Below are 57,671 nucleotides of genomic sequence, written 5' to 3'. Positions count from 1 at the left end.
TGCACTGAAAGAGGCTGGAATTCGGATTCCTGAAGACATGGCAATTATTGGCTGGGATAATCTGGAAATATCCGAAAATATTTTTCCAAGTTTAACGACAGTTCACCAAGATCAGGCGGAACTTGGTGAAAAATCCTGGCAATTAATTTTTGGATTATTAAATAAGAAAAATCCAGAGAATATTATTTTGAATCAGAAAATCATATTCCGTCAGTCTTGTCCTATCTGAATTTCCAAGAATAACAGGGAGGGCAGAAGAAATTTATCATATCAGCATGATCGTCAAAATACGACATTGCCTGGAAACGGATTTCTCAGTATAATAAAAGGTAATTATATTAATCTGAAGGAAAAGTGAAGTTTATGCTGAATATCAGGAAATGGTTTTATAAATTATGAGAACAAAAATATCTTTAGCAACATCCTGATGGAAATTTACAGATACCACAGGGAATCTCTCTTTTGTGACATTGCCGCACACCTGGAATGCCAAGGACGGTCAGAATGGCGGGAATAATTACAGGCGTGGAACCTGTACCTACGCCACTACATTTACAGTTCCGGAATTTGATGCAGCCACCCAGCAGGTGTGGCTGCAATTTGATGGTGTCAATTCCAGCGCAGACGTCTGGCTGAATGGTCAGTCCATCTGTACCCATGATGGTGGATATTCCACATTCCGGATTCAAATTACTGATTTTCTTGAAACTGATAATCAGCTTATTGTTAAAGTAGACAACAGTACCAATGATCATGTTTACCCACAGAAAGCAGATTTCACCTTCTACGGTGGAATTTACCGGGATGTCACTCTTTTGATCGTCAGCAGGAATCACATTGCTCTTGGACATTTTGGCGATACTGGGGTAAAAATCAGTCCTTGCGTCAAAAATGGAACAGCAGAAGTGTCTGTTTCCACAACAATTGAAGGCGAAGGAACCGTTGAAGTGGAATTGCTGGATGTCAGCGGGGAGCAGGTTGGAAAGAAAGTGGGAGAGAATGTCACATTACGTCTCGAAAATCCGCATCTTTGGAATGGCGTCAAGGATCCATATCTTTATACCTGTGTTGTCCGTTTACTAAATAAGGGGAAAATTGAAGATGAAGTGCAGACGAAGGTTGGTATTCGCACTTTTTCGGTAGACTCTAAGAAGGGATTCTTTTTGAATGGGAAGTCCTATCCACTTCATGGAGTTTCCCGTCACCAGGACCGTAAGGGGCTGGGAAATGCGATTACCCATGAAATGCATGACGAAGATATGGCACTTATTCGGGAGATGGGGGCAAATACGATCCGGCTTTCCCATTATCAGCATGATCAGTACTTCTATGATCTTTGCGACAAATATGGTATGGTTGTCTGGGCTGAAATCCCTTATATTTCTGAACATCTGCCCAATGGTTGCGAAAATACCATCATTCAGATGAAAGAACTTCTTTATCAGAATTACAATCATCCCAGTATTATCTGCTGGGGAATCTCTAACGAAATTACGATTTCAACAAAAGATAAGGCAGGCATGTTGGCAAACCATCATGAGCTAAACGATCTGTGTCATAAAATAGACCCAACGCGTCTCACTACGCTGGCCTGTTATGCCATGTGCAGTCCATTTAATCCTGTGGCGCACATCACGGATATTGTCAGTTGGAACCTTTATCTTGGCTGGTATGTTCCCGGGCTGTTCCTGAATGACTTATGGCTGAATCTTTTTCATTGGATTTATCCGGAACGGGTATTGGGGTTCTCTGAATACGGCGCTGAAGGAATGCCGAATCTTCACAGTACACACCCTCATCGCGGTGACCAGACAGAAGAGTATCAGGTAAAGTATCACGAGTATATGCTGCGCTGCTTCGAACGTCATAAATGGCTTTGGGCGACCCATGTCTGGACGATGTATGATTTCGCATCCGATGCACGTGATCAGGGCGGCGAACCGGGAATGAATCATAAGGGTCTGGTTACCTTTGACAGAAAGACGCGAAAGGATAGCTTCTATCTTTATAAGGCGTGGTGGAGTGATGAAAAATTTGTTCACATCTGTTCTAAGCGTTTTATTGACCGGATAGAGAAGAAAATTAAAATAAAAATCTACTCCAATCAGAAGAAAGTCACTTTGTATGTTAATGGAAAAAAGTTTTCAGAACAAACAGGAGAACATATTTTCCAATTCTGTGTGCCGTTGAAAGGCAAAATTGAGGTTAAAGCTATCGCTGGAGAATGTATGGATACAGCAGGATTCCGTAAAGTTGATAGATTCAATTCTAGTTACCGGCTGGATAAAAATAATTCAAGCAGTACGAACTGGGTATAAGACGGGGGAAATTCTGTAGGCTGGCTTTTAAGTTATGCTGGATACATATCATTATACAAACAAATGTTCGAAAAAAGACTTGTAAAACAGAACACTTGTTTGTATAATGAAAATATGAACAGAGATATTATAGACAACAGATATACCACACAGGAGAAACTACAGATTCTGGCAGATGCGGCGAAATATGATGTTGCATGTACCTCAAGCGGATCAAGCCGCCGGGGAAAGAAAGGAGAACTGGGCAATGCAGAGGCATGTGGCATTTGTCACAGTTTTGCAGCAGATGGCAGATGTATTTCTTTGTTAAAAATATTGATGACGAATCATTGCGCTTACGATTGTAAATACTGCATCAATCGTGCCAGTAATGATGTGAAGCGTGCTACGTTTACACCAGAAGAAATCTGCGAACTGACGGTGGAATTTTATAAGCGGAACTATATAGAAGGTCTTTTCTTGAGTTCCGGAGTTTTGAAAAACCCCACTTATACTATGGAGAAGATGTGTGAAACATTGCTTCTTTTGCGTACCAGATATCATTTTAATGGATATATTCATGTGAAGACCATTCCTGGAGCTTCAGATGAGCTGCTTGCTGCAGCTGGTTACCTTGCAGACCGAATCAGTATTAATCTGGAGCTTCCTACAGAGGCCGGGCTTAAGACACTTGCACCGAATAAGACAATGGGTACCATCCTGAATCCAATGGGGAAAGTCCAGAATACCATTGCAGCACATCGCATGGCAATTGGTAAATCAGCATATATGGAAAGAAGCCGTGGAAATCAATATCTGAATAACGGTATTTTTTCAGAAGAATCAAAGCGATTATTTTCCAGAAAGCTGGATAATGCGAAGGCTGTAATGCAAACAGAAGATAAGAAAAGCCAGGATTTGTATTTTAATAAAAAGAATGAAAACCTGGATGGTCTGCTGACTTGGAATAATGCCTGTCAGCTGGCTCCACATGATATGTCCAGATTGAAGCGCAGTTTTGCGCCTGCAGGACAGAGTACCCAGATGATCATTGGCGCTACAGGCGAAAGTGATTATACCTTATTGAATACGACGCAGCAACTATATCAGGGCTTTGATCTGAAAAGGGTTTTTTATTCAGCATATATTCCTTTGAATGAAGATACAGCTTTGCCGAAGCCTGGAACACCAGCACCTCTTTTGCGGGAGCACAGGCTGTATCAGGCAGACTGGCTGCTTCGTTTTTATGGATTTCAGGTGGGGGAACTATTATCAGAAGACAGACCTAATTTCAATGAGCTGGTAGATCCCAAATGTGACTGGGCACTGAGACATCTGGAGCAGTTTCCGGTAGAAGTAGAGAAGGCAAGCTACGCTATGTTGCTGAGAGTGCCTGGAATCGGACCGAAATCCGCTGATCGCATCACTTATGCCAGACGTCATGGCAAGCTGGATTTTATCAGTCTGAAGAAAATGGGCGTTGTGTTAAAAAGAGCGCATTATTTTATCACCTGTGGAGGGAAGCAGATGTATCATACACCCATTGAAGAAGCTTATATTGTACGTCAGCTGACCAGTGCTGATCATGTGGAGATATGGAATGCCAGGCATGTTAATGAGACATTTACGCAGATGTCACTGGCTGATTTTGGAATTGGATGAAGCGGATACGTCACACTGACGAAATGGGTCGCATTATGGAGGCTGGCCATGAACCGTTACTGTTTTATATGGGAACAAGAATAGTCGGAGAGAAAAGCAATGAAGATATTTACTTGCCAGGACAGGCTTGAGGATATTATGACCTGTATTTATGATGCATGGGCGGAAGCTTTACGGATAGGACACGATCAGGTACAATTAAGAAAAGAACCTGTATTTCAGCAGACGATGTTTGATGAATATATTCATGTGGATAGAGACTGCGGGAAGGCTGAGAAGGTGATCCGTTCTATCCGCAGAGATATTTCAGAGGAAGCATATCTGGATGTATACTATGCCACGTTGGCTGTCCAGGAGGATGCATTGCAGATTATTTATAATTTTCTGCGGGTTGGCTTCGCGGTAGGAAAGACGGTGTTGGAACAATATTCCAATCCACATGTAATGCGGATGTTAGAGCTTCGTCGCAGGGTCAGCAATGAGAGTCATCATTTTCGGGAATTTGCCAGGTTTCAGTCAATGGATAATCAGGTTTATGTCAGTCACCTGGAACCCAAAAACGATGTGATCATGCTGGTGGGGAGACACTTTGCAGACCGCATGCCATCAGAATACTGGATGATCATTGACGATAACCGTAAGACTGCCTGTGTACACCCGAAAGATGGAAGCAATTATTTACGATATCTGACTGACAGCGAGTTTGAAACACTTAGGAAAACAGAAGACTATGAAGATTCGTACACTAAGATGTGGAGAACATTCTTTCAGGCGATTGCGATTAAAGAACGGGAGAATTACGTGTGCCAACGTAATTTATTTCCAATCTGGAAGCGGAAGCATGCAGTGGAATTTACGATTGGTAAATAGGCTCTGACAAATTTGAAAAGTAAGGAACATAAATTATGGAAAAAAATACATTCTACACAGACATTCCCTATGTAAACAAGAAAGTATCAAGAATTTTTGCAGGTACTGCATTTCCACTCATCCAGAATGGTAAGGATGGAACTGAAGTTTTTGAAGCAGCACTTGCCAATGGAATCAATGCGTTTGATACGGCCAGGAATTATATGCATGCGGAGCGCTCTCTTGGAAACTGGCTGGAAAAAAGCGGAAAAAGAGATGAAGTGGTAATCTTAAGCAAGTGCGCACATCCAGATATATTCGGCCGCAAGAGAGTAAATGAAAAAGCCATGCGAAAAGACCTGGAGAAGTCATTAAAAGAATTAAAGACAGATTATATTGATATCTATCTGCTTCACAGAGATGATCCGGAGACGGATGTGGCAGTACCAGTAGAGGTGTTTAATGCCATGCATTCTGAGGGCAAAATTGGCGCTTTCGGAGGTTCCAACTGGACGCATACCCGGATTGAGGAAGCCAATGAATATGCATACAAGCATAATCTGATTTCTTTTTCCGTATCCAGCCCTAACTTTGGCCTTGCACGACAGGCTCAGGATCCCTGGGGAGGCGGCTGTGTAACCATATCCGGTCCGGAGAATGAAGAAGCAAGAGCCTGGTATGAGAAGAACCAGATGCCTGTGATCGCGTATTCTTCTCTGGGAAGAGGACTTTTTTCCGGTAAAATGAAAAGTACAGATAAAGATCGTGTGCAGGATTTCCTGGATTCCCCTGCGGTAAAAGGATATGCATGCGAGGATAATTTTGAGCGGTTAAAAAGATGTGAGCTGTTGGCGGAAAAATATAATGTGACAGTGCCACAGATCGCAATGAGCTGGATTTTTGCCCAACCGATTAATACTTTTGCAGCTGCAAGTATGTCCAGAAATGAGAGAATGATAAAAAATGTGGAGGCATTTAATCTGGAAATTTCAACAGAAGAGGTTGCATATCTTGATTTAAGGTGCTAGAGTATTTAAAAAGAAATACAAAATCTAGACGATAAAGAGTATTGAGGGGCTTTTATATGAACATCGAAGAGGCAGTTTCTATTTTTAAAAATATCAGTGAGCGTTCAAAGAAGTATGAAGAAATGGGGAAGGCACTTCACAGTGCACTCTCCCCGGAAGAACGCCTGCAGCGTTTTCAGGAGCGCTCTGTAGTGACACTGGAATTCTACCAGAAAAACCAGCTTGAGCAAAAGCAGCTTTTGAGCTGGATGAAAGGGGAACTGGATACAAGCCCTTCAGATGAGGATTATGATGTTTTGCTTGAGTATACAAGAGCTTTGTATGTAAGCGCTTACGGCGATATGTTCCTGCTTCAGGAGCTGGTTCGTCTGCTTCTTCCACATTATGAAGAAAAGAAAGATTATGTACATCTGATCTTTTTATATTTATGTCTGGCATTTGTGAATCTTGAAGTTTCAAGGATTATTCACCAGGGCTATGGAGATGCTTCCATGGATTGTTATCGCAAACTGTTTGAACTGGCGAAACTGGTTGATCCCAAAGAGCGCCATCTGATCTATCGTGATCTGGCAGTTGCATATGCAAACGTTCTGATGGTTGAAAACTGTCTGCTTACCATTACCATGGACGAAGCCTATAGCTATTGGTTAGATGCAAAGGAACTTCGTAACAGTCCGGATTTTCTTGCTTATATGAAGCTGCCGGAGTCGGAGAGAAGCGTGGCTATTCTGGATCGTTTTATCGCACGGTTTGAAACAGAATCTTACAATATCTATCGAAATAACCATGTCAGTGCCACGCCACAAATGGTAGAATGGATGGAAGTGCGAAGCGAAGCGGAATTTAAGCGGGAAGCTGCGAAAGATAAGGAACTGCTTGAATGCTCCTCGGATCTTTTGATTACCCATATAGAATACCTGCTGGATCATAACAAGATTGCTCCAAGGGAGGCTCTTTCCACTTTGGATTCCTATGTGGATAAGCGTGCCCCGCTTTTGAAAACAAGAGAAGACGATATTATTTCCTTTTATACAACCTATACGGAAGAGATTCTTGTTCTTCTGCCGAAGGCAGGGCTTTCCGCACAAGAGCAGAAGCAGATTTTGCTGAAATATACAGATATTATCGAGTCTTTTATCCGCAAGTATACCCATGACAGGAATTTTGCATATTCGTTAAATAACGGACTCTGGGTGCTTGGATTCGAGCCGGAATTTTACCGTTATATTCCCTCTCCGGAAGAAAAAATTGAACGCCTGTACCGGTTTGTCGTTACCCGTCATCTGACTACTTATCTGCATTCCCAGATGGTAGCCTATTTTGCAGAAACGGTTCTTGACAGAGTACTTGATAGAAGACCGGAGCTTTTTGTAGGTTTTCATGGTCTTCGAAATGCAGAAGAGGTATTAAAGCAGAAGGATAAGCGAGTGTTATTGTAAAATATCAGATAAAATCTGCAGCAGTAGGAGTTAGTGTTGAGGGAAAATGTACTGCTGGACAGCAATTCGGAACATTTCAGGGAAGCGACACATGCAATGCAGCCAGAGATGATGCATTTACTGTAATGTATACAATACAGAAACTTGGCGACGTATATTCATCGCAGCCATCTTTGGAATTAAGTGAGGAACTTCCAAGCGGAACAACGATCATTATGCAGACAAATGGTGCGTATTGGTACAATAATCATCCGTCAGGAACAACAATCCAGTTATCTGATTTCAATAAAATGGGAGTTGCTGGAAGCTTTTCTTATAATTATGGGAAAAATCAAGAGTATCGCTTTGTTTTTGATTTTTCAAAAGCAGCAAGTGGAATATCTTCTGATTCTTTAAACGTAACCTTGGCGTATATGCATAAGGACACAGAATCAACCGATTCAGTCAAGGCTTCTGTGGCGATAAAGATGGAGGCGAAAGGAATATTTGGACTGAGGGGAACAGCAGAAAATCTCCAGATAACTGCACCGAACAATAATGGGGGCTGCAGATGGAATCGTAAAAATCTGATATTAAAAGTAAGTGCTGCAAGTGATACACAATTTCCGGCAGATGCAAAATTGATTATTAAAGAGAGCGATAAGACCTATACATACAGGAAAAATAATAACGATATATTTGTAGTCCCGCTTGGATGGGAACAGAGTGATATAGTGAGTCTGTCACTGGAGTCTGAACTGGCATCACAAAGAGGAAAAACGTATCCTGTAGAGGTAAAACTCTGCGTAGGGGATGCAGTTGAAACGGTTTCGGATCTGCCACAGGCAGCAGAATACGAAACAGAAGCGGTGATAAATGATCTTTCATTGAAAATTGCCGATACGCCAACTCCTTCGTTGAAAATCGCAGGAACACAGAAAATCCTGAAAATAACAGATAAACTAAAGCTAACCATAACAATGAAGGATATTCCTTCAGATAGTACTGTTCATGCAACGATTCAGCAGAAAGGAGTAAATGGCTATAGTGGTAACTTCCTGGATGCAAGCGTGATGCAGGGAGATAATGAATTTAGCCTTGGAGGAATCACTGCGGCTGGTAGTTATCAATTGCTTATAACCGTTACAAAGAATAATCAGAAATTGTTAACGGTACCATATTATTTCATCGTACAGGACAAATAACAGTTTCAGGAATGTGATAATTATAAGCCTTAAACGGTTATTAACGGTCCGAAAAAGAGAATCTCTGATGCACATTCATGTGTTAGAGATTCTCTTTTTACTCATCTGGGGTCTTGTGATATGTGATTCCAGAAATAATTAAATTTTTGTAAAACTTATTAAATAATATTTATTCTTTTAGAAAATCTTTTCCTTTAAAAAGACGGTGAGATATGTTATCTTATAGATATCATAAGAGTAACAGATATACATAAGCTCTTCTGAAAAAACAAAACATAGAAGGTGGTGAAATCCATGGGAAGAAAGGATATCATCACAAAAGAGTACATGGAGGACACAGAGGTATTTGCAGATGTGTTCAACCATATGATTTACCAGGGAGAAAAGGTTATTGAGCCTAAGAAACTGAAAGAACTGGATACAGCGAACGTGATTATACCCTATGGAGCAGATGGAACAGCGGTACCTTATCAAAAGTACCGGGATGTATTTAAGATTCTTAGTGCTATGGAAGATGAAAATGCAGTGTATCTGCTGTTGGGAGTGGAGAATCAGTCCAGAGTTCATTATGCAATGCCTGTGAAAAACATGGTATATGATTCCTTGGAATATGCTGCACAGGTACAGAAAGCAGAGTCTTCACATAGGAGAGCATTGAGGAAAAAGAATTCTGACGAGAAGAAGCCGGATTCTTCAGAATTTCTTTCTGGGTTTTACAGAGAGGACAGGTTGCTGCCAGTTATAACTGTGGTTGTGTATTTCGGAGCAGACGACTGGGTTGCTCCCAGATCATTGCATGAGATGTTAGTTGTTCAGGACGAAAAGATATTATCTTTGGTTCCAGACTATAGAATTAATCTGATTGCGCCAGGTGAAATGAGTGAAGAGGAGATAGAACATTTTACTTCTAGTTTTCGAGAAGTAATGCAGTTTATCAAATACTCGAAAGATACAAAGAAACTGAAAGAACTTGTGGAAACTAACGTAGCATTTAAAAGTATGGACATAAAAGCAACCAGAGTAATGGAGGAGATGACAGGAATGAGAATCGAACGGGAAGATGAGGAAGAAAAAGTGGATGTTTGTGCAGGAATTCTAGGGCTACAAGAAGAGGCAAGAACAGAGGGAATTACAAAAGGAATCCGGATTGGTGCAGAACGAGAACAAAGACTTACGAAATTTTTACTGAGAGATAATCGCATTGAGGATTTGAAACGGTCATTTGATGACGAAGCGTTTCGTAATAAGTTACTTAAAGAGTATGGAATAGATTAATGATGGGAGCGGTTGGGTGACGTTAATTTATAAATAATTTAGCACCCACTTAATCTTAATTTAACATTCCACATACCAGAAATTTAACAAAAACTATTATAATCCCCTTTCAGAAAGCGAAAGGGGATTTTTCTATGTCTGAAAAGGTTACAAGTGTGAGGAAAAGAATTTTTCTGTCTAACACAGTGATGGTACTGACAACACTGGTTCTTTTTTTGGCAATAAATCTTGTGATTGTAAAAATGTATGCGGAATCGGTGGAGGAAGAACTGTTCCTCTCTGTGCAGAATACGGAAAACATAGAGCAGGAGGGCGGCCTGGATGAAATTCTGGAAGGCTGGACCATTCACAGGGAGCAGTTCTTTCTTTATTTCGGATTAGATGGCCTTCTGTGTATCGGAGTGCTGCTTCTGGTCAGTCAGATTTTTACTGGGAGACTGACGGCACACATTATGGAGCCGTTAGATGCCCTGGGAGAAGGGGCTGGACGAATCCAGGAAAACGACCTGACTACACCGGTCGTTTGCAAAGGAGACCTGGAGTTTCAGAATGTATGCGCTTCCTTTAATGATATGCAGATTCATCTTCTGGAAGAGCGGGAGAAGAACCGGAAGTATGAGAAGGCGCGGACAGACATGATCGCTGGAATTTCCCATGATCTGCGCACACCCCTTACGGCGATTCGCGGTTCTGTGAAGGGAGTGCTGGATGGAGTAGCGGCCACACCACAGCTGCAGGAAAAATTTCTCCAGGCAGCGTACAAAAGGACAGAAGATATGGACGGACTTTTAAATCAGCTGTTTTATCTTTCCAGAATGGAAAGCGGCAATGTGCCTCTGGAATTAAAGAAAACAGAGCTGAATTCCTGGCTGGAAAATTATGTGGAAGAAAAGAGGACTGTTTTACAACCGGAAGCGGCAGTGCTGGAGACAAGACTTCTGGAGAAGGAAATCTGGGTGTATATTGATCAGGTGCAATTTACCCGTGTGATTGACAATCTGATCGGAAACAGCCTGAAATATGCGGAGGTCAGCCCTGTGCGAATCGAAATAGCCGTGACAAGGACAAAAGGTGGAATCTGTCTTTGCGTCAGGGATAATGGAGTGGGAATTGAAAAAGAGAAGCTTCCGAATGTGTTTGAGGAGTTCTACCGTGGAGATGAATCCAGAAATAAGAAAGAAGGAAACGGGCTTGGCCTTTATATTGTGAAATATCTGGTTCAGGCCATGGGTGGTAATGTGCGGGCCGAAAGTGATGAAGGCTTCCAGGTCTTGATCGACCTTCCATTATCCAAGGCATGATTTTTATAATAATCAGGAATGTTGAATTATGGTTTCGAACAGCTTTGATTATTTTGGAGGCTATAATGGCAGTGTTATGAAATAATAATATGTAAAATGTTGAAAAAAGTGGATATAAGAAGAGATTAAGGAAAAAGAAAATGAATCAGAAAATAGAAAATAAAACAGAAAGTAAAATAAAGTCCCAGGCCAGAATCCTCATCGTGGAGGATGACGAAGACATCAGCATGATCGAAGATGCGTATCTGCAGCTTGCTGGCTTTGATACAACGATCATTGCAGATGGCAATCAGGTAGCCGGTGAATTAGAGAAAAGGGATTATGACCTGGTCCTTCTGGATCTGATGCTCCCAGGGAAAAGTGGCTATGAGATCTGTAAGGAAATCCGGGAAAAGCTGGATATTCCGGTACTTATGGTCACTGCCCGTACAGAATCTGTGGATAAGATCCGGGGGCTGGGCCTGGGTGCAGATGACTACATTGCCAAACCCTTCGATCCGGCAGAGCTGGTCGCAAGGGTGAATGCAAATCTGCGGCAATATGAGAGACTAAAAGAGAAATTTTCCACAGAAGCTGCTTCTGGGGAAAAAGAAAGTGCAGATACAGGGGAAATCCGGATTCATGGGCTGCGCATCCTGACAAACAGCTGGAAAGTGTACAAAGGGGATAAAGAAATCCGTTTTCCCAACCGGGAATTCGAACTGCTGAAATTTTTTGCCCAGAACCCGAATATTGTGTTTTCCAAGGAGCAGCTGTTTGAGAAAATCTGGGGCTATGATTATATGGGAGACAGTGCCACTGTAATGGTACATATTAACCGAATCCGGGAAAAAATCGAAGATGATTATAAGAACCCGAAAATCCTGGAGACTGTGTGGGGCGCAGGGTATCGTATGAATAAAGAGTAATGAAAAATAACAAAAATAACATTTTTATAAAAGAGAGAGTCCAATTAATACATTGTTTATATTTCGTTTAGAAAGAACCCTCCTGTTTATTTAACTGTGATTGGTATGATTACTACAGTTAAATGAACAGGAGGTTTTTTTGATGTTAAAAGATGGTATTAATGGATTTTGTATGGCGCTGGCAGACAGTGTGCCAGGGGTATCAGGAGGAACAGTAGCGTTCATTATGGGATTTTATGATAATTTCATTGGCTCTATTGACGCTCTTGTATATGGAAAAATGGAGGAGAAGAAAGGGGCTCTTCGCTATCTGCTCCGCCTGGGACTGGGCTGGATCATTGGCATGGGGATGGCTGTGGTACTTTTGTCCTCTTTGTTTGAAAGTCATATTTACATGGTAAGTTCTCTGTTCCTTGGCTTTATAGCAGGAGCTATTCCGCTGATCATAATGGAAGAAAAAGAAAGCTTCCGGGAATTGGGAAAGGGAATTCTCTTTTGTATAGCAGGAATTGCTCTGGTTGCAGGAATTACCTTTGCAAATGGTAAGCTTGGAACATCCTCTATGGATCTTGGAGGCTTTTCCCTGGGACTTGGAATCCGGTTGTTTTTCATTGGAATGGCTGCAATTTCCGCCATGTTTCTTCCTGGAATTTCCGGATCTACATTGCTTCTGATCTTTGGAGCATACATTCCGGTGATCACAGCAATAAAAGGTGTCTTATCCCTGCAGCTTTCTTATATCCCGGCGCTGGCGTTCTTTGGCTGTGGTGTGGTGGCTGGAGCGGTAACAGTAGTAAAGCTGATCCGCATCTGCCTGGAAAAATTCCGCACACAGACGGTATATGCCATTCTTGGAATGATGATCGGTTCCTTTTATGCCATTGTAATGGGACCGACCACTTTAAAAACACCGCAGGCGGCAATGAATGTGAATAGTTTTCAGATCCTGGCTGCTATTGTGGGGGTACTTCTGGTTCTGGGAATGCAGATCATAAGGGATAAAAGAGTGGAAGGTAATGAAGCTTTTGTGAAAAAGAGTAAATGCTAATGAAAATGTGCAGGAAAAAATAACTGATAATAGAGAGTTGTAAAGACAAGGGGATGAAAATATGAACGCTGTAATTTTACCGGCATATAAGCCGGATGAAACCATTGTACAGATTGCAGATGATTTATGGAATTCCGGGTGCAGGATCGTTGTAGTAGATGATGGAAGTGGAACGGAATATGCACCTTTGTTTGAACAGGTCGGAGACATTTGTACTGTATTACATCACGAGGAAAACCGGGGAAAGGGAGCTGCCATAAAAACAGCACTTTCCTATATCCAAAAGGAAATGCGGGATGTGGATGTAATCGGAGTAATGGATTGTGATGGACAGCATTTGCCGGAAGATATGAGAAAGCTTCTGGTATGTGCACGGGAAAATCCTAAGACACTGGTGCTTGGATGCAGAAATGTGGGAAAAGAAATGCCGCTGAAATCCAGAATGGGAAATAAGATCACAAGAGATATTTTTTATCTGGCAAGCGGTGTGCATGTGTCCGATACCCAGACAGGGCTGCGGGCATTTACGGCAAACATTATCAACAGCCTGCTCAGTATTAAAGGGGAACGCTATGAATATGAGACAAATGTCCTTCTGGTGCTGGCAAGAATCGGTGTACCATTTGAGGAAATTCCAATTCATACCATTTACAGAGACAGGGAAAATTCCACTTCCCATTTCAGGGCGGTGCGGGATTCGGTAAGGATTTATAAGGATATTCTGAAATTCACGATGTCCTCTTTTTCCAGCTTCCTTCTGGATTATCTGTTGTTTTCCCTTTTGATGGTACTTTTCCCGCATACGGCGCCATGGGTACTTGGGGCAAATGTTCTCGCCAGGATGGTAAGCGCATTTTACAATTACAGTATGAATTGTATTTTTGTTTTTCACACAGAACATCATGTGAAAAGCGCATTTCAGTATTTTGCCCTGGCAGTTTTTATCCTGTGTGTGAATAATGTGATCCTTACAGGATTTGTGCAGGTGGCGGGCTTTTCCGTATATCCTGCAAAGCTGTGTACAGAGTGCCTGCTGTTTTGCATCAGCTGGCTGGTACAGAATTTTATTATTTTCCGAAAGGAAAAAGGCGATGGCCTTGAGAATAAAGAACTTGTGAATGGACAGATGAAAGCATGAAAAAAAGAATTTTATGTCTGATGGGGGATGTAGCAGCGGCAGCGGTGATTCTTCTGGTGGTGTGGATCGTGTATTACAAAGTTCCGCAGAAGAGGATAAAGGCGGTATCTGTAAACCAGAGCAGCCAGACTGTTCAGAATTCAGGGGTGGAAACAGGAGACAGTTCTTCTTTGCTTGTAGAAGCAAATGGAGGTGCCGGAAGTGTGGAAAGTCAGCTGCAACAGGGAGAGACGGGGAATCCGGATCATCTTCAGGTGACAGACCAGGTATATAGTACAGAGGACTGGCACCAGAAATTTGCAGATAAATTTACGGATCAGGTTGTGGCAACAGATACTTCTTATACAAGTCCGGATCTGTCTATCCAGTTGTCCTATTACAATTATGATACAGGGAAAAAGGACTACTCCAATTACGGAAAGCACTTGAAATATGGTACGGAAACATCTTATGTACTGGCAGATATTTATGTAGGAGACATTCATCAGCTTCAGACTGCTTTTGCCCAGGATACTTATGGGGTAGGATATACAGAGAAGCTTTCGGATATGTCAGACCGGATGAAATCGGTACTGGCTGTAAATGGAGATTCTTACAGCAATGACAGGCACAAGGACAATGGAACCATTATCCGGAATGGCGTGATCTACAGAAATAAACAGGCAACTGCAGAAACCTGTGTGCTGAATTGGGATGGAACAGTGGATATTTACCCGCCGGGACAGGTGGATACCCAGCAGCTGATCCAGAGGGGCGCTTATCAGAGCTGGATCTTTGGGCCCAGTCTTCTGGATGATAATGGAAAAGCAAAGAGCAGCTTCATTACCTGGGATTATATCCGCCAGTCCCATCCAAGAACGGCACTGGGGTATTACGAACCTGGACATTACTGCCTGCTTCTGGTAGATGGAAGACAGAGCACTACAAGAGGAATGTTTCTGGATGAGATGGCAAAGGTATTTGAAGATCTTGGCTGTAAAAAAGCATATAATCTGGATGGAGGGCACTGTTCATTTATGACATTTAATGGGACTACGGCCAATCATCCGTATAAGCCGGAGCATGAGATCGCAGATGGGATTTTTATCCTGGACAAGACTATGTTGTAAACAAATTTTAGAAAACAAATCCATTTGGCAGATCAGCCACAGCGACGAAATGCGAAGGGGGGAGGCTGGCTCTGAAGCATTACAAATTTTTGCGGGAATAAATGGAAAGCATTGGATATTAGAAATAAATGGTAGGAATAACGAACAGGAGGAATTATCATGAGCGGAATAAGAGGAATATTACTTCATATCTGTGTAGTTTGCAGTCTGGTGTGCATGGTAACGAAGATATTAGATTATTACAATCCTTATATGGATTTTTCGGGCCATGTAGTTGGATTCCAGTTTCTTTTATATGGAGTGGTAATCGTACTGGAACTGACCCGTCGGTATAACAACAGAACCGGTCAGAAATCGGCCAAAAGTAAAAAAACACATTACACAATGTTAAATAATTTTAAATATGTTTAACATTAGCAATACCTGAAATTTAACATAGGAGACTATAATGTCTTTCAGAAAAGAAAAAAGTAAGAGAAATGATACAGGCAGAAAAAGCAAGGAGGCTTTTTTATGAGAAAGACATTACAGAAAATAGAAGTCAACAGTTTTATAGATGAATTTGTAAAGGCAAGACAGAAATATTTCACAAAAGGACAGGAATGGCTGGAGGCTGACCTGGCAGAAGAAAAAATATATGTGTATGCAGACAAGAATCAGCTGGCAGTGGAACTGGATGAGCTTGTGAAAAACAGCCTGATGCATAGCGCGGTAGTTCCTATGGAAATGCGGATCCAGGTAGAGAGAGCATCTGATGGTGCGAAAATCAATTATATGGATAATGGAGCAGGAACCTGGAGAAACAGAAGCTTTTTCGTAGCTGGAAATGCAGATGCGAGAGCTGCTGGCGAAAAACGCTGGGGAGTGCAGATGGCGTAATAAAATTTAGAGAGTAAAATGCATTGTATTTACGACACGTAAAGTATCTTTGGAACTGGTTTGACTGGCGGCGAAGAAGATGCGATGAGTTATAATAGAATGATAAAAGGAAAGGCTACGGTTAATTGCTGGATTGTAATTGACGGTAGCTTTTTTTTGTGTGGCTTCGAATGCGTGAGGAAATTTGAAATCACAAGTATGTAGAATATTTTGAGAATATAAAAACGGCAATTACAGAATTTTCCGCAATTGCCGTTTGGCTCGCTGTGTGTATGAATTCCATAAATGAAAATGTAAAAATTTTCATTTATGGTGATGTCTGCGTAAGCAAACATGTTTGTTTAGATATTCAGAAGATCACTGAATACTTTAAGAGCACCATCTGTATTGTGTGCAAGCACACGTTTCGCAAGAACTTTACCAAGCTGTACACCTTCCTGATCGAAGCTGTTCAGGTTCCATACGAAGCCCTGGAACATGATCTTGTTCTCAAAGTGAGCAAGTAATGCGCCAAGGGAAGCTGGTGTGAGCTCTTCGCCGATGATAATGCTGGATGGACGTCCACCCTTGAAGTTCTTATTCAGGTTCTCATCCTCTTTACCGCAGGCGAATGCAACAATCTGTGCTGCAACGTTCGCGCAAAGCTTCTGCTGGCTGGTGCTGTTCTCAATGTCAACATCTACGCCGAGCTGGCTCTTCTTAAAGCCGATAAACTGAAGCGGGATGATGTCAGAACCCTGATGTAATAACTGGTAGAAGGAATGCTGTCCGTTGGTTCCTGGCTCACCGAAGATAACCGGACCGGTCACATAGTTTACAGGCTCACCGAAACGGTTGACAGTTTTACCATTGGACTCCATATCACACTGCTGAAGGTGTGCAGGGAAACGGCTTAATGCCTGTGAGTATGGAAGAACAGCGGTGGAAGGATAGCCCTGTACATTTCGCTCATAGATACCGATAAGGGCATCCAGCATATCCGGGTTCTCCATAAGGTTACGGTTGGTAGCAAGCTGATCCTCAGCTGCTGCGCCATCAAGCAGCTGTGCAAATACTTCCGGGCCGAATGCAAGGGAAAGGATCGCTCCGCCTACACCGGAAACAGAAGAGTAGCGGCCGCCGATATAATCGTCCATGAAGATTGCAGTCAGGTAATCCTCGCTCTTTGCAAGAGGTGAGGTCTCACTTGTAACTGCAAGCATATGCTTGGACGGATTTAATCCTGCCTTAGTCAGGGCGTCTTTTACAAATGCTTCGTTGGTCAGTGTCTCAAGGGTAGTACCGGACTTGGATACAACGATGAATAAGGAGTGTGCAAGATCTACAGAAGCAAGGACTGCAGCTGCATCATCCGGGTCAACGTTGCTGATGAATTTCGCTTCCATCTTAAAGGTGTTATTTGCCTTCGCCCAGTTCTCAAGTGCGATGTAAAGGGCACGTGGACCAAGGTCACTTCCGCCGATACCGATCTGGACAACAGTGGTAAATTTCTCGCCAGCTTCATTGGTGATCTCACCTGCATGAACCTTATTAGCGAAATCAGCTGCCTTCTTCTGCTGGGCAACATAGAACTCACGCTTGTCTACACCGTCTACAACAACAGGATCGCCAAGCTGTCTGCGTGCCAGATGATGAAGAACCATACGGTTCTCTCCTGTATTGATCACAGCACCATTGTATAATTCCTGGAACTTGTCGATCAGCTGCGCCTCGTCAGCCAGCTGTGCAAGTGCATTTAAAACAGTTTCGTCAACCTGTTTGGCTGCATAGTTGTAAGTCAGACCTGCTGCCATCTTTGTACTATAATCAGCTACACGCTTGCCACCTTCTTCCCCTGACAGAGCTGCTGCAATGTCTACGTGGTTCTTAAGACTGTTCAGTCTGGCAAAAGAATCAAGTGTGTCAAGATTTTTCCATGTTGCCATAATATAATTCCTCCTTATAAATGGTTGAGACCAGAGTGGATTTAAAATGTTTTATTAAAAGGCTCCGGGATCTCGTAAAGGCTTCCTATTGGGAAGTCCACATTACTGTCATTATACTGAAAAAAAATGGGAATTTCAATGCAAGGATGAAGATTCGTGAAAAATCAACATTTCTGTGGAAAATTTAGGCGTAAATATGAAAAAAAGAACATATGAAAAGCCGGGCGGTCTCTTGTGATCTATTAATAAAAAGGGCATTCGGTGAAAATAGTTTCCCGAATGCCCTTACGTGTGCGCTTTTTTATTCCTGTGTGATGCCGGTTACTTCATATCCGGCGTCTTTGATAACCTGGCGGATTTTCTCTTCGTCTACTTTTTCCGGTGCGGTGAAAATAGTGGTTCCGGCATCGTGGGAGGAAACAACATCCTGTACCCCGAATGCTTCCTGAACTGCTTTGTTTACGTGTGCTTCACAATGACCACACATCATTCCTGTTACATTGACTGTTACTTTAACCATGGTATCATTCTCCTTTTTGTTAATATTGTTATTAATATCGTTGCTGCGGGAAACCGGGCAACTGTTATTAATCGTTGAAGCTGTTTCTTTATTATTTACATCTTTATTTACACTTTTGCCAGAAACGGTCTCTTTTACTGGTTCAAATGAGACTTGTTTTTTTAGCTTTTTATCTTTGGTGGCGTCATGAATCTTAAACAGATTCAGTCTCAGTGCATTGGTAACCACGCAGAAGCTGGAAAGACTCATAGCTGCGGCACCAAACATCGGGTTTAAAGTCCAGCCGAAAATCGGAATCCATACACCGGCTGCCAGTGGAATACCGATCACATTGTAGAAGAATGCCCAGAAAAGATTCTCATGGATGTTACGGAGAGTAGCGCGGCTAAGGCGGATGGCAGCAGGCACATCAGAAAGCTGGCTTTTCATAAGAACCACATCTGCCGCGTCAATGGCTACATCTGTTCCGGCACCGATGGCAATGCCGATGTCAGCTCTGGTAAGTGCAGGTGCATCATTGATACCGTCACCTACCATGGCAACCTTGCCTTTTTCTTTCAGGGATCGGATGACGCTTTCTTTTCCGTCTGGGAGGACACCTGCGATAACCTGGTCTACACCAGCCTGTGCACCGATTGCCCTGGCTGTGCGCTCGTTATCACCGGTAAGCATAACTACGTGGATTCCCATATTCTGCAGCTCTTTTACAGCCTGTGCACTGTCTGGTTTGATCACATCAGCGACTGCGATGATTCCAAGAAGCTTGCCATCCTTTGCAAAAAGGAGAGGCGTTTTTCCTGCTTCTGCCAGTTTTTCGGCCTGGGAGAGAAGGGCAGGGGAAACAGATACCAGTGTGCTGATGTATTTCATGCTTCCTCCGATCAGAGTGGAAGTACCAAGCTGTGCAGAAAGTCCATTTCCGGGAAGGGCCTGGAAGCTGGTAACATCAGGGGACAAAAGTCCAAGGTCAGAAGCTTTTTCCAGAACTGCTTTTGCAAGCGGATGCTCGCTTTTTTTCTCAAGGGCATAGGCGAAGGTGAGAAGATCATTTTCAGATACGCCGTCAGCGGGAAGGATATCGGTCACCTGGGGCTGACCACTGGTGATGGTGCCGGTTTTGTCAAGGGCAACGATCTGGATCTTGCCAGCCTCCTCAAGGGAAACTGCGGTTTTAAAAAGAATACCGTTTTTGGCGCCCATTCCATTTCCAACCATAATGGCTACCGGGGTAGCAAGGCCAAGGGCACAGGGGCAGCTGATCACAAGTACGGAAATTCCTCTTGCAAGGGCATATCCAAATTCATGGCCGGTGAGCAGCCAGATAATGGTGGTAACAATGGCAATGGTGATAACAGCTGGTACGAAAACTCCGGAAACGCGGTCTGCGATTTTGGCAATGGGAGCTTTGGTGGCAGCGGCATCACTGACCATTTTGATGATCTGGGAGAGGGTAGTGTCCTCACCAACACGGGTGGCTTCGCATTTAATGAAACCGGACTGGTTTACGGTGGCTGCAGAGACAAGATCTCCGGCTGCTTTGTCTACGGGGATACTTTCTCCGGTGAGAGCGGATTCATTAACGGCACTGGAACCTTCTATGATCACGCCGTCAACCGGAATGTTTTCCCCAGGGCGTACCACGAAGACATCACCTTTTACCACCTGGTCGATGGGAACGGTAGTTTCCTGTCCATTCCGGATGACAACAGCTGTCTTTGGGGCAAGCTTCATAAGACCCTTCAGGGCATCGGTGGTTTTTCCTTTGGAGCGGGCTTCCAGCATTTTTCCAACGGTGATCAGAGTCAGGATCATAGCTGCGGACTCAAAGTAAAATTCCATCATGTAGTGCATGACAAGCTCTGAATTGCCGTCTACCTGGGCTCTTGTCATGGCAAATAATGCGTAAACACTCCATACAAAGGATGCCATGGAGCCAAGGGCTACCAGGGTGTCCATGTTGGGAGAGCGGTGCCACAGGCTTTTGAAACCGCTGATGAAAAATTTCTGGTTGATGACCATGACGATTCCGGCGAGAAGCAGCTGGACCAGTCCCATGGCGATGTGGTTGTCATTAAACCAGGCGGGAAGAGGCCAGCCCCACATCATGTGCCCCATGGAGAAGTACATAAGTACCAGGAGAAAGCCTACGGATGCGATGAGACGCTTCTTAAGAATGGGGGTCTCATGATCCTCCAGGGCCTTCTCTGCATCGGAAACGGATTCCTTCTGGCCGGCGGCTCCTTTAAGGCTGCAGCCGTATCCGGCTTCTTCTACGGCAGAGATAATGGCAGAAGCTGTGGCAGTTCCTTCTACGCCCATGGAATTGGTAAGCAGGCTGACCGAGCAGGATGTAACGCCGGGAACCTTGTTTACGGCTTTTTCTACACGGGCGCTGCAGGCTGCACAGCTCATGCCGGTGACGTTGTATTGTTCCATAATAAATTCCTCCTTCTATAAGCTACTCCGATACCTACGGACTGCTTCGCACATACGTGTTCCCGCAGTCCTGCACACATGAGGAATCCGCTGATTTACTTCGTAAATCGCTACTTCCTCATGTGTGGCGGATGGCAAGGTGAAATGTCTTTTCGTGCAAGCACGAATAACATTTCCCTTTGCCATCCTGGTATCTCATTTCATTAATTTCTGCAATGTTGCAACCAGCTCATCGATGGTCTCGTCCTTTCCCTCCCGGATGTCCCTGGCAACGCAGGTGCGGATATGGTTGGCAAGAAGTTCTTTATTAAAGGCATTCACAGCAGCATTGACTGCGGCAGACTGGATCAGGATGTCGTTACAGTAAGCATCATTCTCCAGCATTCCTATAATGCCCCTTATCTGGCCTTCAATACGCTTCAGGCGGTTGACAAGCTTCTTGCGTTCGGCTTCAGTGCGGTCGGTGTGCTTGGTGCAGCAGCAGGAACAGACCTGCTGGGAGGAAGCTTGGGAGGGGTTGGCTTCCTCGACTTGGGAGGAAACTGTATGATTGGCTGGCATAGGCAGACTCCTTTCTAATGGTAGATATTATAGTAAATGAACCTGACGGGAAGCGTAGTCTGACATATATGAGAGATACATTTCTCGGCGGTTGTTAGTAGGTAAAAGTATTAAATACCCCTGTGGGGTATCTGAAATACAAGAATAATATATACCCCTAAGGGGTATTTGTCAATAGTGATTTAGGAGATTCTTTGAAAAGAATTGATTCTTCTGGAAATTTATAGTATGATAATAAAGACAAAAAAAGCGCGTTTAAATGGAATGCGGTTTATTTCCGCAGCGGCGTCCTTGCCACCGTAAAGTCGGGTCTTTTTAAAGGTGTCTTATAATGTAGGCGGTATCTCAGGGGCGTTATGGCTTACATTAAATTGTTAATGCACGAATCATAAGTTTGTTTGAAAGACTTTATGGAATGCATTATCTTTTAACGTACCCTCTTATAATAAGAGGGCTTTTTTTATGAAGGAGGAGAAAAATGAAGCAAAGAAGAACAAAGATTTTAGCACTGCTTCTTGCTGCTACCATGACAGTAGGTTCCCCGGCTGCTGCACTTACGGTTAGCGCAGAAGCAGAAGAAAATGGATTCTCAGATGTTTGGGAAACTGCAGATTCGCAGGAGGGCGAGCAGTTTATTACAGATGAAACACCAGCAGAGATTGGTGACGTGTACACAGGTGAAGTAGAAGGCACTGTGGACAATGAAGAGACCGGAATGGATGAGATTGCTGGTTTTTCTGACGGAGAAGAAGCTGGTTTTTTATCTGGTCTGGAGGAAAGTGCAACAGATGAACTTAAGAATGCAGAGGATACTATAGTAGGAAAAGCTTATTCGGCTACAGTACAAGTCCTTAATTCAGATGGCAATGTAGGTGGAATGTATGCAATGGACAGTGTGATTGTTACGTTGCAAAGTGATGGAACTTATCTTGTAAGAATGCATCAGACAAGTCATAATAGAGAGATTCTTGCACTTACAGATGATCCAAATGTTGCAAATTCGCATGCTGTGCCATGGTATAAAGGAAATGGAGAAGATGATCATTGGTTTACAATTCCGTTGACGTCATTGAATGATACATTACATTTTTGCATGATTAAAGGAGATTATGTACAGGATGGGAATGTTATTTCAGGTAAGACATTTAGCAAAATTCAGACTTTGACATTTGATATCTCCTCATTAAAGGAATCAACTGAAAGTCCGGCGGTATCTTCCGACATTAATATTTTACCGGCTACGGTTACAGAAAAAGCAGACTATACTGCAGTAGATGCAGCCATTGCAGCAATTCCAGCTGACCTGTCTGTTTATACAGACGAATCCGTAGCAGCTGTAACAGCAGCGAAGGATGCCATTGTACGAGATTTGGCCAAGGATAAACAGGCTGAAGTAGATAAAATGGCAGAGAATCTGAATGCAGCAGTGAAAGCGCTGGTACTGAAAGTAGTTCCAGTAGAAACTACTGAACTCGCAGTTACCAATACAACTGGAATGTTCAAAGTGACTAAAGCTGTCCTTCAGAAATCCGAAAGTGGACAGAAGCTTCTTCTTACACTTAGCAGCACAGGATATGAATATCTGTTTAAAGGCACTTATGAAGATGCTGTTGCTAACGGAAATAACAGAGATAACTGGATAAAGTTTGAGAAGACAGAAGCTGGTTATCAGTTTGAAATTCCGGTTTCTGATGGCGAGACCAAGCTTAGCCTGGTTTCTATTTCCAAAAACAAGCTGAAAAATTATGATGATGGAACTGCTACGATAGATAAGGTATTTTATCCACGCCAGGTAGTGATTGATTATAGTGCAAAGACGCTGACTGCTGGTGACTTTGATCATACAGTATCTTTAAGTGTGGATAATAAGGTGAAAATGTTCACTATTTCCAATGCATCTTTACATACAGTTGGTGGTCCGAACTCCAATGGTTATAAAGAAACACTGGAACTTACAATGGGAAGCACCAGTTTTAGTGCAATTTATGTAGGAAGTGCAGAAGAAGCAGCTAAGGCAGAGAGTACAATTCCGATTACCGATAAAAAGGCTTCTGTACTGATGAAAGAGAATGCAACTGGTGGTGCTACTATTCTGAATTATTTAGAAAAACCGGTTGTTTTATCCTTCTATTCTGTAAAGAATAAGGCATGGTATGAGCGCGTATTTACAGTCAGCAAGAAAAACGGAACTGTAAAAGTGGTAGCTCATAAACCTGCAACAGAGGTGAAGCTGGATGTAGATGCAAAAGAACTGATTGAAGGCGAGAGCTTTGATCTGACAGCTACCGTAACACCGGCAGACACAAGTGATGCTATTGTATGGAGCAGCAGTGACGAAAAGGTTGCCACTGTAACAGATGGTAAGGTGACGGCTGTGGGAGCAGGAACTGCTGTGATCACAGTAACAGCTGGTAATGTAAGTGCTAACTGTACGGTTACAGTTGTGAAAAAGACTTTCACATACACCATTCAGGCACTGCTTGCAAATGGTACTGCACAGACCAAGAATATCACAGACGTAGTTGCAACCGCTACAGATGAAGAGGGAAATGTAGTTCAGGCAGTTGCAGATTCCAAGACTATGCTTGAGTTCGAAGAACTCGATGCGACCAAGACTTATACGATTAAGGTTGTACGTGATGGTTACTATACAGTGACTGGTGTAAGAAATGGAAATCAGTACACATTTACTCCAACTGGAGAATGGGAATATACTGGCAAAATTGACCGTAAAGAAGACGGAAACACTGTAAATGTTGTTTTCAAAAAGGATGATTTGAAGGCTGCTTTAAAAGAAGTTCCTTCTGATTTATCATTATATACTGCAGAGTCTGCCGAAAAAGTAAAAGCAGCTGTTTCAGCAGCAGATCCAGATGGAAAAGATTTTGCAAAAAGAGATGAGCAGGCTGCTGCTATCAAAGTTGCTCTGAATGAGCTGAAGCTTGTTGAAGATGGAGAATATTTATCAGAGGCAACGGTTACAAACAAAGGTATGGATGTTCTGGACCTTAAGATCATTGTAGAAAATGGTGTAGCAAAAGCCCGTTTCATTGGAAGCAGTAAGGCATATGGAAAACTTTTCCTTGGAACATCCAGTGCAGCAAAGAAAGCAGCAGATGATGATCCAAACATGATTCTTCCAGATAATAACGGGGAATTAGTTACTAGCAGTGATGGAAAAACTGAGGCATACCAGTTCACTATGCCGATCAGTGGTTTTGCAAATGAGATTACATTCAGCTCTTATGCAACAGCAAGAAAGAAATGGACACAGCAGACAATCACATTCAGTTCTGGAAAATTACAGAAATACATTAAGACCACAGGTATCAAACTGGATCAGACAGAGACGACTCTGGATGCAGGTAGCAAAGTAGTCCTTGTTGCCAGCGTAGAGCCTGCAAATGCAACTTATCGGGATGTTACCTGGACAAGCAGCGATGAAAAGGTGCTGACAGTAGCAGAAGATGGTACCGTAACAGCTGTAGCAGAAGGAAAGGCAACGATCACAGCTGTAACTGGTGAATTTAAGGCAGAGTGCCAGATCGCAGTCCACACCTATGAAACACTTCCAGCAAAAGCAGCAACCTGCACCAGAACCGGACTTACCGAAGGTATCAAGTGCTCCGTTTGCGGAGAAATCATAAAAGCCCAGGAAGTGATTCCGGCACTTGGTCATAAGGAAGAAATTCTTCCGGCAATCGCAGCAACCTGTACCAAGGATGGCTGGAGTGAAGGCAAGAAGTGCTCTGTATGCGGTACAATTCTGAAAGCACGTAAATTAGTGAAAGCAACTGGCCACAAAGAGGTTGTGATTCCGGCAGTTCCGGCTACCCAGGGACATACCGGTCTGACAGAGGGAAAGAAATGCTCCGTATGCGGAGAAATCCTGGTAGCCCAGAAGACAATTCCGGCACTTCCGATTCTGGTTACCAAGGTAACCTTAAGTGCTAAGACTTCCACGAAGATAGCAGCAGGCAAGAAAGTACAGCTTCAGGTAAAAACAGCTCCTGCTAATGCAGCAAACAAGGCAGTTACCTGGAAATCCAGCAATACCAAGGTTGCAACTGTAAATGCAAATGGTGTTGTAACCATGAAGAAGAAAGCTGGCGGAAAGAGCGTTGTTATCACAGCAACCGCAAAAGACGGCAGCAAGGTATATGGATCCATTAAGCTGACCTGCACCAAAGGTTATGTTAAGAAGCTTGCGATTTCCGGAAATAAGACCGTAAAAGCTGGTAAGAGCCTGAAACTGAAAGCAAAGGTGACTGCAACCAAGAATGCAAATAAAAAGGTTGCATGGAGCTCCAGCAATACCAAGCTTGCAACGGTATCTTCCAATGGTGTTGTAAAAACATTCAAAGGAAAGAAAGGTACAGTGAAGATTACTGTCAGATCTCTTGACGGAACAAACAAGAAAGCAACAATCACAATTAAAATTAAAAAATAATAAGGGACGATGGATGATTAAGAAGTCCTGAGTGAGAAAAATGGTCTGTAACCTGTTGATGGGTTGCAGATCATTTTTTTAGACTATGTTAGATGAAAAAAGTGCCACATTTTGGCGTATAAAAGTTGTATATTTGCCAGTTACTTATTTAAAAGATAAAATGTAGAAATTTGACCCTAATTCATAAAAAATACATAATTTATTCAAAAAAAATACATAAAAATATGGTATCTATTAACTATCCGAGTCGAATATGTATAATGGTTATAGCGCGAAGGTTGCATCATGGACATGATGCGCAAAAGAGAATCTGGTGTGAATCCGGAACGATGCCGTCACTGTGTAAGGGAGCTGCTTCAGAGCCCACCAAAAAGGGAAGGGGGAGCAGTGTTGATCGAAGTCAGGAGAACTGCCTTGGCGTGGAATCTTAGGTCTGCGGTACACAGAACCTGTATTCTCATAGCAATACATAGAAGTCCTGTTTTCAGGAGATGTGTTTATGAGGAAGGTGCAGCTGCAGAAATGTGGCTGCTTTTTATGTTTATACATAAAAGGCCCTGTAGGGCGGGATCCTTATGCATGATTCAATCCGGAAATACAGGAAAAAAGAGGAAAAAGAAATGAAAAGAAAAACTTTATTAGCACTGCTTCTTGCAACTTCCATGGCTGCAAGCATGACTGTAGCAACAGGATCTGTTGCATTTGCAGAGACAGAAGAAGCAACTGAGGAGACAGCAGATGACGCTGAGGCTACTGACGATGCTGAGGCAGCAGATGATGCAGAAGCAACAGATGATACTGCTGATGCAGACAAGGAAGCAGCAGATAAAGTTGCAGCTCTTATTGATGCCATCTATGTTCAGGAAAGAAATGACGACACAGATGCACAGTGCAAAGAAGCAAAAGAAGCATGGGATGCTCTTACAGATGCACAGAAAGAGCTGGTAGAAGGCGAAGAAGCAAGCCCAGAGTATTTCGGACGTGACACAGGTGATGCTTCCAAAGATGATCCTCGTAACCAGGATGAGATCGGTGAGAATGAGCTTCTTGTAGTAAGCTTTGGTACTTCCTTCAATGACAGCCGTGCAGAGGACATCAAAGGAATCGAGGATAAACTTGCAGATGCATTCCCGGATTGGTCTGTAAGAAGAGCATTTACCGCTCAGATCATCATCAACCATGTACAGGCAAGAGATGATGAGGCAATTGATAACATGCAGCAGGCACTTGACCGTGCAGTAGCAAACGGTGTTAAGAATCTGGTTGTTCAGCCTACACACCTTATGCATGGCGCTGAGTACGATGAGATGGTAGAAGCTATTGATGAGTATAAAGATAAATTTGAGTCTGTAGCAATCGCTGAGCCAATGCTTGGTGAGGTTGGAGATGACGCTACTGTTATCAACGATGACAAGGCTGCTGTTGCACAGGCAATCACAGATGAAGCTGTAAAAGAAGCTGGATATGACAGCATGGAAGCAGCTGCAGAAGATGGAACAGCATTTGTATTCATGGGACATGGAACTTCTCATGTAGCAAATGTTACTTATGACCAGATGCAGACACAGATGAATGAGCTTGGTTTCACAAACGCATTTATCGGTACTGTAGAAGGTGAGCCAGAGGATACTGCTTGTGAGGAAGTTATCAATAAAGTAAAAGATGCCGGATTCAAGAAAGTTGTTCTTCGTCCGTTGATGGTTGTTGCTGGTGACCATGCAAACAACGATATGGCTGGTGATGATGACGATTCCTGGAAGAGCATGTTCGAGGCTTCTGGAGATTTCGACAGTGTTGACTGCCAGATCGCAGGTCTTGGAAGAATCGCTGCAGTTGAGGATCTGTATGTAGCACATACACAGGCTGCTATTGATTCAATTGCGAAATAATCAGGATAATTGATGCTTTAGAAAAATAAGAACTTGGACAGCTGCTGTTGGAGCATGTGAATTGTGAAGCGTGTTTCCGAAGCAGCTGTTTGAGCAATATCATTTGTAACTGTTCAGAGCCAGAAATATATGGGACGGGTATATGTCACTGATGGAATCGAAATTTTTCGGTTGGCTCTAAAGAGTTTCAAAATGAAAAATAAAAAAGGAGTGTTATTATGAAACGTTCATTAGTTGTTTTATTAACTGCAGTAAGCATGTCTGCCATGACAGTAGGGACAGTTGCTCCAGTATGGGCAGAGACAGAAGTCACAGAAGAGAATACCGAGACAATAGAGGCAGCAGAAGACTCTAAGGATGCAGACAGCACAGACAGTGAGCTGGAAGACGGTGTATATGGTGTAGAGTTTGATACAGACAGCGGTATGTTCCATGTGAATGAGGCCTGCAATGGCAGAGCCACTCTTACTGTTAAGGATGGCAAAATGACCGTTCATATCAGCCTTGTTTCCAAGAACATCGTAAACCTTTTCCTTGGAACAGCAGAAGATGCCCAGAAAGACGGCGCTAAGCTGATCGCACCAACTACAGATACTGTAACTTACAGTGATGGAATCTCTGAGGAGGTTTATGGATTTAATATTCCGGTGGAAAAACTGGATGAGGAGTTTGATCTTGCAATCCTTGGTACAAAGGGCAAATGGTACGACCATAAGGTAAGCGTTACAGATGCAAAAGAGCAGACTGAGGAAGAGAAAAATGCAGTTGTGATCGGTGAGGAAGAAGAAGGTGAAGAAGCTTCTGATGCCAAAGAAGAAGCTGCAGATACAGCAGATGAAAAGGCAGCAGAAGATACAACAGAAGAAACAAAAGAAGAAACAAAAGAAGAAACAAAAGAAGAAACAAAAGACTGATTGCTGCTGGTAAAGAGCATAAATGTGAAGAATCTGGAATTAAAAAAGTAGGACCATCCCATTGTTTTGGGATAGCCCTCTTTTTTTGAACCGAAATCAATTTTGAACTGAAACCAATTTTAATCCGGAACAAGCGGTTTTACAAAAATGTGAGTGGAGCTTTTAGCTATTTCTGCCTTCTCCGGCGAAATATTCCTTAGTCAGCTTCACGACTGTGCCGGAAAGCAGGAACAAGGCAATCAGGTTCGGGATTGCCATAAGACCATTAAAGGTCTCTGCAATGTTCCACATCAGGCCAAGATTTGCAGTTGCACCAAGGATGGCAACCAGGGAATAGACAACCATAAATGGTTTGATCACTTTTTCAGAAAACAGGAATTCGATACAGCGGGCACCGTAAAGTCCCCATCCAAGTGCTGTGGAAAATGCGAAACAGCACATGGCAACAGCTGTGATAATAGATACCCAGCTTCCGTATGTAGAAGTGAAGCCTGAAATTGTCAGTTCTGCGCCTGCGGCCTCTCCGTAAGCAATGGGAACACCACTGCAAAGGATAACAAGTGCAGTAAGAGTACAGATCACGATGGTGTCTGTAAATACTTCAAAAATACCGAACATACCCTGTTTTACAGGCTTCTTGGTATCTGCGCAGGCATGTGCGATGGATCCGGTACCAAGACCAGCTTCGTTGGAGAAAATACCACGGGATACACCCTTTTTCAAACTGAGGAACATACTTCCTACAATTCCACCGGTCACTGCGGAGGGCTGGAAAGCACCACGGAAAATAGAAGCAAACACAGATGGCACATTCTGGATGTTCAGAATGATCACTCCGAATCCGAGGATGATGTAAAGCAGAGCCATAAATGGAACCAGCTTTTCTGTAACCTGTCCGATACGTTTGATTCCGCCAAGAAGGATCATGGCAATGAGAACTGCGATCACGATACCGATGATCAGATTGGAGGTAGGAACTGCATTTTCGTTAATGATATTATAATTCATTAAGGCAGAATTAATAGCGGTGGTAATAGTATTTACCTGTGTGGCATTACCGGTTCCGAATACGGTGAGTACACCGAAAGCAGCGAACAGATAAGCCAGCCAGTGCCATTTTTTCCCAAGGCCATTTTTAATGTAATACATAGGACCGCCTACCAGCTCACCGTTTGCGTTAATCTCACGGAAGTGGACAGCCAGGGTAACCTCGGCATATTTGGTACACATGCCAAACAGTGCGGAAACCCACATCCAGAATATGGCACCCGGGCCACCAATGGCGATAGCGCCTGCTACACCGGCAATATTACCGGTACCAACTGTGGCGGCCAGAGCTGTACACACAGCCTGGAAAGGAGTGATAGCACCGTCGGAAGCATCACGCTTGCGAAAGATACGTCCGAGGGTAGTTTTGATCGCGTAGGGGAACTTGCGGATCTGAAGGAAATTGGTGCGGATACTCAGGTAAAGACCAACTCCGAAAATACAGACCATGGCAGGAACGCCCCAGATAAAATTATTTACAGCTGTATTGATAGTTTCGATTATTTGCAGCATAAAATACCTCTCTGGAAGTTTTATAGTGAAAATTGTAACTGTTCAGAGCCAAGCGGATTTTTGTGCAAAAGTGTGAATCATGCTTGCATGAATGAACACTTTTGCACATAAATCCATTTGGCGGATACGCCACACCGACGAAATGGGTCGCATTTTGGAGGTTGGCTCTGAACAGTTACTGAAAATTGAAAATCAGGATATGCACTATTAACGGATAAAATTAGTCTTGATTTTATCTTCGGCCTGTGGAGTGGCAATTCCGGCTGCTTTTCCTGCTTCCAGGCATTTCAGAAGCCATGCCATATTGTTTCCAAGGGTACGCATGATCTGAAGACCCTCTTCATCCTTGGCTACTTCGGCAGGGGTATTGCCATGTACCATGTTCCAGTAGTTGGCAGATACCAGTGGCATTTCGTGGTAGCTGAAATATTTCTGGAGTACATCAAGAGTGGCGGTAGTTCCGGCTCTTCTTGCGGAGGCAACCGCTGCTGCCGGTTTGTGAAGCATGTCTTTTCCAGCCATGGAGCATAGCTTATCCATAAATTCGATGATCTGTCCGGATGGGGAAGCCCAGTATACCGGGGAACCTACCACCAGAGCGTCCGCCTCCTTTAATTTCGCCGCGGCGGCTTTTACATTATCTGTATCTGGATTTCCGGCCTGGAAAATCTCAGTGTCAATTCCATTGTTGTTCAGTGTTTTTGCGACTTCACTAAGTGCAGTGAAGGTGCAGCCTTCTTTACGCGGACTGCCGTTTAAAAGTAAAACCTTCATTTTTTTCATCCTTTCTGAAGTTCATGATATCAGACTGTATGTGTGAAATTCCAATGCAGTCTGTGCACATCATCTCTCTAAAGTGGTAATGTATTTCCTTATTATACGATAGGAATGGTTGAATTTCAAGAGAATGGTTCATTTTAAGTCACAATATGTTCACATTTTAAGGTTATAATGGGGTACATTCTGTGACAAATAGATATGTTACAGTGGGATTAGTTGACATCATGTTAATAGAAAGGAAGTAATCTGTGCTTCAGATCAAAGACATACACAAAGAATACAGAACTGGGAATCTGGTGCAGCGGGCACTTGACGGGGTCAGCCTCAGCCTTCGTGACAATGAATTTGTGGCGATTCTTGGCCCCAGTGGTTCGGGAAAGACCACTCTTCTGAATATCATCGGTGGCCTGGACCGGTATGACAGTGGTGACCTGATCATCAATGGGATTTCTACAAAGAAATATAAGGACAGGGACTGGGATTCCTACCGTAACCATACCATCGGATTTGTGTTCCAGAGCTATAATCTGATTCCCCATCAGACGGTTCTGGCAAATGTAGAGCTTGCCCTTACCATTTCCGGTGTTTCCAAAGGGGAACGGAGACGGCGGGCAAAAGAGGCTCTGGAAAAGGTGGGACTTGGTGCCCAGCTTCATAAAAGACCAAGTCAGATGTCAGGCGGACAGATGCAGCGAGTAGCCATTGCCAGGGCTCTTGTAAATGATCCGGAAATACTTCTTGCCGATGAACCGACAGGAGCATTGGATTCAGATACCAGTGTCCAGGTTATGGACCTGTTACAGGAGGTTGCCAAAGAGCGCCTGGTGGTTATGGTTACCCATAATCCGGAGCTTGCGAAGCTTTATGCGACCAGGATCGTTACGGTAAAGGATGGAAGGATCCTGTCAGATACAGATCCGTTTGTGATTGACAGTGAAAAAATGGCACCACCAGTCCACAAAAATATGGGAAAGTCTTCCATGTCCTTTTTTACGGCACTTTCCCTCAGCTTTGAGAATTTAAAGACGAAGAAGGCAAGGACCCTGCTTACATCCTTCGCTGGTTCCATAGGAATTATCGGTATCGCACTGATTCTTTCCATATCAAATGGCGTGGATAAATATATTACGGATATGGAGGAAGAGACTCTTTCAGAATATCCGTTGCAGATCCAGAGTACAGGAGTGGATCTTACATCCATGATGATGGGGGCAGCGACTGCCCAGAGTGAGAAAAAAGATGGAGAAGTCGGGGTGGCCCAGATGGTCACCAATATGTTTTCCAAAATGAATTCCAATGACCTGGAATCTTTAAAAAACTATCTGGACAGTGAGGACAGTGGGATTTCCCAATATGCCAATTCGGTTGAGTACACTTATTCTGTTTCTCCTCAGATTTTCCGGGAAGAGAAGGATAGTTTCCGTCAGGTAAATCCGGATAAATCTTTTTCCGCTATGGGTCTTGGCTCTGGCTCTTCAAACAGCATCATGTCTTCTACCATGAGTACGGATGTATTTTATGAAATGCCAGAAGATGCAGAGCTGTACCAGGATCAGTATGATGTGAAAGCGGGAAGATGGCCTGAGAAATATAATGAATGTGTGCTGGTGCTCACTTCACAGGGAGATATCAGTGATTTTCTGCAATATACACTGGGGCTGCGGGACAGCAGGGAGCTGGATGATATGGTGCAGAAATTTATGGCAGAAGAGTCGGTGGAAACCCCGGAAAATACAGGCCCCTATACCTATGACCAGATCTTGGGAACGAAGTTCAAGCTTGTGAGCAGCACTGATTATTATGAATATGATGAGGAATATAAAGTCTGGAAAGATAAATCGGACAATACCTCTTATATGAAAAAACTGGTGAAAAACGGGGAAGATCTCACGATTGTGGGAATCGTGAAGCCGGTAGAGGGCGCAACTGCATCCATGCTGACAGCAGGAATCTGTTATACCCATGCTCTTACAAATCATGTGATCGAAAAGGCTGCTTCCAGTGAAATTGTAAAACAGCAGCTGGCGGATGAAAAGATCAATGTTTTCACAGGGGAAGAATTTGGAAAAGAAGAGGATGAAAACAGTAAGTTCGATATGGAATCCCTGTTTTCTATTAATGCGGATGCGCTGCAGGAAGCTTTCAAAATCGATACCAGTGGATTCAATATGGATCTTTCCAGTATGTCCGGGTTGTCTGACCTGAATGTAGATATGCCTGATATGTCAGGTCTGTCAGGAAATCTGGGACTGGATGAAAGCAGTATGCCAGATTTTTCCGGACTGATTAAGATGGATGATCTGAACCTGGATTTTTCGGATATGATCGATCCGGAAGAAATTATGAAAAGCCTGCCGGCAGACCAGATGCCGGATATGAGCGAGGCACTGAAAGCAGTAAAATTTAATTTTACAGAAGAACAGATAAATGCATTGTTGAAGGATGTTATGGCTGGTTATCAGGAGAGCATCAAAGGAAAGCCGGAGGCAGACCAGAACAAAATGCAGGCTGCCCTGAAGCAGTACCTTACTTCTAAGGAAATGAACGATCGTCTGAGCAAGGATTTGCAGGAGCTTGTAAAAAAGAATGTAACGGTGGATGTTTCATCAGAGAAGGTGATCGCGATAGCTGTGGGCCTGATGAACCAGTATCAGGAGTATGTAAAGGCAAATGGAATCCAGCAGACAGATGCAGCCAGCCTTCTGGCGTTTCTTAGCCAGGCAGAGATCCAGCAGCAGATAAAGCAGGAAGCAGAAAATCTGATCAAAACCAGTGTGACAGTAAATATCACCACGAAACAGATCCAGGATCTGCTTTTACAGGATGTTGTGGCAGCTTATCCGGAATATGCGAAGAAAAATGAACTTCCGGATCCGGCAAACCTGGTCACATATTTTATGGAATATATGCAGACAGACGATGCCAGAAGCCGTCTGCTGAATGGACTTACGGCAATGGTGGATACCAGTGAGGTGCAGAAGCAGTTTTCCCAGGCAATGGAAACATATATGAAAACTATGATGACCTCTTTTTCCGATGCGATCACCAAGGGCATTGAGTCTAAATTTACAGATGTGATGGGACAGGTGGAAAAGCAGCTGACAAAGGGAATCCAGACTGCAATGGAGCAGATGATGGGAAATATCAGTTCCGGTATGCAGGATGCACTGCAGTCCGTGATGACCAGTGTAACTTCCAGTATCACATCTGCCATGGGACAGGCAATGAGTGGACTTGGAAGCGGCATGAGTGGTATGGAGGATGCATTCCAGATCGATCCGGAGGCATTTGCCAAGGCGATTCAGATGAATATGAATGAGGATGATCTTTCTGAGCTTATGATGTCTCTGTTGTCATCCGACAGCGCTTCCTATGACGGCAATCTGAAAAAGCTTGGTTATGCTGATCTGATGGTTCCTGGCGGCATTAATATTTATCCGAAGGACTTTGAATGCAAGTCAGAGATCGTCAATATCCTGGATCAGTACAATGCAGACATGGAGGCCGCTGGGGAGGATGAAAAAGTGATCACCTACACAGACCTTGTGGGAACTTTAATGTCTTCGGTAACGGATATTGTAAATATTATCAGTTATGTGCTGGTGGCATTTGTGGCAATTTCCCTTGTGGTTTCTTCTATTATGATCGGTGTTATTACTTATATCAGTGTTCTTGAGAGGAAAAAAGAAATCGGTATCTTACGTGCCATTGGTGCTTCCAGGCATAATGTGTCGCAGGTATTTAATGCGGAAACCTTTATTATTGGTTTTTGTGCAGGGGCTATGGGAATCGGAATCACGTTGTTGCTCCTGATTCCTGCCAACCGTATTATCCGATCAGTGGCTAACGGTGTGAACGTAAAAGCAGCGCTTCCACCAGTGGCGGCGGTGATCCTGATCGGACTGAGTGTTGTGCTGACGCTGCTTGGTGGTTTGATTCCATCAAGAAAGGCAGCTAAAAGTGATCCGGTAACCGCACTCCGGACGGATTAAGATTTTTTTGCACACGCTTCTGGGTGACGGATTTGAATATGAATAAAAAATGCAGATTTCGGGCTGAAAAGTCTGGAACTGCATTTTTTATGCAATAGGAAATTCCGTCAGCAGGATTCTTTTTGGTTGAGAAATAGCAAGATACAAAGATACACATTATTGTAAAGCGAAATAAAAATAATTTTACAAGAGTAAGAAAGGATTCAGGTGGGTATTACTAAAGAAAGCAGTGAATATTCATACATGGAGTGCTTATGAACCTGAGCGAAAACGAAAATGCAAACTCGGTCAAAATAAATCACAATTGTGCAATCTTAATAAAATCAAACGTCAATCTTGTGAAAAAGATTGATTGACTTTGACTATATATGAAAGTATAATAAGCACAACAAATCAAAAACAAGCAAAAATAAGCAGGAGGCAGAAATGATTTACACGGTAACTTTTAATCCCTCTTTGGATTATATTGTGTCGGTAGAGGACTTCCAGCTTGGTCTTACCAATCGCACCAGTTCGGAGATGCTCTTGCCAGGCGGCAAGGGAATTAATGTCTCCACAGTTCTGAGGAATCTTGGAATTGAGAGCACAGCCCTTGGATTTACCGCAGGATTTACAGGAGAGGAGATCACCAGACGCTTAGAAGAGATGGGTGTGAAGAATGGTTTTATCCAGGTGGGCGAAGGCTTTTCCAGAATCAATCTGAAGCTGAAGAGTATAGACGGTACTGAGATCAATGGACAGGGACCAAGGATTGGCAAGGATAAGGTAGAGCTTCTGATGAAACAGCTGGGAGAATTGGGAGAGGGAGATGTACTGTTTCTTTCCGGAAGTATTCCATCTTCTATGCCGGATGATGCCTATCAGAAGATTATGGCGATGCTGGACGGCAGAGGAGTGAGGATTGCAGTAGATGCGACACGGGATCTTCTGATGAAGGTTCTTCCCTATCATCCATTTCTCATTAAGCCGAATAACCATGAGCTGGGCGAGATTTTCGGTGTGAAGCTTGAGACACGTCAGTCTGTTATCCCATACGGTAAGAAGCTGCAGGAATTAGGCGCTGTTAATGTACTGATTTCCATGGCTGGAGAAGGTGCAGTACTGATTGCAGAGAATGGTAAGGTATATGAGGAGCCAGCTCCGAGAGGGAAGCTGATCAATGGTGTTGGAGCCGGAGATTCCATGGTAGCCGGATTTATGGCAGGTTATATGGAGAAGCAGGATTATGAGTATGCATTCCATATGGGAATTGCAGCAGGAAGCGCCAGTGCATTTTCGGAGAATCTGGCTACCCGTGAGGAGATTCAGGCTGTTTATCAGCAGATCATAGGATAAGACCAGGAGGAATGGAAGAAATGAGGATCACAGATTTACTGGATGTAAGAAGTATTTCATTGAATGCTGCACCCACTGATAAATCCCAGACTCTGGACGCAGCAGTTGCTCTTATGGCAAAGAGTGGTAAGATTGATGACCAGGAAGCATACCATAAGCAGGTTTATGCAAGAGAGGAAGAGAGCACGACCGGAATTGGCGAGGGAATTGCAATTCCTCATGGGAAATGTGATGCAGTTAAGAAGCCTGGACTGGCAGCTATGATAATTCCTGGAGGAGTTGATTTTGATTCCCTGGATGGAGAGCCGGTTACTCTTTTATTCCTGATCGCGGCGCCCAATACAGAGGATAATGTACATCTGGATGTACTGAGTAAGCTTTCCATGATGCTGATGGATGAAGAATTTACCAGAAGTCTCCGCAATGCGAAGACACCAGAAGAATTCCTGTCGATCATTGACCAGGCGGACGAGGAGAAGAAGAGTGTAGATGAGCGTCTGGCAGATATGGGCGAAGCTAAGGACGACCAGTTTAAGATTCTGGCAGTCACTTCCTGTCCTACGGGAATTGCGCATACTTATATGGCTGCAGAGGGGATTGAGAAGGCAGCTAAGGCGAAGAACTGTTTTGTGAAGATTGAGACGCGAGGCTCTGGCGGTGCCAAGAATGTGCTTACGGACCAGGAGATTCAGGATGCAGATTGTATTATCGTTGCAGCAGATGCACAGGTTCCCATGGATCGTTTTGATGGCAAGAAGGTAATCCAGCGTCAGGTATCAGACGGAATCAATAAAGCGGATGAATTGATCGAGCTGGCTATGTCTGGTAATGCACCGGTATATCATAGTGGAAATGCGTCTGCAGCAGCTAAGAGCCAGAGTAAGTCCGGGGGCGGTGTAGGCCATAAGATTTATACACAGCTGATGAATGGTGTTTCCCATATGCTTCCATTCGTTGTTGGCGGTGGTATTCTGATTGCCATTGCATTTCTGATCGATGGTCTTATGGTAGATATGAATGCCCTTGATGTAGCCCAGCGGGCCAACTTCGGTACGATCACGCCAGCCGCTGCAATGTTCAAGCAGATTGGTGATACAGCATTTGGCTTTATGCTTCCGGTTCTTGCAGGGTTTATTGCAATGGCAATCGGTGACAGACCGGCGCTTGCACTTGGCTTTGTAGGTGGAATGATGGCGCATAGCGGAACGTCAGGCTTCCTTGGAGCCCTGGTAGCAGGTTTTGCTGCCGGTTATATTATTCTGGGACTTCGCAAGATATGTGAGAAGCTTCCAGAAGCCCTGGAGAAGATTGCCCCGGTTCTGATTTATCCGGTTGTGGGTATTCTGGTAATGGGAATTTTAATGATGTTTGTCGTTGAGCCTGTCATGGGCGGTATCAATACAGCCCTGAACAATGGACTTACCTCTATGGGAAGCTCCAGCAAGATCGTTCTTGGCCTGATCCTTGGCGGTATGATGGCAATCGATATGGGTGGTCCTTTTAATAAGGCTGCTTATGTGTTTGGAACTGCTGCAATCGCAGCTGGCAATTATGATATTATGGCAGCTGTCATGGTTGGCGGTATGGTTCCGCCATGCGCCATCGCACTTGCTACCCTCCTTTTTAAAGACAGATTTACGAAAGAGGAAAGGGAATCCGGCCCTACGAACTTTATTATGGGACTTGCTTTTATTACAGAGGGAGCGATTCCTTTTGCAGCAGCAGATCCGCTTCACGTGCTTCCGGCCTGTATCATAGGATCTGGACTTGCAGGAGCGATGTCCATGGCATTTGGATGTACTTTAATGGCACCACATGGTGGAATCTTTGTGGTACCGGTAATGGGAAATGCAGTACAGTATGTGATCGCCTTGGTCGTTGGAACTGTGGTTTCGGCAGTGCTGCTTGGAATATTAAAGAAGAAAAATGCCTGAAAAATGAATTGACACAGGAAGTAAAATTGGATATAAACAAATAATAAATAGTTATGAATGAAACGAACTGGAAATTGAATAAACGAAAAAGTAAAGTAATCAAATAAATAAGACAAGAAAACAAATAAGTTAAAAAACGGAGGAAAAAATCATGAGAGAGTTTAAATATGTAGTAACAGATCCAGAAGGAATCCATGCCCGTCCAGCAGGAGAGCTTGTAAAAGCAGTAAAGGCATTTTCTTCTGACATTAAGATCGCAAAAGGCGGAAAAGCTATGAATTGCAAGGCAATCTTCGGAGTTATGGGACTGGCAGTAAAGAAAGGGGATGAAGTTACCCTTACTTTTGACGGTGAAGACGAAGATGCTGCATATGAAGCTGTAAGCAAATTCATGCAGGAAACTCTGTAAGTTAGAAAGGGGACATGCCTGCTGGTGTGTCTCTTTTTCTTATCTGGTAAGTGTAATTGGCCCCGGGCAGTTACAGGAAAGTTTAGAGCGTGTTTGAAAAAGACTTTCAGTGGGAGAATGAAAATGCAGATATATAACGGAAAAAGTGTTTTTAGCGGTATCGCCATCGGTAAGATCAGTGTCTATCAGAAAAAAGAGCAGCAGGTGAAACGGGTAAAAGTAGATGATCCGGATCAGGAAATGGCACGCTATGAGAAAGCGAAAGCAGAGGGAATCAGACAGCTGCAGGGGCTTTATGATAAAGCCCTAAAAGAAGTGGGAGAAGCCAATGCTGCGATTTTTGAAGTTCATCAGATGATGATGGAAGATGATGGGTATAATGAATCTGTGGAAAATATTATCCGCAGCCAGGGAGTGAATGCAGAGTACGCTGTAGCGACTACTGGTGATAATTATGCACAGATGTTTTCTGCTATGGATGATGATTATATGAGAGAACGTGCTGCGGATGTACGGGATATCTCAGAGCGCCTTCTCACTATTTTAAATGGAGAAGAGGCAGGCACACTGGATGGGGATGAACCGAAAATCATCATAGCCTTGGATCTGGCACCGTCAGAAACGGTACAGATGGATAAAGATAAAGTTCTTTCTTTTGTTACTGTAAAGGGATCGCTGAATTCCCATACTGCGATTCTGGCGAGGACGATGGCAATTCCGGCACTTGTGAATACATCCATGTCCCTGGATGATGATCTGGATGGGAAACTTGGAATCGTAGATGGAGGGAAAGGAATCCTTTATGTAGATCCAGACCAGGCGACATTAGAGGAAATGAGGAAACGCCAGGAAGAAGATCTTGCCAGAAAACAACTTCTTCAGACTTTGAAGGGAAAAGAGAACATTACACTTGACGGACAGAAAGTGATGTTGTACGCTAATATTGGAAACATCAAGGATCTGGCGACTGTGATCCAGAATGATGCCGGTGGGATCGGTCTTTTCAGAAGTGAGTTTATTTATCTGGAGAAAGAAGATTTTCCTACGGAAGAAGAGCAGTTCCAGATTTACAGACAGGTTGCACAGACAATGGCTGGCAAGAGAGTGATCATCCGTACCCTTGATATTGGAGCGGATAAACAGTGTGATTATTTCCATATGGAGCATGAGGAGAATCCGGCACTTGGCTGCAGGGCAATCCGTATCTGCCTCACCAGACCGGAGATTTTTAAGACACAGCTTCGTGCATTGTTCCGTGCCAGTGCATTTGGCAAAATTGCGATCATGTATCCCATGATCACCAGCGTACAGGAAGTTCGTAAGATTAAAGAAAGCGTAGAAGAAGTGAAGACAGAGCTGACAAGTCAGGGCGTGGAGTTCGGAAATCCGGAGCAGGGAATTATGATCGAGACTCCGGCGGCTGCGATCATCAGTGATGATCTGGCAAAGGAAGTGGATTTCTTCAGTATTGGAACGAATGATCTGAGTCAGTACACTATGGCAATTGACCGGCAGAATCCGCAGCTGGATCAGTTTTTTGATCCTCATCATCCTGCAGTGCTTCGCATGATCTCCATGGTTGTGGAGAATGCCCATAAGGCTGGCATCTGGGCTGGAATCTGTGGGGAACTTGGTGCTGACCAGTCACTTACCAAAGAATTTCTTGCAATGGGAGTGGATGAGCTTTCGGTTTCACCTGGAAGCATTCTGCCACTTCGTAAGATTATTCTGGAAACGAATGTTACAGATTATAAGGCGGGAAAAGAATGTTAACACAACAGCGACATGAGATCATCCTGAAACTTCTGCGGGAAAAAGGCAGCATTACAGTCACAGAAGTAAAGGATCTTCTGGATACATCAGAATCAACAGTACGAAGAGACATTACAGCACTGGATAAAGAAGGCAAGCTGGAGAAGGTTTTCGGTGGTGCGGTAGAACTAAAAGAGCGTGTGACGGCATACGAATATTCAGTTGCAGAAAAAATGGGACTGAAGTTAGAGGAGAAGCACAGGATTGCCAGATATGCGGCAGGGCTGATCCAGGATGAGGACTTTGTTTATATTGATGCCGGTACGACCACGGCAGACATGCTGAAATTTCTCCAGGTCACCAGAGCGGTGTTTGTTACCAATGCAGTAGTACATGCCCAGACATTGGCTGGAAGAGGCTTCAAGGTTTTTCTTGTAGGCGGGGAGCTGAAAAGCTCGACAGAGGCAGTAATCGGCAATCAGGCCATGAATACCTTGCGCGGGTATCACTTTACCAAAGGGTTCTTCGGAACTAATGGAATCACCAAAAAGAGCGGTTGTACCACACCGGATGCCAATGAGGCTGCGGTGAAGGCAGCAGCTATGGAGCAGTGCAGAGAACGATACGTGCTTTGTGACAGCTCCAAGTTTGATAATATCAGTTCCGTGACTTTTGCAGATTTCTACAGTTCCACTGTGATTACAGATAAAATTCCGGCAGGATATGAGGAATGTGCGAATATCATAGAGGTGCCGAAAGAAACTATTGTTCATAAGTAAAATTTATGTCTTATAGACAGTCTTTTTCAAACACGCTCTGGATAATCATAGAATTTCATAGTATAATGATCCACAGGATTTCCACTGGAAGAAGCTGAAAATTCTGTGGATTTTTATATAGAGAAAAGAGGTTAGGGTATGATAAAACTGATCGCGTCAGATCTGGATGGTACACTTCTGAAAGAAGGAACTATGGATATTAATCCGGAAATCTATGACATTATCCGTAAATTAAAAGCAAAAGGGATTGTTTTCGCCGCGGTAAGTGGAAGAGAATACGACAGCATTGAAAGAGTATTTGCACCTGTGAAGGATGACATTTATTTTATTGCAGGAAATGGTGGGATTATTTCTTATCAGGGAAAAGTAATCGAGAAGATGGCTATTCCGGCAGATATTCTGAAAGAAGTAGTCGAATATGTGAGAGGCCAGGAGGGGGCTTCTTTTATGACTGCAGGCAGCGCCCAGGCGTATGTGGAGAGGGCAGACCAGGCTTTTGTGAAGAAGCTGCGTGAGGGATATAAGCTTCATGTAAATGAAGTGGCTGATGTGCTGGATGCACCGGAGACTATGACAAAGGTTGCTATGTATAACGAACAAGTGGATGCTGCCGTAGGAGCAAGGATAGCAAAGGAACATTTCGGAGATAAGATCCAGATCATGGCTTCCGGGAATTACTGGGTAGATTTCGTGGATGTGCATTCCGGAAAGGGAAATGCCCTTCAGAAGCTCTGTGAACGTCTGAATATTACGAAGAAAGAAGAAGTAGTAGCATTTGGAGATAACTGCAATGATGTAAGTATGCTTCTGGAAGCTGGAAAAAGTTATGCAGTTACCACTGCCCGGGAAGAGGCAAAGCAGGCTGCCAGATATGTGCTGGAGAAGCCTGGCCCGGACAGTGTTATAAATGTTTTGAAAATGATATTAGAGTTATAAAATCCGCTTGGCTCTGAACAGTTACAAATCAGGAAATGATTCTTCCATCTGTAGAAATGGTATAAACCTGCCATGGGAGAAATTTACCGCTTGCTTTCATGGCATTTACCGTTGCATGCTGGATACCGCCGCAGCAGGGAACTTCCATGCGTACGATGGTTACGCTTTTGATATTATTCTGGCGGATGATCTGGGTCAGCTTTTCACTGTAATCGACAGCGTCAAGCTTCGGGCATCCGATCAAAGTGATTTTTCCTTTTATAAAATCCTGGTGGAAATTGGCATAGGCATAGGCTGTACAGTCAGCTGCAATAAGAAGGTCTGCGTTGTCAAAATATGGAGCATGGACAGGGACAAGCTTGATCTGTACGGGCCACTGCTGAAGCTTGGATTCAGATACAGTAGTGGCATTCATAATAGGGGTGGCAGAGTCTTCTGAGTGCCCGTTTTTTTGAATACGTCTTGCCATACTGCCTGGACAACCAGTGTGACCTGGAGTTTCAGCCAGTTTTTTCTTATTTTCCAGGACTGCTGCTTCATCATAAGCAGCTGCTTCCCGTTCCACGAAGGAAATGGCGTTTGTGGGACAGGCGGGAAGGCAGTCTCCCAGTCCGTCACAGTAATCTTCGCGAAGCAGTTTTGCTTTGCCATCTATGATTCCGATGGCACTTTCGTGGCAGGCACGGGCACAAAGCCCGCAGCCATTACATTTTTCTTCATCAATATGAATGATTTTTCTGATCATGATTTTTCCTTTCTGTTTGCAGAAAAAATTTATACATTCTGCAGCAATGTTCTTAAGTCTTCCTCTGGTGTAGTGATCGCAGCAATTCCGAAATTATCTACAAGATAATTTAATACATTTTTGGAAAGAAATGCCGGCAGTGTAGGGCCGAGACGGATATTCTTGATTCCAAGGTGTAAAAGGGTAAGCAGGATGGAAACTGCTTTCTGCTCATACCAGGAGAGTACCATGGAAAGAGGAAGCTCATTGACACCACAGTGAAAAGCCTCTGCCAGGGCTATGGCAACTTTGATGGCACCATAAGCGTCATTACACTGTCCCATATCCATCAGTCTTGGAAGATTACCGATGGTTCCAAGCTCCAGATCGTTAAAACGGTATTTTCCGCAGGCAAGGGTAAGGATAACGGAATCCGCAGGTGTCTGTTTTACAAAATCTGTGTAATAATTACGTCCACTTCGAGCACCATCACAGCCTGCTACCAGGAAGAAGTGACGGATGGTACCTGATTTTACAGCATCGATCACCTGATCTGCCACACCAAGGATGGTGCCATGTGAGAAGCCGGTGGTAAGGGAAGTACCACCATTGATTCCGGTAAAGTGCTGATCTTCCTTATATCCACCAAGCTCAATGGCACGCTGGATAACTGGCGTGAAGTCTTTTTCTTCATCAATATGAACGGTTCCCGGGAAGGTAACGGTTCCGGTGGTAAAGACACGGTCAATATAGCTTTCTTTTGGTGGCATTAAACAGTTGGTGGTGAAAAGAACAGGTGCTGGAAGATCAGCAAATTCTTTTTGCTGGTTCTGCCATGCAGTACCGAAATTTCCTTTTAAGTGGCTGTATTTTTTTAGCTCCGGATATGCGTGGCAGGGAAGCATTTCGCCATGGGTATAAATGTTGATGCCTTTTCCTTCTGTCTGCTCCAGAAGAAGCTTCAGATCGTGGAGATCGTGACCAGTGATCACGATAAACGGACCTTTTTCTACAGTAAGCGGAACGGTTACAGGAGAAGGTGTACCGTAAGTGCTGGTATTCGCACGGTCCAGAAGTTCCATACAGGAAAGATTATATTTTCCAACTTCCATTACAATAGGAAGAAGCAGATCCATATCCCAGTCTTCTCCAAGGGAAAAGAGTGCTTTTCCAAAAAATTCGTTTACCTCGGTATCTGTATAACCAAGGGTCATGGCATGATAGGCGTACGCTGCCATTCCGCGGATTCCAAAGAGAATCAGGGATTTCAGGGAACGGATATCCTCCTGGGCATTCCAGAGAAGCTTCATGTCATAATCGTCATTGTGACCACAGGGAGAAGCGCAGCTGAGGCAGTCTGGATGAAGACGGGCTTTTTCCTGATGAACGCGGCTGGTAAGCTCCTGGATGGCTTTATCGTCGAAACTTACGTTTGTCAGTGTTGCAAAAAGACCTTCCACCATTAATTTCCAGGTGGATTCTGCCAGTGGTGCATTGGCATCTGCTGCATGGGCGAGCCCGATCAGTGCTCCTGTAAGTTCATCCTGAAGCCGTGCGGTATCGGCAGTTTTTCCACAGACCCCTCTGGCACCTGTACAGCCGGTACATCCGGCAGTCTGTTCACATTGAAAACAAAACATATTCTGTTCCATAATATAATAACCTCCTGAATGATTTTATAAGATAAGTTTCTGTTCTTGACTTCGTACCTGTACTATAATATAATTCAACCAACAAGTATGTTGTTATAACAACAAAAGGAGAAAAAATGAATTATGAATTTCTTTCCAGGACGTTTCTCTTTCAGGGAACCAGTCCAGAGGAGACAGAGCATATGCTTTCCTGTTTAAATGCAACACCTCAGAGCTATGCCAAGGGAAGCACTATCTGTCAGGTGGGGGATCAGCTGAAAGCTATGGGACTTGTGCTGACAGGCAGCGTTCATATTGAGAATATTGATATGATGGGAAATAAAAGTATCCTGAACCGGATTGCGCCAGGACAGGTTTTCGGGGAAACTTATGCCTGCATTCCAGGGGAAAAACTGCTTATAGGGGTAACTGCTGCGGAGGATTGTCAGATCCTTTTTCTGGAAGTTGGGAAAATTTTTCACACCTGTCCGGATACCTGTCCATGCCATGAGAAGCTGATCCGGAACATGCTGATGGTTATGGCGAAAAAGAACCTGGAGCTTTCCAGGCGAAGTCTTCACACAGCGCCAAAGTCTATCCGTGGAAGGCTGCTTTCTTATTTCTCCCAGGAAATGGTGCAGCAGGGCAGCAGCCGGTTCATTATTCCCTTCAACCGGCAGGAGCTTGCAGACTACCTGGGTGTGGACAGAAGCGCATTGTCAAATGAGCTTGGGAAAATGCGAAAAGAAGGGATCATTGAAGTAAACAGAAACCAGATCCATTATCTGGAACAGGAGGAATAGAAGATGAAATACGATTTTACCAGTATTCTGAACCGTGAGGGAAAGGATGCCATCGCAGTGGATGCACCTTATATAGAAGGATGCTTTAATCATGAATATTTTGCAGGAGCGACATTGAAGGAAGGAATGGATTGGATTCCCATGTGGGTCGCTGACATGAATTTCCCAACCGTGCCTACCGTGCAGAAGGCAATCGTAGAGAGAACTGCACACCCGGCATTTGGTTATTTTTCCCCAAGGGAGGAATATTTCCAGGAAATCATAAAATGGCAGGAGAACAGAAACCAGGTAACCGGGCTTACGAAAGCGTGTATTGGTTATGAAAATGGTGTGCTTGGCGGAGTAGTCAGTGCATTGAACGTGCTGTGCTCCAAAGGGGACAGTGTGCTGGTGCATTCTCCTACTTATGTGGGATTTACAGGTGCGTTGACCAATAACGGCTATCATATTGTACACAGCCAGCTGAAAAAAGATGAAGATCATGTGTGGCGTATGGACTATGCAGATATGGAGAAGAAAATCGTGGAGAACCGCATTCATGCCTGTATTATGTGCAGTCCCCACAATCCTACTGGCAGGGTATGGGAGCGCTGGGAGCTGGAAAAAGCCATGGAGCTTTTCAAGAAGTATGATGTGTATGTGGTCTCTGATGAGATCTGGTCGGATCTGATCCTGGGAGATAATAAGCATATTCCAACCCAGATGATTTCAGAGGATGCAAGAAACAGGACCATCGCCATGTATGCACCGTCCAAGACCTTTAATCTTGCAGGACTGATTGGAAGCTATCATATTATCTATAATTCCTGGCTGCGGGACAGAGTGGATAAGGAATCCAGCCTTAGCCATTATAATGATATGAATCTGCTTTCCATGTATGCGCTGATCGGAGCTTACCAGCCAGAGGGATATGAGTGGGTGGATGAGCTTTGCCAGGTGCTTACCCAAAATGTGGAATATGCCTGCGATTACATTGAAGAGCATTTCGAAGGAGTGGAAGTGTCTCGTCCACAGGGAACTTACATGTTGTTTCTGGATTGTGAGAAGTGGTGTAAAGCGCATGGGAAAACCATGGATGAACTGGAGCAATCTGGCCTTGAGGCAGGGGTTATGTGGCAGGATGGAAGACCATTCCATGGAGAGTATGCAATCCGTATGAACCTGGCCCTTCCGCTGTCAAGAGTGAAGGAAGCATTTGACCGGCTTGATAAATATGTGTTTCACAAAAGAGAGGAAATTTAGATTATGGATTTGAACTTATATTTTAAAAGTATCATTGATCAGGACAACGCTTCTGTAGTGATCTGTAATCTGGAGCACCAGATTATTTACATGAATCCGGCTGCTATTCGCAGTTATCACAAATGGGGCGGTGAAAAACTGATTGGAAAAAGCCTTATGAACTGTCATAATTCCCAGTCAAGGGAGATGATCCAAAAAGTAGTGGGATGGTTTCGGGAAAGCAGGGAGCATAACCAGATTCATACTTTCTATAATGAAAAACAGGCAAAAGATGTGTATATGGTAGCTCTTCGGGATGAAGACGGCACATTGCTCGGCTATTATGAAAAGCATGAGTACCGGACAAGGGATGAGGAGCCATTTTATAAATTCCAGTGACCGTTGGGAATGGATTGGTAAAAGATTTGTTAAAATAAAAAGGAAGCATATGGGGTTACCAAAGGAAAACAATGGTAAACATCATATGCTTCTTTTGAATTATTAGAAAAATTCAGACGTCAGCATGGTTGCATAAAAATTCATGGATACCAGATCTTGCAGAAAGCCTTTTTCAAACATCAAATATGCTCTAGGCGAAAACTGCGAACAATGCTCCAAACAGTCCTGCACTTGCCGCGCCCATGATCACACCGGCAAGAAGAACCCCGAGCATAACTGCGAGGATGCTGGACTTAAAGTCCATGTCAAGAAGGCTGGCAGCTAAAGTGCCCGTCCATGCTCCTGTGCCGGGAAGCGGGATACCTACGAAAAGCAGAAGTGCGATAAACAATCCGCGGCCTGCTTTGGCCTGAAGAGCTTTTCCGCCTTTTTCCCCTTTTTCCAGGCAGAAGGTGAAGAAACGTCCGATCACAGGTTTATCTTTGCCCCATTCCAGAACCTTACGTGCAAAGAAATAGATGAATGGTACTGGAAGCATATTGCCAATGATGGCAACGATGTAAGAGGGAAGCAGTGGAAGTCCGAAACCCACTGCATAAGGAATGGCTCCACGAAGCTCGATCAGCGGAACCATGGAAATAAAGAAAACGATCAGGTAACTTTTCATGGTTGATCTCCTTTGGTTGTATTAAGGTTTATTATCTTCGGATAATAATATGTATAAGAACTAATCTGGTCTATTATACATGAAAATGTAAGAATTGAATAGAGTAAAAAGTAAAAAATCATGATATCATTTTATCAAAAGCATTTTGTCCAAAAACTATTGACAGAATGAAACTGTGTGCTATAATAGAAACAAACATATGAATAATTGTTCATATGAAAAAGAGAACATTTTCAAAAAGGAGATCACTACCATGAAAAAAACTTACAAAATCGACGTTGACTGTGCGAACTGTGCAAACAAGATGGAGGAAGCTGCTAAGAACACAGCTGGTGTGAAGGATGCAACTGTGAACTTCATGACTCTGAAGATGATCGTTGAGTTTGAAGATGGACAGGAACCGAAGAGTGTTATGCAGGAAGTTCTGAAGAACTGCAAGAAGGTAGAGGATGACTGCGAAATCTTCTTATAAGAAGAAAAGCTGGATACAGCGATAGTAATAAGAAGAAAAGATGCAATGCTCCAGGCTCCAGAGCTTTTTTCAAACACGCTTTAGGCTGTCTGGACATTGCAGCCAGAATCCGTAATTGTATCAAAGAAGCGGATTGCTGCAGTATGAGAGCGGAAAATTTGGACGAAAGCTCAGAACAATGCCTGGATTAAAGCAAAGACAAATGCCGGGCCTGATAGTTACAAATATACAAAAAGGAGGCCATGCCCCAGGGCATGTGTAAAAGTATGAATAAGAAGCAGAAAAAAGTTCTGGTCAGAATCATTGTTACCATAGTACTTCTGGTTCTTTTGCATTTTATTCCTGTAGAAGGCTATTTTAGAATGGCATTGTACATGATCCCATATCTGGTGATCGGTTATGACATTCTGAAAAAAGCATTTAAGGGAATTAAGAACCGGCAGGTATTTGATGAAAACTTTCTGATGGCAGTTGCCACTATTGGAGCGATTGCTCTTGGGGATTACCAGGAAGGTACAGCGGTTATGCTGTTTTATCAGATCGGTGAGCTTTTCCAGAGCTATGCAGTTGGAAAGAGCAGGAGAAATATCAGTGAGTTGATGGACATCCGTCCGGATTATGCGAACATTGAGCAGGATGGCAAGCTGGAAAAAGTGGATCCGGATGAAGTGGAAGTTGGAACTGTCATTGTGGTTCAGCCTGGAGAAAAGGTTCCGATTGATGGAATCATAGAAGAAGGAACCTCTACTTTAAACACCAGTGCCCTGACCGGAGAGAGCCTTCCAAGAGATGCGCGTGCTGGAGAAGAGGTCATCAGTGGATGCATCAATATGACAGGTGTGCTGAAAATCCGTACCACAAAGGAATTTGGGGAGTCCACAGTTTCCAAGATCCTGGATCTGGTAGAGAATTCCAGTTCCAAGAAATCCAGATCTGAGAACTTTATTTCCAAATTTGCCAAGTATTATACACCGGCTGTCTGCTACAGCGCCTTGGCGCTTGCAGTGTTGCCGCCACTTTGCAGAATGTTGTTTATGGGGCTTTCCCCAGAGTGGGGAGACTGGATCTACCGTGCCCTTACGTTCCTGGTAATCAGTTGCCCGTGTGCTCTTGTGATCAGTATTCCGCTTAGCTTTTTTGCAGGAATCGGTGGTGCCAGCAACCAGGGAGTCCTGGTAAAAGGCTCCAACTATCTGGAAACCCTTTCCCAGGCAAAAATCGTGGTATTCGATAAAACTGGAACTATGACAAAGGGCGTTTTCGAGGTAAGCGGCATCCATCATAACGAGATGGAAGACGAGAAGCTGCTGGAATATGCAGCTTATGCAGAGTGTTCCTCTTCCCATCCCATCAGCAAAAGCCTTCAGAAAGCATATGGGAAGCCCATTGACCGTAACCGTGTGACGGATATTGAAGAAATCGGCGGAAATGGTGTTGTTGCAAAAGTAGATGGAGTACAGGTTGCAGCAGGTAATACCAAGCTGATGAACCGCCTTGGTATTGCATATAAAGAGTGCCATCATGTAGGAACGGTTGTGCATATGGCTGTGGATGGAAAATATGCAGGTCACATTCTGATTTCCGATATTGTTAAGCCGCATGCTAAAGAGGCGATAGAGAATCTGAAGAAAGCAGGTATTGCCAAGACCGTTATGCTTACCGGTGATTCGAAGAAGGTGGCAGAGGCAGTGGCAGCAGAGCTTGGAATCGGGGAAGTGCACAGTGAGCTTCTTCCGGCAGATAAGGTTTCCAAGGTTGAGGAGCTGCTGGCAAATAAGCAGGAGAAAGAGAAGCTTGTCTTTGTTGGTGATGGAATCAATGATGCACCGGTTCTTTCAAGAGCAGATGTAGGAATTGCCATGGGTGCCCTTGGTTCTGATGCTGCGATTGAAGCAGCGGATGTGGTGCTTATGGATGATGATCCTGTTAAGATTGCCAAAGCAATCCGTATAGCGAAAAAATGTATGCGTATTGTATACGAGAATATTTATTTTGCAATCGGAGTCAAGCTGATCTGCCTGGTGCTTGGAGCGCTTGGTATAGCAAACATGTGGGTTGCGATTTTTGCAGATGTGGGAGTAATGGTGCTTGCAGTGCTGAATGCCATCCGTACCTTGTTTGTGAAGAATCTTTGATAGGAAAAGAGATGTTTACAGGGAGCTAAGAGCAGCTCCCTGAGTCTGTAATGAGGTGTTGATGAAATGAAAAAAGATTTGGATAAAGAGATTGAAACCTGTGAGTGTGGGGAAATCCATGAGAATCTGCTTCAGATCGTAAATGATACAATACCAGAAGAAAATGAATTGTATGATCTGGCAGAATTATTTAAAGTGTTCGGAGATTCTACCAGAATCCGGATTCTGTTTGTGCTTTTTGAAGCAGAGGTCTGCGTGTGCGATCTGGCGAAGGTCTTAAATATGACACAATCTGCCATTTCCCATCAGCTTCGTATTCTGAAGCAGAATAAACTGGTAAAGAGCCGGAGAGAGGGAAAATCTGTTTTTTATTCCCTGGCAGATGAACATGTGCGGACCATTATGGATCAGGGACGTGAGCATATTGAAGAGGATTGATTAAATAAGTCTTGACGGAATGAAAACAATTTGATATAGTAATCCCACATATAAAGTTCGTGAGGGAGTAGTTCGCGCAGCAGCGTGGTTTGTCAACAGTCGCGGCATTGGATTTTGACAGTGCCTGGCAAATCTTAAAGAATGAGACTCATGTATGCTTTTTAAAGAGCATACATGAGTCTTTTTGTTTACGTGAGCAACGAGCCAAAGTCCGGCTGATTTTATTCCCTCACAGAATGTAACTACTATGGTTGATTGTGGGAGCGCCAAGGGCGGGTCACAATCGACTTTCAATCATGGTGGCGTCTGCGTAAGCAGACATATCCGTTTAGGAAAAAGGAGAAGATTATGGAGAATTTTATTAATGGTCTTCCAGTAGTAGCGGTAGTTCTGCTTCTGGTAGTAGGATTTGCCTTTCTTGTAAAAGGCGCTGATCTGTTCGTGGAGGGAAGCTCCAGTATTGCGAAGAAATTAAAGGTTCCGTCTATTATCATTGGACTTACCATTGTGGCAATGGGAACCTCACTGCCGGAGACAGCAGTCAGTGTAACGGCTTCCCTGGTACAGAACAATGAGCTTGCAGTGAGTAATGTGGTAGGCTCTAATATTTTTAATCTGATGTTTGTAATCGGTGTCTGTTCCATCCTGACACCGATCATGGTGCAGAAATCTACAATAACCAGAGATATCCCATTATCTCTTGGCTGTGCACTGTTACTGCTGGTTCTGGGAATCCTGGGGCTTGGCGATAAAGCAGGTATGACCTTAGGACATGTGGATGGAATTATTTTTCTGCTGCTGTTTGCCGGTTATATTTTTACAATGGTGCGTAGCGCAATGAAAGCAAGGGCAGCCGGACAGAAGGTTGAAGTGGAAGGTGTAGAAGAATGTGAAAATATGAAAGAGGTTTCTTATGGAAAAAGCATTCTCTTTCTTATCATTGGCGCAGCTGCCATTGCTTTTGGCGGAGATCTTACAGTGGATACGGCCAGCAGGATTGCCATTGAGCTTGGAATGAGCCAGACGCTGGTGGGACTTACTATTGTATCAGTGGGAACTTCTCTTCCGGAGCTGGTGACCTCCATCGTTGCAGCAAGAAAAAATGAAGTAGACATGGCAGTTGGAAATGCGGTTGGTTCCAATATTTTTAACATTTTAATGGTTCTGGGAATTTCGGCAACTATCAGTCCGGTAGGTCTGATCCGGGAAAATATCATTGATATTGTGATCCTTATGGTCTTTACAGTACTTGTATGGAGCTTTGCAGGAACCAGAAGAAAAATCAGCCGTAGAGAAGGAATTATCATGGCAGCAGCCTATCTGATCTACTGTGGGTACATTATCATGCGGTAGCAGATACATCGGTTTAGAGCCTTTTTCAAACGTGCTCTAGTATGCATTTGTTCAAAAAAGCTTTCAATTATCTATTGTGCAAATAAATAGATATATTGAAAGCTCTTTTTATAAGAAATAATTTAAAACAGATTACTGATAAAAATTTCCAGTCCGATGGCAATCAGGATCACACCGCCAAGGATATCGGCTTTGGTGGAAAGCTTTGTCCCGAAGCGTTTTCCCAGTGATAAGCCTGCCATGCAGATAAAAAAGGTAACCACGGCAATGATCAGGGAACAGACAAGAGCCATAAGCCAGTCATATTCGGAAATGGTGAAGCCAACAGACAGAGCGTCGATGGAAGTGGCAACTCCCTGGATAAAAAGCGCTTTCGGACCTACGCCGGGAATTTCTTCATCCTCGCCGTTTCCACGGATTCCGTTTACCAGCATGGAACCGCCGATGTAACCCAGCAGGATCAGGGCAATCCAGGGAATGAATTTTTCAAAGGCTTTGAAGTACTCTACGATAGTGTGGACGCACAGCCAGCCGGCCATTGGCATGAATGCCTGGAAGGCACCGAAAACACCGGCGATACTGCACATTTTCCGGATGCGCATTTTCGGTTCATGGAGCCCATTGGCAAGAGAAACTGAAAATGCATCCATCGCAAGTCCGACGCCCAGAAGAGCGCTGTTCAGAAAAAAGACAAAACTGTAACTCATTTTTTATATTCCTCCATAGTATTATTTGGGGATGCCAGGGTCAAAAGGTCAGAAAACTGCTGAACAATCCATGGCACGAAAAAAGACCCAGTATATAACCATGGGCTATATATGGGTCATCTACATTCATTCTAAAAAAGGACAAACTCCATGTATAGCGTAAAGTTATACATGAGTCTCGCAATTTAATGCAAGCCAGATCGAAAAGCTATATTATGCATACGGTACAATGATAACATTCATACGGTCGGTATGTTGACTTGCCACGTGACAGCTGCCTTTTGGAAAAAAGCATCTGATACGCTTGCTACTCCCTCACGGGGAAACCTTGTGTGGTAACTTTATCAGATGAGGACAGGTTTGTCAATAATTTTTCTCAATAATATTGACATCTTCAAAATATTAGAATAAACTAACTTTTGTAATATTAATGATAATCTTTATCATTAAAAGACAAAATGCCAGGAGAGTAACGCACCTGCGGAACGATTCCTGACATCATACATATGGGAAAAGAGGAAAAATAGAAATGACATTAAAAGAACTTCCCATTGGGAAAACTGCCACAGTTACGGCTGTTGGTGGAGAGGGCGCATTAAGACAGCATTTTCTGGATATGGGAATCATCCCTATGGCAGATGTGACCATGGTGAAATATGCACCGATGGGGGATCCTGTAGAAGTGCGGATCCACAGCTATGAGCTGACGCTGCGCCTTGCAGATGCAGCGAAGATTGAAATTGATAATGTAAGAGATGCGAAGGAAATAAAGCCAAAGAAACGTTCCAAAGCGATTCCCCATCCGGGACTTGGAGAGGGCGGCAAATATCACGAAAAGGCAGATGAGCATCCGCTTCCGGAGAGTGAACTTCTTACCTTTGCCCTGGCTGGAAACCAGAACTGCGGGAAGACGACTTTGTTCAATCAGCTGACCGGCTCCAACCAGCATGTGGGTAACTTTCCTGGTGTAACAGTAGACCGGAAGGATGGCTCCATCCGTGGGAAAAAGAATACCCTGGTAACGGATCTGCCAGGAATTTATTCCATGTCTCCGTATTCCAGCGAGGAGATCGTCACCCGTAATTTTATCCTGGAGCAGCATCCAAAGGGAATCATCAACATAGTAGATGCGACCAATATTGAGCGTAATCTGTATCTGACCATGCAGCTGATGGAGCTGGATGTGCCTATGGTACTGGCTTTGAATATGATGGATGAAGTAAGGCAGAATGGCGGCTCTGTGCTGGTGAACCAGATGGAGGAGGCACTGGGGATTCCGGTGGTGCCTATTTCTGCGGCGAAGAATGAGGGTATCGATGAGCTGGTGGCTCATGCAGTCCATGTGGCAAAATACCAGGAGAGGCCGAAACGCCTTGACTTCTGCGATGCAAACGACGATGGCGGGGCTGTACACAGATGCCTTCACGGTATCATGCATCTGATCGAGGACCATGCCCAGCAGGCAGACATTCCGGTGCGTTTTGCTGCCAGCAAGCTTGCAGAGGGAGATGAGCTGATCCTGGAAAAACTGGGACTTGATCAGAATGAGAAGGAAACTCTGGAGCACATTGTGAAGCAGATGGAGACAGAGCGTGGTCTTGACAGGTCTGCTGCAATTGCGCACATGCGTTTTGATTTCATAGAGAAGGTCTGCGATGAGACGGTGATTAAGCCTCATGAAAGCAAAGAACATTTAAGAAGCCAGCGTATGGATAAGATCCTCACAGGAAAATATACGGCGATCCCATGTTTTGCAGGCATTATGGCGCTGGTCTTCTGGCTTACCTTCAGCGTGATCGGACAGGGACTTTCGAATCTTCTGGATATGGGAATTACCTGGCTTTGTAATGTGGTGAATCAGGCGATGGTGGCATGGAATGTAAACAGTGTGCTTCATTCACTTGTAATTGACGGTATTTTTAACGGTGTGGGAAGTGTGCTCAGCTTTTTGCCCATCATTGTAACCTTGTTTTTCTTCCTGTCACTTCTGGAGGACAGCGGATATATGGCAAGGGTTGCCTTTGTGATGGATAAGCTGCTCCGTAAGATCGGACTTTCCGGACGAAGCATTGTACCGATGCTGGTAGGCTTTGGCTGTACCGTGCCTGGCGTTATGGCCAGCAGAACTTTGCCCTCTGAGCGGGACCGTAAGATGACCATTCTCCTTACTCCGTTTATGAGCTGCTCGGCAAAGCTTCCAATATATGCCTTTTTCACAGCTGCTTTTTTCCCGAAATATGGGGCACTGGTGATGGTGTCACTTTATTTTGGCGGAATTATCATGGGAATCCTGATGGCGCTGATCTTTGGAAAAACACTTTTCAAAGGGGAGGCAGTGCCTTTCGTTATGGAACTTCCAAACTACCGTCTGCCTGGCGCGAAGAATGTAGGACAGCTTCTTTGGGAAAAGGCAAAGGATTTCCTGCAGAGAGCATTTACGGTTATTTTTGTCGCAACGATCGTGATCTGGTTCTTACAGACTTTTGATCTGCATCTGAATATTGTGACAGATTCCAAAGACAGTATTCTGGCTGTTGTGGCGGGAATCATCGCGCCGGTATTCAAGCCGCTTGGCTTCGGAGACTGGAGATTTTCCACAGCACTTGTGACCGGATTTATGGCAAAGGAGAGCGTGGTTTCCACGTTGTCTATCTTGTTTGGAAGCACTGCAGCCCTTGTACAGGTGCTTTCTCCGCTGGCAGCAATCAGCCTTCTGGTTTTCTGTCTTTTATACACACCTTGCGTTGCTGCCATAGCTTCCGTGAAGCGTGAACTTGGTGGAAGATGGGCAGCAGGAGTTGTGGTTGGCCAGTGTGTGATCGCATGGATTGCGGCATTTTTGGTAAAAATTGTTGGCGTTTTGATCGGATTTTGAGAAAAATGACTATTTTTCATTTTTGTCAAAAAAAATATTGACTATTGGTCATTTTGGTTTATACTATAGTACGAAAGAAATGAGTTAAGGAGATGACATCAATGGTCAAAGTAGGAAAATGGATAGCCAAGCATAAAGTCCTGGTTCTTCTTATCGGACTTTTGCTGGTAATCCCGTCTGTGATCGGAATCGCAGAGACGAGAGTTAATTATGATCTGTTAAGTTACCTGCCAGATACCCTTGAGACTGTGAAAGGACAGGATATTCTGGTTGATGAGTTTGGAATGGGCGCCTTTTCCATGGTAATCGTGGAGAATATGGATATGAAGGATGTCCAGAAGCTGGAAGATAAGTTCAGCGAAGTGGAACACGTGAAAGATGTTCTCTGGTATGATGATGTAGCAGACATTACCCTTCCGGTAGAGATGATTCCTGAGAAATACAGAAAGGTATTTATAAACGGGGATGCTACCATGATGCTGGTACTGTTTGACAATACCACGTCTTCAGACAGCTCCATGGAGGCTATCACAGAGCTTCGTAAGATTGCCAATGAGCAGTGTTTCTTAAGCGGTATGACAGGTGTTGTTACGGATATCAAGAACATCGCCATGCAGGAGCTGCCAATTTACGTTGTGATTGCAGCAGTACTCAGTCTGATCGTTCTGGAGCTGACAAGCGGATCTTTTGTAGTTCCGTTTTTGTTCCTGCTTAGTATCGGTCTTGCAATTCTTTATAACCTGGGAAGCAACATCATCTTAGGAGAGACTTCCTATATTACGCAGGCACTTACTGCTGTACTTCAGCTTGGAGTTACAATGGATTATTCCATTTTCCTTCTGAACAGCTATGAAGAAAACAAAAAGCGTTTCCCTGGAGAAAAAGACCGTGCCATGGGTCATGCCATTGCCAATACCTTTAAGTCTGTAGCAGGAAGCTCTGTTACCACAGTGGCCGGTTTCGTTGCACTTTGTGTTATGACTTTTGCCCTTGGACGTGACCTTGGTATTGTTATGGCGAAGGGAGTTGTTATTGGTGTTATCTGTTGTGTAACGATTCTTCCTGCGCTGGTATTGTTCTTTGACAAGCCAATTGAAAAAACACAGCATAAGCTTCTGTTCAGCAAAATGGATAAGCCGTCCGCTTTTATTACAAAGCATTATAAAGCATGGACTGTGATTTTCCTGGTGTTTCTGTTCCCTGCTATTTATGGAAACAATCACACACAGATTTATTACAACATTGCAGAATCTCTTCCATCCACTTTGGAGTGTAACATTGCAAATGATGAGCTGCAGAAGACCTTCGCAGTTGGAAATATCCATATGATTATGATAGATAAGAATATGGATTCCAAACAGAAACAGAACATGTTAAATGAGATCGATGAGGTCGATGGTGTAAAATGGAGTCTGGGTATGAATTCCCTGATCGGACCGACTGTTCCGGAATCCATGATCCCGGATGATCTTAAGAGCATTTTCAAAGGTGACCAGTATGAACTTGCATTTGTATGCTCCGAGTATGGTTCTGCTACAGATGAGGTAAATGCACAGATCAAGGCTATTGATGAGATCGTTAAGAAATATGATGATACTGCAATGGTAATTGGTGAAGCTCCACTTATGAAGGACCTTCAGGATACCACAGATGCCGACCTGGTTCGTGTAAATGTAATTTCCATTGGAGCTATTTTCCTGATCATCATGATCATCTTTAAATCAATTTCCCTTCCTATTATTTTGGTTGCGGTTATTGAGTTCGCGATTTTTGTAAATATGGCGATCCCGTTCTATCAGGGAATCAGCCTTCCGTTCGTTGCAAGTATCGTTATTGGTGCTATCCAGCTTGGTGCTACCGTGGATTACGCGATTCTGATGACAACCCGTTATCAGAGAGAGAGACAGCATGGCAAGAATAAGATGGAAGCAATCAGCATTGCCCATAAGACCAGCAT

The 57,671-nt window shown here is 43.8% G+C and carries 43 protein-coding genes and 1 riboswitch (2 of these 44 running past the window's edge); of the genes, 34 read left to right on the top strand and 9 right to left on the bottom strand.

What is annotated here, in order from left to right; all coding sequences use genetic code 11:
• The 15 genes from ACTQWB_RS08645 to ACTQWB_RS08575 all read left to right on the top strand — a co-directional run.
• Nucleotides 1-229: the end of a LacI family DNA-binding transcriptional regulator gene (locus ACTQWB_RS08645; RefSeq protein ID WP_441501423.1), read on the top strand. The gene continues 797 nt to the left of window position 1, outside the view; 229 of the gene's 1,026 nt are visible here — the last part of the coding sequence; its start codon lies beyond the left edge, outside the window; it ends in the stop codon at nucleotides 227-229.
• A 235-nt stretch (nucleotides 230-464) separates the two neighbouring features.
• Nucleotides 465-2,318, top strand: coding sequence for a glycoside hydrolase family 2 protein (locus ACTQWB_RS08640; protein WP_441501424.1), 1,854 nt, complete (start codon nucleotides 465-467; stop codon nucleotides 2,316-2,318).
• Nucleotides 2,319-2,432: 114 nt separating this feature from the next.
• On the top strand, nucleotides 2,433-3,959 hold the full coding sequence (locus tag ACTQWB_RS08635; protein WP_441501552.1) for a putative DNA modification/repair radical SAM protein: 1,527 nt from the start codon (nucleotides 2,433-2,435) through the stop codon (nucleotides 3,957-3,959).
• A gap of 99 nt (nucleotides 3,960-4,058) precedes the next feature.
• A complete protein-coding gene (locus ACTQWB_RS08630) occupies nucleotides 4,059-4,829 on the top strand; it encodes a TIGR03915 family putative DNA repair protein (RefSeq protein WP_441501425.1) in 771 nt (256 codons plus the stop codon).
• 35 nt (nucleotides 4,830-4,864) lie between these two features.
• The gene (locus tag ACTQWB_RS08625; protein WP_441501426.1) at nucleotides 4,865-5,836 is read left to right on the top strand and encodes an aldo/keto reductase; all 972 of its coding nucleotides are present in this window, start codon (nucleotides 4,865-4,867) and stop codon (nucleotides 5,834-5,836) included.
• A 56-nt stretch (nucleotides 5,837-5,892) separates the two neighbouring features.
• Nucleotides 5,893-7,275 carry a hypothetical protein gene (locus ACTQWB_RS08620; protein WP_441501427.1) on the top strand — a complete coding sequence of 461 codons (1,383 nt, stop codon included), beginning with the start codon at nucleotides 5,893-5,895 and terminating at the stop codon, nucleotides 7,273-7,275.
• 125 nt (nucleotides 7,276-7,400) lie between these two features.
• Nucleotides 7,401-8,459, top strand: a complete 1,059-nt coding sequence (locus tag ACTQWB_RS08615) for a hypothetical protein (protein ID WP_441501428.1) — start codon at nucleotides 7,401-7,403, stop codon at nucleotides 8,457-8,459.
• 294 nt (nucleotides 8,460-8,753) lie between these two features.
• Nucleotides 8,754-9,734 (top strand): Rpn family recombination-promoting nuclease/putative transposase, encoded by a 981-nt coding sequence (locus tag ACTQWB_RS08610; protein ID WP_441501429.1) that lies wholly within the window; start codon nucleotides 8,754-8,756, stop codon nucleotides 9,732-9,734.
• A 134-nt stretch (nucleotides 9,735-9,868) separates the two neighbouring features.
• The gene (locus ACTQWB_RS08605) at nucleotides 9,869-11,035 is read left to right on the top strand and encodes a sensor histidine kinase (RefSeq protein ID WP_441501430.1); all 1,167 of its coding nucleotides are present in this window, start codon (nucleotides 9,869-9,871) and stop codon (nucleotides 11,033-11,035) included.
• A gap of 140 nt (nucleotides 11,036-11,175) precedes the next feature.
• Nucleotides 11,176-11,943 (top strand): response regulator, encoded by a 768-nt coding sequence (locus tag ACTQWB_RS08600; protein ID WP_441501431.1) that lies wholly within the window; start codon nucleotides 11,176-11,178, stop codon nucleotides 11,941-11,943.
• A 142-nt stretch (nucleotides 11,944-12,085) separates the two neighbouring features.
• Nucleotides 12,086-12,991, top strand: coding sequence for a DUF368 domain-containing protein (locus ACTQWB_RS08595; RefSeq protein WP_441501432.1), 906 nt, complete (start codon nucleotides 12,086-12,088; stop codon nucleotides 12,989-12,991).
• 61 nt (nucleotides 12,992-13,052) lie between these two features.
• A complete protein-coding gene (locus ACTQWB_RS08590) occupies nucleotides 13,053-14,129 on the top strand; it encodes a glycosyltransferase (RefSeq protein WP_441501433.1) in 1,077 nt (358 codons plus the stop codon).
• Nucleotides 14,126-15,238, top strand: a complete 1,113-nt coding sequence (locus ACTQWB_RS08585) for a phosphodiester glycosidase family protein (protein ID WP_441501434.1) — start codon at nucleotides 14,126-14,128, stop codon at nucleotides 15,236-15,238. Before ACTQWB_RS08590 ends, ACTQWB_RS08585 begins: the two co-directional genes overlap by 4 nt.
• Nucleotides 15,239-15,397: 159 nt before the next feature.
• Complete coding sequence (locus ACTQWB_RS08580; protein ID WP_441501435.1) at nucleotides 15,398-15,649, top strand: hypothetical protein; 252 nt, start codon at nucleotides 15,398-15,400, stop codon at nucleotides 15,647-15,649.
• 102 nt (nucleotides 15,650-15,751) lie between these two features.
• Entirely contained in the window at nucleotides 15,752-16,117 is a 366-nt protein-coding gene (locus ACTQWB_RS08575) for a hypothetical protein (protein ID WP_441501436.1), read from the top strand.
• Nucleotides 16,118-16,458: 341 nt separating this feature from the next.
• Here ACTQWB_RS08575 and ACTQWB_RS08570 read toward each other — a convergent pair whose 3' ends face one another.
• From ACTQWB_RS08570 to ACTQWB_RS08560, 3 genes are all read right to left on the bottom strand, one after another.
• Nucleotides 16,459-18,042: a glucose-6-phosphate isomerase gene (locus tag ACTQWB_RS08570; protein ID WP_441501437.1), complete on the bottom strand. Its 1,584-nt coding sequence runs from the start codon at nucleotides 18,040-18,042 to the stop codon at nucleotides 16,459-16,461.
• Nucleotides 18,043-18,343: 301 nt separating this feature from the next.
• Nucleotides 18,344-20,998: a heavy metal translocating P-type ATPase gene (locus ACTQWB_RS08565; protein ID WP_441501438.1), complete on the bottom strand. Its 2,655-nt coding sequence runs from the start codon at nucleotides 20,996-20,998 to the stop codon at nucleotides 18,344-18,346.
• Nucleotides 20,999-21,193: 195 nt separating this feature from the next.
• The gene (locus ACTQWB_RS08560) at nucleotides 21,194-21,559 is read right to left on the bottom strand and encodes a metal-sensing transcriptional repressor (protein ID WP_441501439.1); all 366 of its coding nucleotides are present in this window, start codon (nucleotides 21,557-21,559) and stop codon (nucleotides 21,194-21,196) included.
• Nucleotides 21,560-22,037: 478 nt separating this feature from the next.
• Here ACTQWB_RS08560 and ACTQWB_RS08555 point away from each other — a divergent pair, with 478 nt between their 5' ends.
• The 3 genes from ACTQWB_RS08555 (at nucleotide 22,038) to ACTQWB_RS08545 (ending at nucleotide 28,812) form a co-directional block, all read left to right on the top strand.
• Nucleotides 22,038-26,009, top strand: coding sequence for an Ig-like domain-containing protein (locus ACTQWB_RS08555; RefSeq protein ID WP_441501440.1), 3,972 nt, complete (start codon nucleotides 22,038-22,040; stop codon nucleotides 26,007-26,009).
• 258 nt (nucleotides 26,010-26,267) lie between these two features.
• Nucleotides 26,268-26,440, top strand: a riboswitch (cobalamin riboswitch).
• Nucleotides 26,441-26,629: 189 nt separating this feature from the next.
• Nucleotides 26,630-27,898, top strand: coding sequence for a sirohydrochlorin cobaltochelatase (locus ACTQWB_RS08550; RefSeq protein WP_441501441.1), 1,269 nt, complete (start codon nucleotides 26,630-26,632; stop codon nucleotides 27,896-27,898).
• 218 nt (nucleotides 27,899-28,116) lie between these two features.
• Nucleotides 28,117-28,812 (top strand): hypothetical protein, encoded by a 696-nt coding sequence (locus ACTQWB_RS08545; RefSeq protein ID WP_441501442.1) that lies wholly within the window; start codon nucleotides 28,117-28,119, stop codon nucleotides 28,810-28,812.
• Nucleotides 28,813-28,974: 162 nt separating this feature from the next.
• Here the strand turns inward: ACTQWB_RS08545 and ACTQWB_RS08540 are convergent, their stop codons facing one another.
• Nucleotides 28,975-30,372 (bottom strand): alanine/glycine:cation symporter family protein, encoded by a 1,398-nt coding sequence (locus ACTQWB_RS08540; RefSeq protein ID WP_441501443.1) that lies wholly within the window; start codon nucleotides 30,370-30,372, stop codon nucleotides 28,975-28,977.
• Nucleotides 30,373-30,579: 207 nt separating this feature from the next.
• The gene (locus tag ACTQWB_RS08535; RefSeq protein ID WP_441501444.1) at nucleotides 30,580-31,146 is read right to left on the bottom strand and encodes a flavodoxin family protein; all 567 of its coding nucleotides are present in this window, start codon (nucleotides 31,144-31,146) and stop codon (nucleotides 30,580-30,582) included.
• 254 nt (nucleotides 31,147-31,400) lie between these two features.
• Between ACTQWB_RS08535 and ACTQWB_RS08530 the strand changes: the two genes are divergently transcribed.
• The 7 genes from ACTQWB_RS08530 (at nucleotide 31,401) to ACTQWB_RS08500 (ending at nucleotide 42,289) form a co-directional block, all read left to right on the top strand.
• On the top strand, nucleotides 31,401-35,144 hold the full coding sequence (locus ACTQWB_RS08530; protein WP_441501445.1) for an ATP-binding cassette domain-containing protein: 3,744 nt from the start codon (nucleotides 31,401-31,403) through the stop codon (nucleotides 35,142-35,144).
• Between the two features lie 426 nt (nucleotides 35,145-35,570).
• Nucleotides 35,571-36,479, top strand: coding sequence for a 1-phosphofructokinase (pfkB, locus tag ACTQWB_RS08525; protein ID WP_441501446.1), 909 nt, complete (start codon nucleotides 35,571-35,573; stop codon nucleotides 36,477-36,479).
• Nucleotides 36,480-36,499: 20 nt separating this feature from the next.
• On the top strand, nucleotides 36,500-38,413 hold the full coding sequence (locus ACTQWB_RS08520; RefSeq protein WP_441501447.1) for a PTS fructose transporter subunit IIABC: 1,914 nt from the start codon (nucleotides 36,500-36,502) through the stop codon (nucleotides 38,411-38,413).
• A 151-nt stretch (nucleotides 38,414-38,564) separates the two neighbouring features.
• A complete protein-coding gene (locus tag ACTQWB_RS08515; RefSeq protein WP_441501448.1) occupies nucleotides 38,565-38,822 on the top strand; it encodes an HPr family phosphocarrier protein in 258 nt (85 codons plus the stop codon).
• Between the two features lie 123 nt (nucleotides 38,823-38,945).
• Nucleotides 38,946-40,595 (top strand): phosphoenolpyruvate--protein phosphotransferase, encoded by a 1,650-nt coding sequence (gene ptsP / locus ACTQWB_RS08510; RefSeq protein ID WP_441501449.1) that lies wholly within the window; start codon nucleotides 38,946-38,948, stop codon nucleotides 40,593-40,595.
• On the top strand, nucleotides 40,589-41,353 hold the full coding sequence (locus ACTQWB_RS08505) for a DeoR/GlpR family DNA-binding transcription regulator (RefSeq protein ID WP_441501450.1): 765 nt from the start codon (nucleotides 40,589-40,591) through the stop codon (nucleotides 41,351-41,353). Before ptsP ends, ACTQWB_RS08505 begins: the two co-directional genes overlap by 7 nt.
• Nucleotides 41,354-41,491: 138 nt before the next feature.
• The gene (locus ACTQWB_RS08500; RefSeq protein ID WP_441501451.1) at nucleotides 41,492-42,289 is read left to right on the top strand and encodes an HAD family hydrolase; all 798 of its coding nucleotides are present in this window, start codon (nucleotides 41,492-41,494) and stop codon (nucleotides 42,287-42,289) included.
• 28 nt (nucleotides 42,290-42,317) lie between these two features.
• Here the strand turns inward: ACTQWB_RS08500 and ACTQWB_RS08495 are convergent, their stop codons facing one another.
• Both ACTQWB_RS08495 and hcp read right to left on the bottom strand, forming a co-directional pair.
• The gene (locus tag ACTQWB_RS08495; protein ID WP_441501452.1) at nucleotides 42,318-43,034 is read right to left on the bottom strand and encodes an ATP-binding protein; all 717 of its coding nucleotides are present in this window, start codon (nucleotides 43,032-43,034) and stop codon (nucleotides 42,318-42,320) included.
• Between the two features lie 29 nt (nucleotides 43,035-43,063).
• A complete protein-coding gene (gene hcp / locus ACTQWB_RS08490; RefSeq protein ID WP_441501453.1) occupies nucleotides 43,064-44,665 on the bottom strand; it encodes a hydroxylamine reductase in 1,602 nt (533 codons plus the stop codon).
• 116 nt (nucleotides 44,666-44,781) lie between these two features.
• Here hcp and ACTQWB_RS08485 point away from each other — a divergent pair, with 116 nt between their 5' ends.
• Genes ACTQWB_RS08485 through ACTQWB_RS08475 form a run of 3 tightly spaced genes read left to right on the top strand, consistent with a single transcriptional unit; the run spans nucleotide 44,782 to nucleotide 47,067 of the window.
• Entirely contained in the window at nucleotides 44,782-45,447 is a 666-nt protein-coding gene (locus ACTQWB_RS08485) for a Crp/Fnr family transcriptional regulator (protein WP_441501454.1), read from the top strand.
• Nucleotides 45,448-45,450: 3 nt separating this feature from the next.
• Complete coding sequence (locus tag ACTQWB_RS08480) at nucleotides 45,451-46,689, top strand: MalY/PatB family protein (protein WP_441501455.1); 1,239 nt, start codon at nucleotides 45,451-45,453, stop codon at nucleotides 46,687-46,689.
• A gap of 3 nt (nucleotides 46,690-46,692) precedes the next feature.
• Nucleotides 46,693-47,067, top strand: coding sequence for a PAS domain-containing protein (locus ACTQWB_RS08475; protein ID WP_441501456.1), 375 nt, complete (start codon nucleotides 46,693-46,695; stop codon nucleotides 47,065-47,067).
• Nucleotides 47,068-47,257: 190 nt separating this feature from the next.
• Here the strand turns inward: ACTQWB_RS08475 and ACTQWB_RS08470 are convergent, their stop codons facing one another.
• Entirely contained in the window at nucleotides 47,258-47,734 is a 477-nt protein-coding gene (locus ACTQWB_RS08470; protein WP_441501457.1) for a COG2426 family protein, read from the bottom strand.
• A 253-nt stretch (nucleotides 47,735-47,987) separates the two neighbouring features.
• On the opposite strand from ACTQWB_RS08470, the gene ACTQWB_RS08465 reads away from it, so the two are divergent.
• The 4 genes from ACTQWB_RS08465 (at nucleotide 47,988) to ACTQWB_RS08450 (ending at nucleotide 52,132) form a co-directional block, all read left to right on the top strand.
• Nucleotides 47,988-48,206: a cation transporter gene (locus tag ACTQWB_RS08465; protein WP_441501458.1), complete on the top strand. Its 219-nt coding sequence runs from the start codon at nucleotides 47,988-47,990 to the stop codon at nucleotides 48,204-48,206.
• A gap of 266 nt (nucleotides 48,207-48,472) precedes the next feature.
• Nucleotides 48,473-50,341 carry a heavy metal translocating P-type ATPase gene (locus tag ACTQWB_RS08460; protein WP_441501553.1) on the top strand — a complete coding sequence of 623 codons (1,869 nt, stop codon included), beginning with the start codon at nucleotides 48,473-48,475 and terminating at the stop codon, nucleotides 50,339-50,341.
• Between the two features lie 66 nt (nucleotides 50,342-50,407).
• On the top strand, nucleotides 50,408-50,779 hold the full coding sequence (locus tag ACTQWB_RS08455) for an ArsR/SmtB family transcription factor (RefSeq protein WP_441501459.1): 372 nt from the start codon (nucleotides 50,408-50,410) through the stop codon (nucleotides 50,777-50,779).
• Between the two features lie 348 nt (nucleotides 50,780-51,127).
• Nucleotides 51,128-52,132: a calcium/sodium antiporter gene (locus ACTQWB_RS08450; protein WP_441501460.1), complete on the top strand. Its 1,005-nt coding sequence runs from the start codon at nucleotides 51,128-51,130 to the stop codon at nucleotides 52,130-52,132.
• Between the two features lie 122 nt (nucleotides 52,133-52,254).
• On the opposite strand, the gene ACTQWB_RS08445 is transcribed toward ACTQWB_RS08450, so the two are convergent.
• On the bottom strand, nucleotides 52,255-52,839 hold the full coding sequence (locus ACTQWB_RS08445; RefSeq protein ID WP_441501461.1) for a manganese efflux pump MntP: 585 nt from the start codon (nucleotides 52,837-52,839) through the stop codon (nucleotides 52,255-52,257).
• A 529-nt stretch (nucleotides 52,840-53,368) separates the two neighbouring features.
• On the opposite strand from ACTQWB_RS08445, the gene feoB reads away from it, so the two are divergent.
• The gene (gene feoB / locus ACTQWB_RS08440) at nucleotides 53,369-55,714 is read left to right on the top strand and encodes a ferrous iron transport protein B (RefSeq protein WP_441501462.1); all 2,346 of its coding nucleotides are present in this window, start codon (nucleotides 53,369-53,371) and stop codon (nucleotides 55,712-55,714) included.
• Nucleotides 55,715-55,815: 101 nt separating this feature from the next.
• Nucleotides 55,816-57,671: the 5' portion of an efflux RND transporter permease subunit gene (locus tag ACTQWB_RS08435; RefSeq protein WP_441501463.1), read on the top strand. The gene runs 232 nt beyond the window's last position; only the first 1,856 of its 2,088 coding nucleotides appear in the window; the start codon lies at nucleotides 55,816-55,818; its stop codon lies off the right edge, out of view.

This window comes from Blautia sp. HCP3S3_H10_2 (assembly GCF_052122375.1).
Lineage (GTDB): Bacteria > Bacillota > Clostridia > Lachnospirales > Lachnospiraceae > Blautia_A.
Note: the sequence above shows the minus strand (reverse complement) of the source record. Positions and strands in the feature narration are given on the sequence as shown.

What these genes read in the sequence shown, in the direction of transcription:
- ACTQWB_RS08635 (WP_441501552.1), top strand. Translation starts at nt 2,433, where the DNA reads ATGAACAGAGATATTATAGACAACAGATATACCACACAGGAGAAACTA.
- ACTQWB_RS08630 (WP_441501425.1), top strand. Translation starts at nt 4,059, where the DNA reads ATGAAGATATTTACTTGCCAGGACAGGCTTGAGGATATTATGACCTGT.
- ACTQWB_RS08625 (WP_441501426.1), top strand. Translation starts at nt 4,865, where the DNA reads ATGGAAAAAAATACATTCTACACAGACATTCCCTATGTAAACAAGAAA.
- ACTQWB_RS08620 (WP_441501427.1), top strand. Translation starts at nt 5,893, where the DNA reads ATGAACATCGAAGAGGCAGTTTCTATTTTTAAAAATATCAGTGAGCGT.
- ACTQWB_RS08615 (WP_441501428.1), top strand. Translation starts at nt 7,401, where the DNA reads ATGTATACAATACAGAAACTTGGCGACGTATATTCATCGCAGCCATCT.
- ACTQWB_RS08610 (WP_441501429.1), top strand. Translation starts at nt 8,754, where the DNA reads ATGGGAAGAAAGGATATCATCACAAAAGAGTACATGGAGGACACAGAG.
- ACTQWB_RS08605 (WP_441501430.1), top strand. Translation starts at nt 9,869, where the DNA reads ATGTCTGAAAAGGTTACAAGTGTGAGGAAAAGAATTTTTCTGTCTAAC.
- ACTQWB_RS08600 (WP_441501431.1), top strand. Translation starts at nt 11,176, where the DNA reads ATGAATCAGAAAATAGAAAATAAAACAGAAAGTAAAATAAAGTCCCAG.
- ACTQWB_RS08595 (WP_441501432.1), top strand. Translation starts at nt 12,086, where the DNA reads ATGTTAAAAGATGGTATTAATGGATTTTGTATGGCGCTGGCAGACAGT.
- ACTQWB_RS08590 (WP_441501433.1), top strand. Translation starts at nt 13,053, where the DNA reads ATGAACGCTGTAATTTTACCGGCATATAAGCCGGATGAAACCATTGTA.
- ACTQWB_RS08585 (WP_441501434.1), top strand. Translation starts at nt 14,126, where the DNA reads ATGAAAAAAAGAATTTTATGTCTGATGGGGGATGTAGCAGCGGCAGCG.
- ACTQWB_RS08580 (WP_441501435.1), top strand. Translation starts at nt 15,398, where the DNA reads ATGAGCGGAATAAGAGGAATATTACTTCATATCTGTGTAGTTTGCAGT.
- ACTQWB_RS08575 (WP_441501436.1), top strand. Translation starts at nt 15,752, where the DNA reads ATGAGAAAGACATTACAGAAAATAGAAGTCAACAGTTTTATAGATGAA.
- ACTQWB_RS08570 (WP_441501437.1), bottom strand. Translation starts at nt 18,042, where the DNA reads ATGGCAACATGGAAAAATCTTGACACACTTGATTCTTTTGCCAGACTG.
- ACTQWB_RS08565 (WP_441501438.1), bottom strand. Translation starts at nt 20,998, where the DNA reads ATGGAACAATACAACGTCACCGGCATGAGCTGTGCAGCCTGCAGCGCC.
- ACTQWB_RS08560 (WP_441501439.1), bottom strand. Translation starts at nt 21,559, where the DNA reads ATGCCAGCCAATCATACAGTTTCCTCCCAAGTCGAGGAAGCCAACCCC.
- ACTQWB_RS08555 (WP_441501440.1), top strand. Translation starts at nt 22,038, where the DNA reads ATGAAGCAAAGAAGAACAAAGATTTTAGCACTGCTTCTTGCTGCTACC.
- ACTQWB_RS08550 (WP_441501441.1), top strand. Translation starts at nt 26,630, where the DNA reads ATGAAAAGAAAAACTTTATTAGCACTGCTTCTTGCAACTTCCATGGCT.
- ACTQWB_RS08545 (WP_441501442.1), top strand. Translation starts at nt 28,117, where the DNA reads ATGAAACGTTCATTAGTTGTTTTATTAACTGCAGTAAGCATGTCTGCC.
- ACTQWB_RS08540 (WP_441501443.1), bottom strand. Translation starts at nt 30,372, where the DNA reads ATGCTGCAAATAATCGAAACTATCAATACAGCTGTAAATAATTTTATC.
- ACTQWB_RS08535 (WP_441501444.1), bottom strand. Translation starts at nt 31,146, where the DNA reads ATGAAGGTTTTACTTTTAAACGGCAGTCCGCGTAAAGAAGGCTGCACC.
- pfkB (WP_441501446.1), top strand. Translation starts at nt 35,571, where the DNA reads ATGATTTACACGGTAACTTTTAATCCCTCTTTGGATTATATTGTGTCG.
- ACTQWB_RS08520 (WP_441501447.1), top strand. Translation starts at nt 36,500, where the DNA reads ATGAGGATCACAGATTTACTGGATGTAAGAAGTATTTCATTGAATGCT.
- ACTQWB_RS08515 (WP_441501448.1), top strand. Translation starts at nt 38,565, where the DNA reads ATGAGAGAGTTTAAATATGTAGTAACAGATCCAGAAGGAATCCATGCC.
- ptsP (WP_441501449.1), top strand. Translation starts at nt 38,946, where the DNA reads ATGCAGATATATAACGGAAAAAGTGTTTTTAGCGGTATCGCCATCGGT.
- ACTQWB_RS08505 (WP_441501450.1), top strand. Translation starts at nt 40,589, where the DNA reads ATGTTAACACAACAGCGACATGAGATCATCCTGAAACTTCTGCGGGAA.
- ACTQWB_RS08500 (WP_441501451.1), top strand. Translation starts at nt 41,492, where the DNA reads ATGATAAAACTGATCGCGTCAGATCTGGATGGTACACTTCTGAAAGAA.
- ACTQWB_RS08495 (WP_441501452.1), bottom strand. Translation starts at nt 43,034, where the DNA reads ATGATCAGAAAAATCATTCATATTGATGAAGAAAAATGTAATGGCTGC.
- hcp (WP_441501453.1), bottom strand. Translation starts at nt 44,665, where the DNA reads ATGGAACAGAATATGTTTTGTTTTCAATGTGAACAGACTGCCGGATGT.
- ACTQWB_RS08485 (WP_441501454.1), top strand. Translation starts at nt 44,782, where the DNA reads ATGAATTATGAATTTCTTTCCAGGACGTTTCTCTTTCAGGGAACCAGT.
- ACTQWB_RS08480 (WP_441501455.1), top strand. Translation starts at nt 45,451, where the DNA reads ATGAAATACGATTTTACCAGTATTCTGAACCGTGAGGGAAAGGATGCC.
- ACTQWB_RS08475 (WP_441501456.1), top strand. Translation starts at nt 46,693, where the DNA reads ATGGATTTGAACTTATATTTTAAAAGTATCATTGATCAGGACAACGCT.
- ACTQWB_RS08470 (WP_441501457.1), bottom strand. Translation starts at nt 47,734, where the DNA reads ATGAAAAGTTACCTGATCGTTTTCTTTATTTCCATGGTTCCGCTGATC.
- ACTQWB_RS08465 (WP_441501458.1), top strand. Translation starts at nt 47,988, where the DNA reads ATGAAAAAAACTTACAAAATCGACGTTGACTGTGCGAACTGTGCAAAC.
- ACTQWB_RS08460 (WP_441501553.1), top strand. Translation starts at nt 48,473, where the DNA reads ATGAATAAGAAGCAGAAAAAAGTTCTGGTCAGAATCATTGTTACCATA.
- ACTQWB_RS08455 (WP_441501459.1), top strand. Translation starts at nt 50,408, where the DNA reads ATGAAAAAAGATTTGGATAAAGAGATTGAAACCTGTGAGTGTGGGGAA.
- ACTQWB_RS08450 (WP_441501460.1), top strand. Translation starts at nt 51,128, where the DNA reads ATGGAGAATTTTATTAATGGTCTTCCAGTAGTAGCGGTAGTTCTGCTT.
- ACTQWB_RS08445 (WP_441501461.1), bottom strand. Translation starts at nt 52,839, where the DNA reads ATGAGTTACAGTTTTGTCTTTTTTCTGAACAGCGCTCTTCTGGGCGTC.
- feoB (WP_441501462.1), top strand. Translation starts at nt 53,369, where the DNA reads ATGACATTAAAAGAACTTCCCATTGGGAAAACTGCCACAGTTACGGCT.